Origin of the sequence: Vreelandella halophila (assembly GCF_019903425.1) — a bacterium.
Lineage (GTDB): Bacteria > Pseudomonadota > Gammaproteobacteria > Pseudomonadales > Oleiphilaceae > Halospina > Halospina halophila.
Window position 1 is genome coordinate 272,722 of the sequence record NZ_JACHUZ010000011.1, and the last position, 56,396, is coordinate 329,117.

At 63.0% G+C, this 56,396-nt stretch carries 53 protein-coding genes (1 of these 53 running past the window's edge); 38 read left to right on the forward strand and 15 right to left on the reverse strand.

Translation table 11 applies throughout. From position 1 onward, the window contains the following. From H4I92_RS01540 to pdxJ, 9 genes are all read left to right on the forward strand, one after another. A partial coding sequence (locus tag H4I92_RS01540; RefSeq protein ID WP_077528887.1) for a SoxR reducing system RseC family protein occupies positions 1–397 on the forward strand: 397 nt, incomplete at its 5' end. Between the two features lie 97 nt (positions 398–494). Next, positions 495–1,907: a DegQ family serine endoprotease gene (locus H4I92_RS01545; RefSeq protein WP_245800827.1), complete on the forward strand. Its 1,413-nt coding sequence runs from the start codon at positions 495–497 to the stop codon at positions 1,905–1,907. Between the two features lie 140 nt (positions 1,908–2,047). Then, complete coding sequence (gene lepA / locus H4I92_RS01550) at positions 2,048–3,850, forward strand: translation elongation factor 4 (RefSeq protein ID WP_077528889.1); 1,803 nt, start codon at positions 2,048–2,050, stop codon at positions 3,848–3,850. A gap of 15 nt (positions 3,851–3,865) precedes the next feature. After that, on the forward strand, positions 3,866–4,660 hold the full coding sequence (gene lepB, locus H4I92_RS01555; protein ID WP_218668119.1) for a signal peptidase I: 795 nt from the start codon (positions 3,866–3,868) through the stop codon (positions 4,658–4,660). Positions 4,661–4,675: 15 nt separating this feature from the next. Further along, positions 4,676–5,059: a DUF4845 domain-containing protein gene (locus H4I92_RS01560; protein ID WP_077528891.1), complete on the forward strand. Its 384-nt coding sequence runs from the start codon at positions 4,676–4,678 to the stop codon at positions 5,057–5,059. Then, complete coding sequence (gene rnc / locus H4I92_RS01565) at positions 5,056–5,757, forward strand: ribonuclease III (protein WP_077528892.1); 702 nt, start codon at positions 5,056–5,058, stop codon at positions 5,755–5,757. The genes H4I92_RS01560 and rnc overlap by 4 nt, the downstream gene beginning before the upstream one ends. Beyond that, on the forward strand, positions 5,747–6,655 hold the full coding sequence (era, locus tag H4I92_RS01570; RefSeq protein ID WP_077528893.1) for a GTPase Era: 909 nt from the start codon (positions 5,747–5,749) through the stop codon (positions 6,653–6,655). Before rnc ends, era begins: the two co-directional genes overlap by 11 nt. A gap of 3 nt (positions 6,656–6,658) precedes the next feature. Then, positions 6,659–7,378, forward strand: a complete 720-nt coding sequence (recO, locus tag H4I92_RS01575; protein WP_077528894.1) for a DNA repair protein RecO — start codon at positions 6,659–6,661, stop codon at positions 7,376–7,378. After that, positions 7,375–8,130, forward strand: coding sequence for a pyridoxine 5'-phosphate synthase (gene pdxJ / locus H4I92_RS01580; protein ID WP_077528895.1), 756 nt, complete (start codon positions 7,375–7,377; stop codon positions 8,128–8,130). Before recO ends, pdxJ begins: the two co-directional genes overlap by 4 nt. On the opposite strand, the gene H4I92_RS01585 is transcribed toward pdxJ, so the two are convergent. Continuing rightward, positions 8,110–10,947 carry a response regulator gene (locus H4I92_RS01585; protein ID WP_077528896.1) on the reverse strand — a complete coding sequence of 946 codons (2,838 nt, stop codon included), beginning with the start codon at positions 10,945–10,947 and terminating at the stop codon, positions 8,110–8,112. The genes pdxJ and H4I92_RS01585 overlap by 21 nt on opposite strands. Before the next feature lie 140 nt (positions 10,948–11,087). Between H4I92_RS01585 and cysM the strand changes: the two genes are divergently transcribed. The 5 genes from cysM to H4I92_RS01610 all read left to right on the forward strand — a co-directional run bounded on the left by cysM (position 11,088) and on the right by H4I92_RS01610 (position 16,966). After that, the gene (gene cysM, locus H4I92_RS01590; protein WP_077528897.1) at positions 11,088–11,981 is read left to right on the forward strand and encodes a cysteine synthase CysM; all 894 of its coding nucleotides are present in this window, start codon (positions 11,088–11,090) and stop codon (positions 11,979–11,981) included. 84 nt (positions 11,982–12,065) lie between these two features. After that, complete coding sequence (rlmD, locus tag H4I92_RS01595; protein ID WP_077528898.1) at positions 12,066–13,415, forward strand: 23S rRNA (uracil(1939)-C(5))-methyltransferase RlmD; 1,350 nt, start codon at positions 12,066–12,068, stop codon at positions 13,413–13,415. Further along, positions 13,415–15,655, forward strand: a complete 2,241-nt coding sequence (gene relA / locus H4I92_RS01600) for a GTP diphosphokinase (protein WP_077528899.1) — start codon at positions 13,415–13,417, stop codon at positions 15,653–15,655. Before rlmD ends, relA begins: the two co-directional genes overlap by 1 nt. A gap of 13 nt (positions 15,656–15,668) precedes the next feature. Further along, positions 15,669–16,517 (forward strand): nucleoside triphosphate pyrophosphohydrolase, encoded by an 849-nt coding sequence (gene mazG / locus H4I92_RS01605; RefSeq protein ID WP_077528900.1) that lies wholly within the window; start codon positions 15,669–15,671, stop codon positions 16,515–16,517. A gap of 107 nt (positions 16,518–16,624) precedes the next feature. Then, positions 16,625–16,966 (forward strand): ribbon-helix-helix protein, CopG family, encoded by a 342-nt coding sequence (locus H4I92_RS01610; RefSeq protein ID WP_077528901.1) that lies wholly within the window; start codon positions 16,625–16,627, stop codon positions 16,964–16,966. Positions 16,967–16,981: 15 nt separating this feature from the next. On the opposite strand, the gene H4I92_RS01615 is transcribed toward H4I92_RS01610, so the two are convergent. Continuing rightward, positions 16,982–17,194, reverse strand: coding sequence for a hypothetical protein (locus H4I92_RS01615; RefSeq protein WP_077528902.1), 213 nt, complete (start codon positions 17,192–17,194; stop codon positions 16,982–16,984). A gap of 106 nt (positions 17,195–17,300) precedes the next feature. On the opposite strand from H4I92_RS01615, the gene ppc reads away from it, so the two are divergent. The 6 genes from ppc (at position 17,301) to H4I92_RS01645 (ending at position 23,491) form a co-directional block, all read left to right on the forward strand. Then, a complete protein-coding gene (gene ppc / locus H4I92_RS01620) occupies positions 17,301–19,937 on the forward strand; it encodes a phosphoenolpyruvate carboxylase (RefSeq protein ID WP_077528903.1) in 2,637 nt (878 codons plus the stop codon). A 15-nt stretch (positions 19,938–19,952) separates the two neighbouring features. Next, complete coding sequence (locus H4I92_RS01625) at positions 19,953–20,867, forward strand: HDOD domain-containing protein (protein ID WP_077528904.1); 915 nt, start codon at positions 19,953–19,955, stop codon at positions 20,865–20,867. 94 nt (positions 20,868–20,961) lie between these two features. Beyond that, positions 20,962–21,618, forward strand: coding sequence for an adenylate kinase (gene adk / locus H4I92_RS01630; protein ID WP_077529082.1), 657 nt, complete (start codon positions 20,962–20,964; stop codon positions 21,616–21,618). Next, positions 21,619–22,317, forward strand: coding sequence for a tRNA (adenosine(37)-N6)-threonylcarbamoyltransferase complex dimerization subunit type 1 TsaB (tsaB, locus tag H4I92_RS01635; protein WP_218668103.1), 699 nt, complete (start codon positions 21,619–21,621; stop codon positions 22,315–22,317). A 71-nt stretch (positions 22,318–22,388) separates the two neighbouring features. Beyond that, the gene (locus tag H4I92_RS01640; protein ID WP_077528905.1) at positions 22,389–22,706 is read left to right on the forward strand and encodes a hypothetical protein; all 318 of its coding nucleotides are present in this window, start codon (positions 22,389–22,391) and stop codon (positions 22,704–22,706) included. Beyond that, positions 22,706–23,491, forward strand: coding sequence for a class I SAM-dependent methyltransferase (locus H4I92_RS01645; RefSeq protein ID WP_077528906.1), 786 nt, complete (start codon positions 22,706–22,708; stop codon positions 23,489–23,491). The genes H4I92_RS01640 and H4I92_RS01645 overlap by 1 nt, the downstream gene beginning before the upstream one ends. 7 nt (positions 23,492–23,498) lie before the next feature. Here H4I92_RS01645 and plsB read toward each other — a convergent pair whose 3' ends face one another. After that, on the reverse strand, positions 23,499–26,006 hold the full coding sequence (gene plsB / locus H4I92_RS01650) for a glycerol-3-phosphate 1-O-acyltransferase PlsB (protein WP_077528907.1): 2,508 nt from the start codon (positions 26,004–26,006) through the stop codon (positions 23,499–23,501). Positions 26,007–26,119: 113 nt separating this feature from the next. Between plsB and nudC the strand changes: the two genes are divergently transcribed. Continuing rightward, positions 26,120–26,911 carry an NAD(+) diphosphatase gene (nudC, locus tag H4I92_RS01655; RefSeq protein ID WP_077528908.1) on the forward strand — a complete coding sequence of 264 codons (792 nt, stop codon included), beginning with the start codon at positions 26,120–26,122 and terminating at the stop codon, positions 26,909–26,911. Then, complete coding sequence (murI, locus tag H4I92_RS01660; protein WP_077528909.1) at positions 26,911–27,774, forward strand: glutamate racemase; 864 nt, start codon at positions 26,911–26,913, stop codon at positions 27,772–27,774. The genes nudC and murI overlap by 1 nt, the downstream gene beginning before the upstream one ends. Here murI and H4I92_RS01665 read toward each other — a convergent pair. The 3 genes from H4I92_RS01665 to H4I92_RS01675 all read right to left on the reverse strand — a co-directional run bounded on the left by H4I92_RS01665 (position 27,702) and on the right by H4I92_RS01675 (position 31,814). After that, positions 27,702–28,709 (reverse strand): DUF2156 domain-containing protein, encoded by a 1,008-nt coding sequence (locus H4I92_RS01665; protein ID WP_077528910.1) that lies wholly within the window; start codon positions 28,707–28,709, stop codon positions 27,702–27,704. The two genes, murI and H4I92_RS01665, sit on opposite strands and share 73 nt — an antisense overlap. Before the next feature lie 31 nt (positions 28,710–28,740). Next, a complete protein-coding gene (locus H4I92_RS01670) occupies positions 28,741–29,394 on the reverse strand; it encodes a class I SAM-dependent methyltransferase (RefSeq protein WP_077528911.1) in 654 nt (217 codons plus the stop codon). A 269-nt stretch (positions 29,395–29,663) separates the two neighbouring features. Next, complete coding sequence (locus tag H4I92_RS01675; protein ID WP_077528912.1) at positions 29,664–31,814, reverse strand: EAL domain-containing response regulator; 2,151 nt, start codon at positions 31,812–31,814, stop codon at positions 29,664–29,666. 286 nt (positions 31,815–32,100) lie between these two features. Between H4I92_RS01675 and H4I92_RS01680 the strand changes: the two genes are divergently transcribed. From H4I92_RS01680 to H4I92_RS01695, 4 genes are all read left to right on the forward strand, one after another. Continuing rightward, positions 32,101–33,342 (forward strand): AAA family ATPase, encoded by a 1,242-nt coding sequence (locus H4I92_RS01680; RefSeq protein ID WP_077528913.1) that lies wholly within the window; start codon positions 32,101–32,103, stop codon positions 33,340–33,342. 115 nt (positions 33,343–33,457) lie between these two features. Next, positions 33,458–34,996 (forward strand): fatty acyl-CoA reductase, encoded by a 1,539-nt coding sequence (locus tag H4I92_RS01685; RefSeq protein ID WP_077528914.1) that lies wholly within the window; start codon positions 33,458–33,460, stop codon positions 34,994–34,996. 72 nt (positions 34,997–35,068) lie between these two features. Next, positions 35,069–37,012 carry an acetate--CoA ligase gene (acs, locus tag H4I92_RS01690; protein WP_077528915.1) on the forward strand — a complete coding sequence of 648 codons (1,944 nt, stop codon included), beginning with the start codon at positions 35,069–35,071 and terminating at the stop codon, positions 37,010–37,012. A gap of 53 nt (positions 37,013–37,065) precedes the next feature. Continuing rightward, complete coding sequence (locus H4I92_RS01695) at positions 37,066–37,761, forward strand: glutamine amidotransferase (protein ID WP_077528916.1); 696 nt, start codon at positions 37,066–37,068, stop codon at positions 37,759–37,761. Between the two features lie 3 nt (positions 37,762–37,764). Here H4I92_RS01695 and H4I92_RS01700 read toward each other — a convergent pair whose 3' ends face one another. The 3 genes from H4I92_RS01700 to H4I92_RS01710 all read right to left on the reverse strand — a co-directional run bounded on the left by H4I92_RS01700 (position 37,765) and on the right by H4I92_RS01710 (position 39,989). Further along, positions 37,765–38,214: a YaiI/YqxD family protein gene (locus tag H4I92_RS01700; protein ID WP_077528917.1), complete on the reverse strand. Its 450-nt coding sequence runs from the start codon at positions 38,212–38,214 to the stop codon at positions 37,765–37,767. Beyond that, a complete protein-coding gene (locus tag H4I92_RS01705) occupies positions 38,211–39,404 on the reverse strand; it encodes a multidrug effflux MFS transporter (protein ID WP_077528918.1) in 1,194 nt (397 codons plus the stop codon). Before H4I92_RS01705 ends, H4I92_RS01700 begins: the two co-directional genes overlap by 4 nt. A gap of 87 nt (positions 39,405–39,491) precedes the next feature. Continuing rightward, positions 39,492–39,989, reverse strand: a complete 498-nt coding sequence (locus tag H4I92_RS01710; protein WP_077528919.1) for a TspO/MBR family protein — start codon at positions 39,987–39,989, stop codon at positions 39,492–39,494. Between the two features lie 104 nt (positions 39,990–40,093). On the opposite strand from H4I92_RS01710, the gene H4I92_RS01715 reads away from it, so the two are divergent. Then, positions 40,094–40,498, forward strand: coding sequence for an acyl-CoA thioesterase (locus H4I92_RS01715; RefSeq protein WP_077528920.1), 405 nt, complete (start codon positions 40,094–40,096; stop codon positions 40,496–40,498). A 2-nt stretch (positions 40,499–40,500) separates the two neighbouring features. Here H4I92_RS01715 and H4I92_RS01720 read toward each other — a convergent pair whose 3' ends face one another. Together H4I92_RS01720 and H4I92_RS01725 are read right to left on the reverse strand one after the other, a co-directional pair. Continuing rightward, positions 40,501–41,085: a YceB family lipoprotein gene (locus tag H4I92_RS01720; RefSeq protein WP_077528921.1), complete on the reverse strand. Its 585-nt coding sequence runs from the start codon at positions 41,083–41,085 to the stop codon at positions 40,501–40,503. Between the two features lie 19 nt (positions 41,086–41,104). After that, entirely contained in the window at positions 41,105–42,334 is a 1,230-nt protein-coding gene (locus tag H4I92_RS01725; RefSeq protein WP_077528922.1) for a pyridoxal phosphate-dependent aminotransferase, read from the reverse strand. A 190-nt stretch (positions 42,335–42,524) separates the two neighbouring features. On the opposite strand from H4I92_RS01725, the gene H4I92_RS01730 reads away from it, so the two are divergent. Then, the gene (locus tag H4I92_RS01730; RefSeq protein WP_077528923.1) at positions 42,525–43,511 is read left to right on the forward strand and encodes a D-2-hydroxyacid dehydrogenase; all 987 of its coding nucleotides are present in this window, start codon (positions 42,525–42,527) and stop codon (positions 43,509–43,511) included. 59 nt (positions 43,512–43,570) lie between these two features. Here the strand turns inward: H4I92_RS01730 and H4I92_RS01735 are convergent, their stop codons facing one another. Then, the gene (locus H4I92_RS01735; protein ID WP_077528924.1) at positions 43,571–44,224 is read right to left on the reverse strand and encodes a hypothetical protein; all 654 of its coding nucleotides are present in this window, start codon (positions 44,222–44,224) and stop codon (positions 43,571–43,573) included. 76 nt (positions 44,225–44,300) lie between these two features. Continuing rightward, positions 44,301–45,458, reverse strand: a complete 1,158-nt coding sequence (locus tag H4I92_RS01740; RefSeq protein WP_077528925.1) for an isocitrate/isopropylmalate dehydrogenase family protein — start codon at positions 45,456–45,458, stop codon at positions 44,301–44,303. A gap of 140 nt (positions 45,459–45,598) precedes the next feature. On the opposite strand from H4I92_RS01740, the gene H4I92_RS01745 reads away from it, so the two are divergent. Next, positions 45,599–46,366 (forward strand): EAL domain-containing protein, encoded by a 768-nt coding sequence (locus tag H4I92_RS01745; protein ID WP_179105589.1) that lies wholly within the window; start codon positions 45,599–45,601, stop codon positions 46,364–46,366. 11 nt (positions 46,367–46,377) lie between these two features. Beyond that, the gene (locus H4I92_RS01750; RefSeq protein WP_143512570.1) at positions 46,378–46,716 is read left to right on the forward strand and encodes a hypothetical protein; all 339 of its coding nucleotides are present in this window, start codon (positions 46,378–46,380) and stop codon (positions 46,714–46,716) included. Here the strand turns inward: H4I92_RS01750 and H4I92_RS01755 are convergent. Then, on the reverse strand, positions 46,648–47,622 hold the full coding sequence (locus H4I92_RS01755; RefSeq protein ID WP_077528927.1) for a LysR family transcriptional regulator: 975 nt from the start codon (positions 47,620–47,622) through the stop codon (positions 46,648–46,650). The genes H4I92_RS01750 and H4I92_RS01755 overlap by 69 nt on opposite strands. 251 nt (positions 47,623–47,873) lie before the next feature. Between H4I92_RS01755 and H4I92_RS01760 the strand changes: the two genes are divergently transcribed. The 8 genes from H4I92_RS01760 to H4I92_RS01795 all read left to right on the forward strand — a co-directional run bounded on the left by H4I92_RS01760 (position 47,874) and on the right by H4I92_RS01795 (position 55,744). Continuing rightward, positions 47,874–49,079 carry an acyl-CoA dehydrogenase family protein gene (locus H4I92_RS01760; protein ID WP_077528928.1) on the forward strand — a complete coding sequence of 402 codons (1,206 nt, stop codon included), beginning with the start codon at positions 47,874–47,876 and terminating at the stop codon, positions 49,077–49,079. 16 nt (positions 49,080–49,095) lie between these two features. Further along, positions 49,096–49,908: an SDR family oxidoreductase gene (locus H4I92_RS01765; protein WP_077528929.1), complete on the forward strand. Its 813-nt coding sequence runs from the start codon at positions 49,096–49,098 to the stop codon at positions 49,906–49,908. 11 nt (positions 49,909–49,919) lie between these two features. Next, positions 49,920–50,984 carry a phosphotransferase family protein gene (locus H4I92_RS01770; RefSeq protein WP_077528930.1) on the forward strand — a complete coding sequence of 355 codons (1,065 nt, stop codon included), beginning with the start codon at positions 49,920–49,922 and terminating at the stop codon, positions 50,982–50,984. Positions 50,985–50,994: 10 nt separating this feature from the next. Next, positions 50,995–51,687 (forward strand): histidine phosphatase family protein, encoded by a 693-nt coding sequence (locus tag H4I92_RS01775; RefSeq protein WP_077528931.1) that lies wholly within the window; start codon positions 50,995–50,997, stop codon positions 51,685–51,687. A 208-nt stretch (positions 51,688–51,895) separates the two neighbouring features. Next, positions 51,896–52,660, forward strand: a complete 765-nt coding sequence (locus H4I92_RS01780) for an SDR family oxidoreductase (RefSeq protein ID WP_077528932.1) — start codon at positions 51,896–51,898, stop codon at positions 52,658–52,660. 147 nt (positions 52,661–52,807) lie between these two features. Beyond that, the gene (locus H4I92_RS01785; protein ID WP_077528933.1) at positions 52,808–54,286 is read left to right on the forward strand and encodes an NfeD family protein; all 1,479 of its coding nucleotides are present in this window, start codon (positions 52,808–52,810) and stop codon (positions 54,284–54,286) included. Further along, positions 54,279–55,133, forward strand: coding sequence for a slipin family protein (locus tag H4I92_RS01790; protein WP_077528934.1), 855 nt, complete (start codon positions 54,279–54,281; stop codon positions 55,131–55,133). Before H4I92_RS01785 ends, H4I92_RS01790 begins: the two co-directional genes overlap by 8 nt. Continuing rightward, positions 55,130–55,744: a DUF938 domain-containing protein gene (locus H4I92_RS01795; protein WP_077528935.1), complete on the forward strand. Its 615-nt coding sequence runs from the start codon at positions 55,130–55,132 to the stop codon at positions 55,742–55,744. Before H4I92_RS01790 ends, H4I92_RS01795 begins: the two co-directional genes overlap by 4 nt. Here the strand turns inward: H4I92_RS01795 and H4I92_RS01800 are convergent. Further along, on the reverse strand, positions 55,741–56,396 hold the 3' portion of the coding sequence (locus tag H4I92_RS01800) for a methyltransferase domain-containing protein (protein WP_077528936.1). Its footprint extends 391 nt past the window's final position; only the last 656 of its 1,047 coding nucleotides appear in the window; its start codon lies beyond the right edge, outside the window; the stop codon is at positions 55,741–55,743. The two genes, H4I92_RS01795 and H4I92_RS01800, sit on opposite strands and share 4 nt — an antisense overlap.

Below are 56,396 nucleotides of genomic sequence, written 5' to 3' on the forward strand. Positions count from 1 at the left end.
GGCTGGCTGCCCGCGTTGCGCGGCCGGCGAGGGCTGCGGGCAGGGTTTGCTTGGCGCGATGCGCAGTGGGCCCGCCCCCGGTGAGTTCTGGGTCACCGTTCCCGGGGGCGAACGAGTGGCGCCGGGGGACTGGGTGCTGTTGCGGATGGCGCCTTCGGCACTGGTGGCAGGCGCGGGGCTGGTCTATCTGGTGCCACTTCTGGGGCTGGTTCTGGGGGCTTTACTCGCGGAGGGCCTGGTCGGAGGCGGTGACGGGGTGACGACCGTTGCCGGGATCGGCGGTCTCGCCGCTGGGCTGCTGCTGGCTCGCTACCGGCTGCGTGATGCCCGTTTGGCAGGGCGCTTCGAGCCGGTTTTGGTGAGGCGCTTACCCGTTTGTGAAGTACAGTTCACTTGAAAACCCCGGCGCCCAACTCAATATCATAACGGAGTATTAGAAGCGGGTCTTCGCGGTGCGTCGACCCCTGATTATTCAAACCGGATGGGAGACCCCAATGACGAGGATGCCGCATCGAGTCACACCGCTGTTTGCCCTTGCATTTCTGCTGATGAGCGCCTGTGTACCCGCACAGCAGAGTGGGAGCCAGCTGCCGGATTTCACCGGGCTGGTCGAGGATAATGCGGACGTTGTGGTCAATATCAGTACCACGTCCACGAGCTCCCGGGGCGCAACGCCGTTTGGCGGTCAGATGGAACAGCTGCCCGAGTTCTTCCAGGAATTCTTCAAGGACCGTTTCCGGGGGCAGATGCCGGACCGCCAGCGTGAGCACCAGTCCATGGGGTCCGGTTTCATTGTCTCTTCCGACGGTTATATCCTCACCAACAACCATGTGGTTGAGAACGCGGACGAGATCATCGTACGCATGAACGATCGCCGCGAGATGGAAGCGGAAGTGGTGGGTGCCGATGCCCGTTCCGACATCGCGGTACTGAAGGTGGATGCTGAAGGCCTGCCCACGGCGAAAATCGGCAGCTCCTCGGATCTGTCGGTGGGCGAATGGGTCTTCGCCATTGGTTCGCCTTTTGGCTTCGATTACACCGTGACCTCGGGGATTGTCAGTGCCAAGGGGCGTTCGCTGCCACGTGACAACTACATCCCCTTCATCCAGACCGATGTGGCCATCAATCCCGGCAATTCCGGAGGGCCCCTGTTCAACATGGACGGTGAGGTCATTGGGGTGAATTCCCAGATCTATACCCGTTCCGGTGGTTTCATGGGGGTTTCTTTCGCGATTCCCATGGATGTGGCCATGGATGTGTTTGACCAGCTGCGTGAGGAGGGCAGTGTGACCCGCGGCTGGCTGGGCGTGATGATCCAGGAGGTGAACCGGGACCTGGCCGAGACCTTCGGGCTTGAGCGCCCCCATGGTGCCCTGGTGGCGGATGTGGTGCCGGATTCACCGGCCGCGGAAGCCGGCCTGCAGCAGGGGGACGTGATTCTCGAGTTCAATGGCGAGGAAATCACCCGCTCCTCGGATCTGCCACCCAAGGTCGGACAGGCGGATGTTGGCAGCGAGGCCGAACTGACCGTGATGCGGGGCGGTGAACGGATCACGGTGACCTTCACTGTGGGTGAGCTGCCGGAAGACGGTCAGCAGGCCCAGCAGCAGTCCGCGGAGCCGGATACGGGTAATCCTCTCGGGCTGAGGGTTGAGCCGCTGCCTGAACAGCTGGCACGCCAGTGGGATCTTGACGGCGGTGTACTGGTCACGGAAGTCGGGCGGGGCCCGGCGCGCCAGGCCGGCATCCGGCGTAACGATGTGATCCGCAAGATCGGCAACCAGGGCGTGACCGGCGTTGATGAGTTCCGTGAGGCGGTCTCCGCGCTGCCAGCCGGCAAGCCGGTCGCCGTCACTCTGGTCCGGCAGGGAAATCCGCGGATCGTGGCTCTGCGACTGCCCGAGTAACCCACGCCACAATGCCGGCCGGCTCCGGGGGATTCCACCCCGGGCCGGCCATAGCCTTTCCCTCCCGTGTCCGGTAAAATCCGCCCGGTCATGGCCGCTGCCGCAATGGCAGTCGCCGGAAACCGGATTCTGGAGTTTCAGTGAGCGATCTCAGCCACATACGCAACTTTTCGATCATTGCCCACATCGACCACGGCAAGTCCACACTGGCGGACCGTTTCATCCAGGTCTGCGAAGGACTGACCGACCGGGAAATGAACGAGCAGGTCCTGGATTCCATGGACCTGGAGCGTGAACGCGGGATCACCATCAAGGCCCAGAGCGTGACGCTCAAGTACAAGGCGAAGGATGGCAATGTCTACGAGCTCAACTTCATCGACACCCCGGGTCACGTGGACTTCTCGTATGAGGTCTCGCGGTCGCTGAAGGCCTGCGAGGGCGCGCTGCTGGTGGTGGATGCCGGCCAGGGCGTGGAGGCCCAGTCGGTCGCCAACTGCTACACCGCGATGGATCAGAACCTGGAGGTCATCCCGGTCCTGAACAAGATCGACCTGCCGCAGGCAGACCCCGAGAAGGTCATGTCCGAGATCGAGGACGTGATCGGGATTGATGCCAGCGACGCGGTGCCCTGCAGTGCCAAGAACGGCACCGGGGTCGAGGATGTGCTGGAGGCGCTGATAAAGCGGATTCCATCGCCCCAGGGCGAGGTGGATGACGCCCTTCAGGCGCTTATCATCGACTCCTGGTTCGACAACTACCAGGGCGTGGTCTCGCTGGTGCGGGTCATGCACGGCAGTGTGCGCAAGGGCGAGAAGATTCTGGTCAAGTCCACCGGCAAGACCCACGTTGTGGACAAGGTGGGCTATTTCAACCCGAAGCCCACCACCATCCCCGAGCTCAAGGCCGGGGAGGTGGGTTTTGTTGTGTCCGGCATCAAGGACATCAAGGGTGCACCCGTGGGCGATACCATGACCCACGCCAGCACACCGGACGTCCCCCAGCTCGAAGGCTTCCAGAACGTCAAGCCTCAGGTGTACGCAGGCATCTTCCCGGTCTCTTCCGAGGACTACAACGCTTTCCGGGACGCGCTCGAGAAACTGACCCTCAACGACGCCTCGCTGTTCTTCGAACCGGAGAGTTCGGACGCGCTTGGCTTCGGCTTCCGTTGTGGTTTCCTGGGCATGCTCCACATGGAGATCATCCAGGAGCGGGTGGAGCGCGAGTACGGCATCAACCTTATCACCACCGCGCCCACGGTGGTCTATGAGGTGGTGATGGTGGATGGCAGCGTGGAGTACATCGAGAATCCCTCGCGCCTGCCGGACCCGGCCGAGATCGAGGAGATCCGCGAGCCCATCTGCGAGGCCAACATCCTCGTTCCCCAGGAATTCCTGGGCAACGTGATCGCCCTGTGTGAGGAGCGCCGTGGCCAGCAGACCAACATGAACTTTCTGGCTACCCAGGTTCAGGTGGTGTACGAGCTGCCCATGAGCGAGGTGGTTCTGGACTTCTTTGACCGCCTCAAAAGTGCCACACGCGGCTATGCCTCACTGGATTACCAGTTCCAGCGTTTCCAGGCGGCCAACCTGGCGCGGCTGGACATTCTCATCAACGGTGACCGGGTGGATTCCCTGGCCATCGTGGTGCATCGGGATCAGGCCCACAGCAGGGGCAGGGCCTTTGCCGAGAAGATGAAGGAACTGATTCCCCGCCAGATGTTCGACATCGCCATCCAGGCGGCCATCGGCAATCACGTGGTGGCGCGCCAGACGGTCAAGGCGCTGCGCAAGAACGTCACGGCCAAGTGCTATGGCGGCGACGTCAGCCGCAAGAAGAAGCTGCTGCAGAAGCAGAAGGAAGGCAAGAAGCGCATGAAGCAGGTCGGGAACGTAGAGGTGCCTCAGGAGGCCTTCCTGGCCGTGCTCAGGGTGGACGATGACTAGGGAGTGTCCATGAACATTAATTTCCCGCTGCTGCTGGTGGTACTCACCGCCGTCACTGGCCTCATCTGGCTGATTGATGGCCGGTTCTTCCGGCCGCGCCGGCAGGAGCGCTATGCCCAGAGTGGTGCCCGCAAAAGCGCCGAGGACGCGGCGGACAGCGATGATCCGGACCAGCCCTGGCTCGCCGAGGTCAGTCGTTCCTTCTTCCCCATCCTGCTGGTGGTTCTGGTGCTGCGTTCCTTCCTCGTGGAGCCCTTCCAGATTCCGTCCGGCTCCATGCTGCCCACGCTGGAGGTGGGAGATTTCATCCTGGTGAACAAGTTCACCTATGGGCTGAGGCTGCCGGTGGCGCACTGGGAGATCGTGGACTTTGGCAACCCCGAAAGGGGCGACATCATGGTATTCCGCTACCCGGTGGAGCCCTCGGTCAATTACATCAAGCGTGTGGTCGGGGTGCCGGGCGACCGGATTGCCTATGAGGGCAAGCAGCTCTACGTTAATGGAGAGCCGGTGCCGTCTGCGTTTGTGGCGAGCCTGGGAAACCAGGATCTGCACCGGGAAAAACTGGGGGACGATGGGTTCAGTACCTTTTATGCCCAGCGGCAGACGGATCCGGATGCCGAGGGCGAGTGGACGGTTCCGGAGGGCCACTATTTCGTGATGGGTGACAACCGCGACAATAGCCGGGACAGTCGGTACTGGGGCATGGTGCCCGACCATCATGTGGTGGGTAAGGCGTTCGCGATCTGGATGCACTGGGAGTCTCTCACGAGCCTGCCCAGCTTCCAGCGCGTGGGCTGGATCCAGTAGTAGCGGAGATCCGATATGGAACCTAAGACAGCCAGGCAGCAGCAGGGCTTCTCGATGCTGGCGATCATGCTGTTCATCGCGATCGGCGTTTTTGTGCTGACCGTGGTCGTGCGGGTGGTGCCGGTATACGTCGAGGATTTCACGCTCAGCAGCATCATCGGCTCCCTGGAGGATTCCCGGCCCTACCGCGAGGCGGAAACAGTGGGGGATGTGCGGGAGCTGCTCCGCAAACGTATCCAGATGGAGAACATTGACGGCGTGGAAGTGGATGACATCGCCATGGAACGTGATGGCGAGCGCCTGCTTCTGGAGTTCTCCTATGAAGTCCGCTCTCCGTTCATGGGCAATATTGACACCGTGATCCAATTCGACCACCAGCATGAACTGAGGATGCCGTGACCGAGCAGGAACGCCTCGACCAGCTCCAGAAACGACTGGGGTACCACTTCAGTGATGTGGAACACCTCCGGCTGGCGCTGACCCACCGCAGCTACGGTGGCAATAACAACGAACGGCTTGAGTTCCTGGGGGATTCCATCCTCAACATGGTCATGGCCCAGTACCTGTTTCATCGCTTCCCGGAAGCCCGGGAAGGCCAGCTCAGCCGCCTGCGGGCCCGACTGGTGCGCGGGGCGACGCTGGCGGAGATCGCACTGGAGTTCGAGCTGGGCGACTGCCTGCGCCTGGGCTCCGGGGAGCTCAAGAGCGGTGGTTTCCGGCGGGAGTCGATCCTGGCCGATGCCGTGGAATCGATCGTTGGCGGCATCTATCTGGATTCGGGGCTGGAGCATGCCAGGGAGCGCCTTCTGGCCTGGTTCGGGCCCCGGCTTGACCGGCTGAGCCTGCAGGACACCCAGAAGGATCCCAAGACGCGTTTGCAGGAGTTCCTCCAGTCCCGGCGCGAGGCGCTGCCCAACTACGAGGTGGAGACGGTGCGCGGTGAGGCACACCAGCAGACGTTCTACGTGAACTGCACCGTACCCATACTGCCAGCGGCGACCCGCGGCCAGGGCGGGAGCCGGCGTGCCGCGGAACAGGACGCGGCACGGCTGGCGCTGGAGCAGCTCGATCAGGAGGCCGCCGGCAATGACGGATGAAGCGGTCACCCGCAGTGGTTTTGTCGGCATCCTGGGGCGGCCCAATGTGGGCAAGTCCACCCTGATGAATCACATGCTGGGCCAGAAGCTCAGCATCACCTCGCGCAAGCCCCAGACAACCCGCTACCAGCTGCTGGGGATCCACACGGTGGAGCAGGACCAGATGGTGTTCGTGGATACCCCGGGTCTGCACATCGAGGAACCCAGGGCCCTCAACCGCTACATGAACCGGGAAGCCACCACCGCCCTGCGGGACGTGGACGTGGTGGTGTTCGTGGTTGACCGTGATCTGTGGAATGAGGGCGACGCCAATGTGCTGGAGCGCTTCTCCCATCTCCAGTGCCCGGTTCTGGCGGTGATCAATAAGGTCGACCAGATGTCGGATACGGACCAGCTGCTGCCGCACATCGAATGGCTCAGCCAGCAGTACCCGTTCACCGAGATCGTGCCGGTTTCGGCGTTACGCTCGCGCAACCTGGATCGCCTGGAAGGCGCCATTCGCAGCCATCTGCCGGAAGGGCCGCATCACTTCGGTGACGATGACCTGACCAACCGGAGCTCGCGCTTCCTGGCTGCAGAGATGATCCGCGAGAAGATCACCCGCCAGCTCGGGGCCGAGCTGCCCTACACCATGGCGGTGGAGATCGAGACCTTCGAACAGGAAGGCAACACGCTGCACATCAATGGGCTCATCCTGGTTGAGCGCCAGGGCCAGAAGAAGATCGTCATCGGTGACAAGGGCAGCCGTCTGCGCCAGATCGGCCAGGAGTCGCGGCTGGATATGGAGAGCCTGTTCGGTTCGAAAGTGATGCTCCGCCTCTGGGTCAAGGTACGCAAGGGCTGGGCCGATGATGAGCGCGCCCTGCGCTCCCTGGGGTATGGGGACCAGGGGCGCTGAGCCGTGAGCGACCGCGGCCAGCAGCTGGATCCGGCCTTTGTGCTGCATCGCCGCCCCTATGGTGAAACCAGCCTGATCGTGGACCTATTCACCCTTCACCATGGCCACTTCAGTGCTGTGGCACGCGGCGCCGCCCGGCCCCGGAGCCAGTGGCAGGCGGAGCTCCAGCCCTTCCGGCCGCTCAGGATCTCCTGGTCCGGTCGCCAGTCGCTCAAGACGCTGGGTCACGCCGAGGCCACGGCACCTGCGCTGGCACTGGCCGGTGACCGCCTCTATTGCGGCTTCTACCTGAATGAATTGCTGTTGCGGCTGCTGACCGAGGCGGATCCGGCCCCGGATCTGTTCAGCGCCTATCTGGATACCCTCGAACGGCTGGCGGCTGGCAGTGCGGCGCTGGAGCCCACGCTGCGGCGGTTCGAGTACCGGCTCGCGGGGGAACTGGGTTACGGCATCAGCTGGGACAGGGCGGGAGATACGGGTGAGCCCGTACAGCCCGAGCGTTACTATGCATTCCATCCGGCGCAGGGCGTTCTGGCGGAGGCCCCCGGGCCTGTCGGTGGCATTCCGGGTGAGCACCTGCTGGCGCTGGCTGCGGATGAACTGGATAATCAGGCGGTACTCAGGCTGGCCAAACGGCTTATGCGCAGCCTTGTGGATCATCTGCTACAGGGGCGGCCGCTGCACAGCCGCCGTCTTTTCGTGCGTCAGGGGAGGTCAGAATGAATCATCAGCCGCACCGGGTGCTGCTCGGCGTCAACGTGGATCACGTGGCAACGCTCCGGGAGGCCCGGGGGACGCGTTACCCGGATCCGGTCCAGGCCGCACTGCTTGCCGAGGAGGCCGGAGCCGATGGCATCACGTTGCATCCCCGGGAGGATCGCCGTCATATCCAGGACCGGGATGTGCGGATCCTGAGCGAGACCCTGAACACCCGGATGAACCTGGAGATGGCCGTTACCGATGCCATGCTGGCCTTTGCCGAAACCATCCGCCCCGAGCACTGCTGCTTTGTGCCGGAGAAGCGCGAGGAGTTGACCACCGAGGGCGGGCTGGATGTGGCCGGCCAGCCCGGGCGGGTAAAGGCGGCCTGTGAGCGCATGGCGTCGATGGGGACGGAAGTCTCGCTGTTCATTGATGCCGATCCCGACCAGATCCGGGCGGCGGCGGACTGTGGCGCGCCGGCCATTGAGCTGCACACCGGGGAATACGCGCTGGCGGAGACGCCGGCGGTGATGGAGCGGGAGCTGGGTCGGCTGCGTGAGTGCGTGGACCTTGCCCGGGGACTGGGGCTGACCGTCAACGGCGGCCATGGCCTGCACTACCACAATACGGCTGCCATTGCGGCGCTTGAGGGCATCCATGAGCTCAACATCGGTCATGCCATCATGGCACGGGCGCTGATGGTCGGCATGAAGGAAGCTGTCCGGGACATGCGGGCGCTGATTGATCAGGCCTCAGGTGTCGGCGCTGTGTAGCAGCTGGTGCCAGTGCGTCTGCTCACACCAGCGCAGCAATCGGTCCATGGCCGCGAGCAGGCGTTCCAGTGCCGGTTCGATGCCCTCGGCATCCTGCTTGAGGCGGGTTTCCAGGTCTGCGGCACAGTCGCCCAGCTCCGGAACTCCCGTATAGTGGGTGGCGCCGTGCAGACGGTGGACCCGTTCTAGCAGGGTGGCCCGATCCCCCTGATTGTGGAGTGTTTCAACAGCGTTGCGGTCCTCTTCGACATGGTCCAGCAGCATGCTCAGCATCTCCTCCGCCAGGTCAGGCTTACCATTGGCCAGCCGCAGGCAGGCGTTGGGGTCGACCACCGGGTGCTGGCGGCCCCGTGATGAGGGCCTGATCGCTTCGGGCTCGTGGGGATGAGCTTCCCGCTCCTGCGGGGGCTGCACTTTCAGCCCCAGATGGCGCTGGAGCGTTTGGGCGATCAGGGACGGGTTGATGGGCTTGGTCAGATAGCCGTCGAAACCGGAGGCCAGTAGATGCTCGCGCTCTTCCGACAGGGCGTGGGCCGTGAGGGCAATGACCGGCACATGGCTGTTGGCGTTGCTGAGCTGGCGTATGCGGGTGGTGGCGTCGGTGCCGTCCATGCCGGGCATCTGGACATCCATCAGCACCAGGTCGAAGGTTTCCTGCTGGAGCCGCTGCAGGGCCTCATAGCCGCTGCTAACATCCTCCACATGGAGATTGAACTCCCGCAATAACGTTGTGACCAGTTTGAGATTGGCCTCATTGTCATCCACTGCCAGAACGCGGGCATTTGTCTCCTGGTGGGCTGTGGGCAGCAGCGCCGGCGCCCTTGGCTGTTCCGAGGAATCATCCGTCCCCTGGATCAGTTGCCTGAGGCGCGGCTGGAAAAAAGTGCGGCGCACCGGCTTGGTCATGTGGGCCGAGGCCATGGTCACCAGTGGGCCGGTATCCTCATTGAGCGTGGGGGTCAACAGCAGTACCCGACAGTCGCACTCGTATTCCAGGGTCCGGATCAGTTCCCGGTGCTGGTTCGAGTGCAGCAGGTGGCGGGCCACGCCCAGAATCACCAGAGCAAAGCCCTGGCCGCTGGCCTGGGCGGACTGGACCTGTGTGATCACTTCCTGAGGGTCGTGTGCGTGAGTTACATCCACCCCGGACTCCCGCAGGAGATTGGTGATGGCCAGCCCGGATGTTTCCTGGTATTCCAGATAGAGGACCAACTCGCCGCTGAGCGGGATTTCCGAAGCCGTCTCCGCTGCGCCGGAGGTCTCCAGGGGCAGGCTGAACCAGAAGCTGGAGCCTCTGCCCAGTTCGCTGTCGACGCCGATTTCCCCGCCCATTTCCTCCACCAGCCGGCGTGAGATGACCAGGCCCAGGCCGGTGCCGCCGTACTGGCGTGCGGTGGAAGCATCCGCTTGGTTGAAGGCGTTGAAGATGCTTTCCTGCTGGGAGTCGGAGAGGCCCACACCGGTGTCCGTGACGCTGATCCGGATGCGTTCGTCCTCCGGATCATTCTCATCGAGCATCACCCGCACCACGACCTCGCCGTGCTGGGTGAACTTTATGGCGTTATTCACCAGGTTGGTCAGTACCTGCTTGATGCGCAGCGGGTCACCCATGAAGGCATCGGGAACATCGGTATAGATCAGGGGCGCCAGGTCCAGGTTCTTCTCGTGGGCCGCGGGTGCCAGCATGATCAGGACTTCCTCCACGGTCTCGCGCAGGTGGAAGGGGGTTCTGTCCAGGACCAGCTTGCCTGCTTCGATCTTGGAGAAGTCCAGGATGTCGTTGATGATGGTGAGCAGGATCTCGGAGGACTTGCGGATGGTGTTGAGGTGGTCCCGCTGCTGGGCCGAGGCGGGGGCTTTCAGCAGCAGATCCGTGAAGCCGATGATGCCGTTGAGCGGGGTCCGGATCTCATGGCTCATGTTGGCCAGGAATTCCGACTTGATGCGGCTTGCCTCAAGCGCCTGCTTGCGCGCCAGATCGAGTTCGATATTCTGGACCTCGATGGTTTCCAGGGTCTCGCGCAGATCCTCGGTGGCCTGATCCACGTTCTGCTGCATCTCGTCCCGGGCCTGCTGCAGGCTGCCGGCCATGGCATTGAGCCCGGAAGCCAATTCCTCCAGCTCCGGTCCTGCCGTCATCTCCACCCGGGTGTCGAGATTGCCCTCGCGCAGACGGTTGATGGCACGGGTGAGCTCATGGATGGGGTCGGTGACCGAGCGGCTCAGGTGGATGGCGATCAGGGTGTTCAGGAAGAGGCCGCCCCCGACCAGAAGCAGGCTTACCAGCAGGGCTTCATACTGCTCCTTGCGGGTGGTGGCATGGGAAAGTTCAACGCTTGCCCATCCCAGGGGTTGCTCGCCCCCGGAGTCGTCGTTACGGCGTCGGTCCATGTCCAGGAGGCCGTCAATCATGAGGTCCTGGGGGTAGATGGGGGCAGTGAACAGCGAAGCGTCCTCACCGGTGTGGACTGTCGGGCTGGTTACGTTCTGGAGTGGCTCCCGGCCCTGCAGCCGCTCCCGGCGGCCGGTCTGTACCAGCTTCCGTCCATCGCTGTCATAGATGGTGATAGCGCGGACATCGTCCTCTTCCAGCATGGAACTGGCGATGCCGAACAGGAGGTTACGATTGCCGGTAAAGGCACCGTACTCAGAGGCGGAGGCCAGCTGACGGCTGAGCGACATGCCCCGTTCCTCGAGCATGCGCGACAGATTGCTGACCCAGCTGTGGGTGAAGTACACCCCTACGATCACGATCAGCACCATCGTGGGGATCAGCGACAGAAAGAAGACCTTTTTCTGGACGCCCCAGCGGCGCATCAGTGATCCTGCTTCGTCCTGTGGATGGCTCCGGAGTGGTTGGGCACGGCTCCGGTTCGGCGTATCATGGGCGCCAATCTAACACAAGCGTGTGCTGGCACGCGCTGCCGGTGTCACAAGCCTGAGGAGTCTCCGCCGCCATGGCCTATGCAACCATCGAGGATTATGTGGGTAATACGCCGTTGGTGCGGCTTCAGCGCCTGCCGGGCAATACCAGCAATACCATCCTGGTGAAGCTCGAGGGCAACAACCCGGCGGGGTCGGTCAAGGACAGGCCCGCGCTCAGCATGATCAGCGAGGCGGAAAAGCGGGGTGACATCAGACCGGGGGATACCCTGATCGAGGCCACCAGCGGCAATACCGGCATCGCCCTGGCGATGGCCGCGGCCATCAAGGGCTATCGCATGATCCTGATCATGCCGGAGAATGCCAGTGAGGAACGCCGTGCTTCCATGCGCGCCTACGGCGCCGAGATCATCAGCGTCTCGCGTGAGGCCGGCATGGAGGGCGCGCGGGATACGGCGCAGCAGATGGCGGCTGAGGGACAGGGCCTGATCCTGGACCAGTTCGCCAACCCCGACAATCCGTTGTCGCACTACAAGGGCACGGCGCCCGAGATCTGGCGGGATACCGGCGGTGGCGTTACCCATTTCATCTCTTCCATGGGGACCACGGGTACCATCATGGGCTGTTCCCGGTATTTCCGGGAGCAGAGCCCGGATGTTGAGATCATTGGGCTGCAGCCGGGGGAGGGCGCCGCCATCCCCGGTATCCGCCGCTGGCCGCCGGAGTACCTGCCAGGTATCTTCAACGAAAGCGCGGTCGACCGCATCCTGGAGATGGACCAGCAGGAGGCCGAGGACACTATGCGGGCCCTGGCCGCGAAGGAGGGGATCTTCTGCGGTGTATCCTCCGGGGGCTGCGTCGCCGGTGCACTCCGTCTCTCCCAGGAGGTTGAAAACGCCACCATCGTCGCCATTATCTGCGATCGGGGCGACCGCTATCTGTCCACCGGTGTGTTTTCCAGCCAGTAAGCCGCCGGGCCACGGGTCGTCCCATGAAGTGGGGCGGCCCCGAGGTGGCCAGCCAGCATTCCATTACCAACAAGGTAGCCCAGCATGAGCCGACGCCGGCGAGGTCCGCGCATTCCCGCAGAACCGGTGAGCATCGAGATTGACAGCCTCAGCCATGATGGCCGTGGCGTTGGCCGCATTGAGGGCAAGGCGGCGTTCGTGGCCGGGGCACTGCCGGGGGAGCAGGTGCGGGCCCGTTTCCTGGATCGCCGCCGGCGTTTCGACGCACTGCGCACGCTGGAGGTGGAGGCCAATCCCGCGCCCGACCGGGTAACGTCACCGTGCCCCCATGCGGATCTGTGTGGCGGCTGCAGCCTGCAGCATCTGGCGCCCGCGGCACAGGTCCGGCTCAAGGCGGACACGCTTGCCGAACAGTTTGCCCACTTCGGGGGCATCGAACCGGAGCAGTGGGCTGAACCGCTCACCGGCGAAACCCTCGGGTATCGCCGCAAGGCACGCCTGGGCGTGCGCTATGTGACCAAGCGTGAGGAGGTGCTGGTCGGCTTCCGTGAGAAGGGCAGCAGCTTCATCACCGCCATCAATGACTGCGCGGTGCTCGATCCCCGTGTTGGCCAGCGCATCGAGGCCCTGAAGGAACTGATTGCCGGACTTTCCGTCTACAATCGGCTGGCCCAGATTGAGGTGGCCTGCGGCGATGAGGAGGCGGCGCTGGTGCTGCGGCACCTGGATCCGCTGACGGCGGAGGACGAAGCCACGCTTTGTGAATTCGGCCAGACCCATGACCTGCAGATCTATCTCCAGCCCAAGGGCCCGGATACCGTGCACCGACTCTGGCCGCAACCGGGGAATGGGCCTGACCGGCTGTTCTACCAGCTTCCGGAATGGGATCTGACGCTGGGCTTCCATCCCATGGACTTCACCCAGGTCAACGCGGCCATCAACCAGCGCATGATCAGCCAGGCGCTGGCCTGGCTGGCGCCCGAGCCCCATCACAGGGTGCTGGATCTGTTCTGCGGCCTGGGCAACTTTTCGCTGCCGCTGGCGCGCCAGGCCGGTGATGTGGTCGGTGTCGAGGGTGAGGAGGCGCTGGTGCAGCGTGGTCGCGAGAACGCCGAGCGCAACGGTCTGGGTAACGTCAGCTTCCGGGCCACGGATCTGCAGCAGGATTTCACGGCGGAGCCCTGGGCCGCGGAAGGCTTTGACCGAGTGTTGATTGACCCGCCGCGCTCCGGTGCGGAAGACGTGGTGCGTCATCTCGCCGGTGCCGGTGTGGAGCGCATCGTCTATGTTTCATGCAACCCGGCGACACTGGCCCGGGATGCCGGCATTCTCGTGGCCAATGGCTATCGGCTGGTGCGGGCCGGGATTATGGATATGTTTCCACATACCGCCCATGTGGAGTCCATGGCCCTTTTCGAGCGGGAGTCGCACTGATGGTGAAGGTCCGTGAAAACTACGCCAGCACGGCGGATGGCGGCGTGGATATCGGTGCCTGGGTCGATCATATTGATGCCCAGCATAGGCTGGAGGACCGCGAGACACTGATCCGCGCCTGCCGGCGCAGTCTTGCCATAGACCGCAAGGCCGTGCGCGAGGACCGGCTCTGGGCGCCGGGGGCCAGCAGTTTCCTGACCGGGCTCGAGATGGCCCAGATCCTGACCGAGCTGCGCCTGGACCAGGAAACCCTGGTCGCGGCGGTTCTGTACCGGGCGGTGCGCGAGGAGCGCATGACGCAGGAGGCGGTGCGCGCCGAGTTCGGCGATGCTATCGCACAGCTGATTGATGGCGTGCTCCAGATGGCTGCCATATCCACCCTTCACCGACCCCTCAAGGGCAATGTACTGGGGCAGGCACAGGGGCAACAGGACAATGTCCGCCGCATGCTGGTGACCATGGTGGACGACGTGCGCGTCGCTCTGATCAAGCTGGCCGAGCGCACCTGTGCCATCCGCGCGGTGAAGGACGCTCCGCCGGAAAAACGCCTGCGCGTGGCCCGCGAGGTGTTCGACATCTATGCGCCCCTGGCCCACCGGTTGGGCATTGGCCACATCAAGTGGGAGCTGGAGGACCTGTCCTTCCGCTATCTGCACGAGTCCGCCTACAAGAAGATCGCCAAGCTCCTGGACGAGAAACGCGTTGACCGGGACGCCCATGTCCGGCGCGTGGCGGGGATCCTCGGGGAGGCTCTGGGTGACGCTGGGATCCAGGCGGAAGTAGTGGGGCGCGCCAAGCACATTTACAGCATCTGGCGGAAGATGCGGCGCAAGGGTATTGACTTCTCGGAAGTCTACGACATCCGGGCCCTGCGTGTGCTGGTGCCGGAAGTGCGGGACTGCTACGCCGCCATCGGGGTGGTGCACGGGCTCTGGCGCCATATTCCCCATGAATTCGATGATTACATCGCCAACCCTAAGGAGAACGGCTATCAGTCCCTGCACACGGCCGTGGTGGGCCCCGAGGGCAAGACCATGGAGGTGCAGATCCGCACCCATGAGATGCATGAGGACGCGGAACTGGGCGTGTGTGCGCACTGGCGCTACAAGGGTACGGACAACGGCGGTTCCGAGGCCGCCTATGAAGCCAAAATCAACTGGTTGCGCCAGGTGATCGAGTGGCAGGAGGAACTGGGGGATGCTCAGGGCCTGGTGGAGCAGCTGCGCAGCGATGTGGGCGGTGACCGCATCTATGTCTTCACTCCCGAGGGTCACGTGGTGGATATGCCCCGTGGTGCGACGCCACTGGACTTCGCCTACAAGATCCATACCGAGGTGGGGCACGCGTGCCGTGGCGCGAAGGTCAACGGCCGTATCGTGCCACTGACCCATACCCTGCGGACCGGGGACCAGGTGAACATACTGCGCGGCAGCGAGGCCGCACCCAGCCGTGACTGGCTCAATCCCGGGCTGGGCTACATCCAGACCTCGCGGGCCCGCGCCAAGGTGACCCACTGGTTCAAGATGCAGGACCGGGAACAGAACATCGCCGACGGGAAGGCGGTCCTGGGGGACGAGCTGGGCCGTCTCTCGCTACGGGATCTCGATCTCGATGCCCTGGCCAGGAAGGTCAACTACAGCTCGGCCAGCGACATGTATGCGGCCATCGGGGCTGGGGATCTCAAGCCGGCCCAGGCGGTCAAGGCCGCCCAGCGTATCCTGGAGCCGGCCGATCGCCAGTTGGATTTCCGGTTTGCGCGCGGTCGCAGTGACAAGGCCAGGAAGGACCCGGACATTCACATCCAGGGCGTGGGCAACCTCAAGACCAGCATTGCGCAGTGCTGCAGTCCGGTTCCCGGGGATCCCATTGTCGGCTATGTCACTATTGGTCGTGGTGTGACCGTCCACCGGGACGACTGCATGAACCTGCTGCAGCTGCGTGAACAGGAGGCCAGCCGCATCATTGAGGTGGACTGGGGGCCGGAACCCGAGGCACGTTACCCGGTAACCGTCGACATTGAGGCCTATGACCGTGCGGGGCTGCTGAATGACATCACCTCGGTACTGGCCAACCGCAAGCTCAATGTACTGTCCATGCAGACGCAGTCCCACAGCGACAGCCACATGGCGAGCATGACGCTGACGGTGGAGATCGGCGATATCGACCAGCTCTCGCACCTGCTGGCATCCATCCGTCAGTTGCCCAACGTCATGGATGTGCACCGGCACCGTGAAGCCTGATTGGAGTGACCCAATGAGCCGAACCTATTCGATGGATGATCTGCTGGCGCTGATGGCCCGCCTCCGGGACCCGCAGCAGGGCTGCCCCTGGGATCTGGAACAGGATTTCCGCAGCATTGTGCCGCACACCATCGAGGAGACCTACGAGGTGGCGGATGCCATTGAGCGCGGGGATTTTGACCACCTGCCGGATGAGCTGGGTGATCTCCTGTTCCAGGTGGTGTTCTACGCCCAGCTGGCCCGTGAGGAGGGGCGTTTCGGATTCAGTGACCTGGTGGATCAGGTGACCCGCAAAATGATCCGCCGCCATCCGCATATCTTTCCGGATGGCACCCTGGACAGCCATCCCGGTGATGCCGATGGCATGACCGAAGCGGATGTGCGCGTGAGCTGGGACCGCATCAAGGCGGAGGAAAAGCGTGAGCAGGGAGCGCCGGAAACGCCGGCAAGCGCCCTGGATGATGTGACACCCGGCCTTCCCGCCTTCCAGCGGGCGGCCAAGCTGCAGAAGCGTGCCTCAAGGGTCGGTTTCGACTGGCCCGGGACTGGCATGGTCTTCGACAAGCTCCATGAGGAGGCGGAGGAGCTCAAGGCTGCCTGGCAGGAACAATCCGGCCGGCAGGACAGGGACGCGGTGGAGGATGAACTGGGTGACCTGCTGTTCGTGGCCGTGAATCTCAGCCGCTTCCTGGGCGTGGATGCCGAGCAGGCCCTACGCCGTGCCAACCTCAAGTTCGAGCGCCGCTTCCGGCGTATGGAGGAGCAGCTGGACGATGCCGGGGAAGGGCTGAAAGGCCGGGACATCGATGCCCTGGAGGCCGCCTGGCAACGGGCCAAAAAGGCCTCGGACGCGGAAAACTGAGGCCCGTTCTGCTCAGCGTACGTACAATCCATTACCGATAACCCCTCTCCTCCCGCGCCCGAATGGACTACAGTATTGTCAAAGAGGCGGCATCAACGGGAGGCACTATGCGGCTTGGACAACTCGTCAATCACTGGGAGCAGCATGCCCGCGGCCGACTGGCCGATGAGCAGGTAACAGTACGGCTCCCGGAGGAAGGCGAAAAGCGGCTTGAGGCCCTGGCCCGGCAGTATCCGCTCAAGTCCCGCGAAGCCCTGCTGCGTGATCTGATCAGCGCCGCCCTGACCGATCTTGAGGTCTGCTTCCCCTACCGTGAGGGAAGCCGTGTCGTTGCCCGCGACGAGGACGGGTTCGAGATCTACGAGGATGCCGGTATGACCCCGCGCTTCCTCAACCTCTCCCGCAAGTACATGCAGCAGCTCAAGGGCGACGCCTCACGCGTGGCGTGAGGCTGTACCCGCCGCCTACTTCTGGCGGCCCGGCTCCGGAAGATCGGAGAGGGCCGCATTGAGCAGATCCCGCAGCAGTTCCTCTTCCGAATAGTCCGGATACAGTTCCGCCAGCGCGCGCAGCCGTGCGGCATCCTCCAGTGTGACGTTCACCTCGTACTCGTGCTTGCCGTCGTCTGGCTTACGTTCACCGGCTTCCCACTGTTTCGGCAGATCCGCGATTTTCATGGTATTGCGTCGCTCCGGTCGTGTTGGGTCATACTAAGGGGGTTCAACCGGTTTCATCCTAGCACGGAGCCACCGGCATTGCCCGCAGCGAAAGGGACCCTTTTCAATGACCGAACTGCATCCCGCCCTCAGGGAAAACATCCGTCTTCTTGGTGAAATCCTCGGGGATTGCATCCGCGAAAAACCCGGCCCGGAATGGTATGAGCGGGTGGAAGCGGTGCGCCAAGCCGCCAAGGATGACCGCCTGCAGGAAAGCGGCTCTGGGCAGCGCCTCGCCGAACTTCTGGCAAGCCTGACCGACGACCAGCTGGTGCCCGTGACACGGGCCTTCAACCAGTTCCTGAACCTGACCAACCTGGCCGAGCAGTACCACGGTATCCGGCGCCGGCGTGAGCCCCGGGAAGAGGGGCCGGATGAATCGGTGCATGGGACACTGGCACGCCTGGCGGAGCAGGGTGTGGAGCCGTCCCGGCTGCACGAATGCGTGCGGGACATGCGCATGGAGTTCGTGCTGACGGCCCACCCCACGGAGGTCGCGCGCCGGACACTGATCATGAAATACGACGAGATGTCCGCCTGCCTCCAGCGCCTGGACAGTGAGGACCTCCTGCCGGAAGAGCGTGAGGGTGAGGTGGGGCGCCTGCGCCAGCTCATCACCCAGGCCTGGAATACCGACGAGATCCGTTATGAGCGGCCCACCGCGGTGGACGAGGCCCGCTGGGGCTTCGCCGTGGTCGAGAACAGTCTCTGGCAGGCACTGCCCGACTTCCTGCGGGAGCTGGACGGAGCCCTGATGGAACAGACAGGGGAAGGTCTGCCCATCGAAGCCAGTCCCATCCGGATCGCCTCCTGGATGGGCGGCGACCGGGACGGCAACCCCAACGTCACCGCCGCCGTGACCCGCGAGGTGCTTCTGCTCAGCCGCTGGATGGCGGCGGACCTGTTCCTGCGCGATCTACAGGATTTGCGGGCGGAGCTTTCCATGTGGGAGGCCTCCCCGGAACTGCAGGAAAGGGTCGGGGGCCATCGCGAGCCCTACAGGGCGCTGCTCTCGGAACTCCGGGATCGCCTGAGAGCGACCCGGGACTGGGCGGAAGAGGCGGTAAGAGGAAGTACCGACCCGTCACCGGAGGTGATGCTGGACTCCGGCGAGCTGATCGAACCACTGCAGCTGTGCTACGACTCCCTGGTGGCCTGCGGCATGGAGTCGGTGGCGCGCGGCCCTCTGCTGGACACGCTGCGGCGCGCCCACTGCTTCGGGCTGGAGCTGATCCGACTGGACGTGCGCCAGGAAGCCTCCCGGCACGCCTCCGCCATAGGCGAGATCGTCGAGTGGCTGGGGCTGGGGGATTACACGCAGTGGGACGAGACCGCACGCCAGCAGTTCCTGATCCGGGAGCTGGAAAGCCGCCGCCCGCTGGTGCCGCGCAACTGGGCGCCCTCGGACGAAACACGGGAGGTCCTGGATACCTGCCGTGTGATCGCCGAGCATCCACCCGAGGCCCTGGGCTCCTATGTGATCTCCATGGCGGCCCAGCCCTCGGATGTGCTCGCGGTGATCCTGCTGCTGCGGGAAGCGGGCATGGATCACCCCATGCGCATCGTGCCGCTGTTCGAAACCCTGGCGGACCTGGACCATGCCCCGGAGGCACTGAGGGCGCTTCTGGAACTGGACTGGTACCGCGAGTACACCGGTGGCGCCCAGGAGGTCATGATCGGCTACTCGGATTCGGCCAAGGATGCCGGCCAGATGATGGCGGCCTGGGCCCAGTACCAGGCCCAGGAAGCGCTGACCCAGGTGGCCTCGGATTACGGGGTGCACCTGACGCTGTTCCACGGCCGTGGCGGGACCGTGGGCCGTGGCGGTGGCCCTGCCAACAGGGCCATCCTTTCCCAGCCGCCGGGCTCGGTGAACGGCAGCCTGAGGGTGACCGAGCAGGGCGAGATGATCCGCTTCAAGTTCGGTCTCCCGCGCGTGGCCCAGCGAAGCTTCAACCTCTACACCAGTGCGGTGCTGGAGGCCACGGTGGCGCCGGCGCCGGAACCGAAACCGGAGTGGCGCGAGATGATGCACTCGCTGAGCGGGGAGGCGGTGCGCTCCTATCGCGGGCTGGTGCGCGAGACGGATGAATTCGTCACCTACTTCCGGCAGGCCACCCCGGAGCAGGAGCTGGGTAAGCTCGCGCTGGGCAGCAGGCCGGCCCGACGCAGGCCCACAGGAGGCGTGGAGAGTCTCCGGGCGATCCCCTGGATCTTCGCCTGGACCCAGATGCGCCTGATGCTGCCGGCCTGGCTGGGCAGTGATGCGGCCCTGGGCCAGGCGCTGGAAAACGGGCAGGAAGCCATCCTGAACGAGATGACCCGGGACTGGCCCTTCTTCCGCACCCATATCGACATGCTGGAAATGGTTCTTGCCAAGGCGGATCTGCGGATTGTCAGCTATTATGAACAGAAGCTTGTGGAACCGGACCTCCGCCCTCTGGGTGAGACGCTGCGTGAGCGTCTGCGTGGGTGCGTCGACTCCGTGAACCGGCTCAAGGGGCAGGAGGAACTGCTGACGCAGCAGCCGGACTTCGCCCATTCCATGAGGGTCCGCAACACCTATACGGATCCGCTCCATTATCTGCAGGCGGAACTGCTGCAGCGCGACCGGGATGCAGAAGGGCGGGTTCCGGAAAACGTTGAGAAGGCCATGAAGGTGACCATGGCCGGGATTGCGGCCGGTATGCGCAATACCGGCTGAGGCAGGGGAGAACGGATGACGGAACAGCCGGATATGGACGCACTGGCGGCAAGGGTCCAGCAGCTCTATCGGCTGCCGCCCATGCCGGCCATTGCGCTGCGGGTCATGCAGATGACGGCCGCACCTCAAACCACCGCTGCCGACCTGGCGGGGGTGATTGAGCGTGACCCCAGCCTGGCCGCTCAGGTTCTGCGTTACGCCCGCTCCGCACTCTTCAATTACCGGGGGGAGCTGCACAGTGTCCAGGAGGCGGTGACCCGGGTTCTGGGTTTTGACCGCGTTACCCACCTGGCCGTGGGCATCGCGGCCTCGCGCAGTTTTGAGTTGCCGCGCTCTGGTCCTCTGGGGCTGGAGGCCTTCTGGCACCATTCGCTGCACTGTGCCCGCCTGTCCCTGTCCATCGCCCGCAGCATTCCGCGGAAGGCTGCGAGTCGTCCCGACCCGGAACTGGCCTATCTGTGCGGGCTCCTGCACAACCTGGGTCTGCTGCTGATCGGGCACCTGTTCCCGGAGGGTTTCCGCCAGCTCCGTGAGGCCCGCGAGGCCGAGCCCGACGTGCCATTGGCGGAGCTGGAGGCCCGGGTGTTCCACGGCAGCGGGCAGGAGGAGGGAACGCCGCTGCGGGTGGGCCATGCCAGTGCCGGCGGGCTGCTGCTGCATCTTTGGGAGATGCCCGCACCTGTGGTGACGGTCGCCGGCATGCACGAGACGCCGGACTATCAGGGGCAGCACGAATCCTATGTGTACTGCGTCCAGCTCGCCAACGAACTGCTGAAGGAACGTGGTATCGGCGATGAACAGAGCCGGACGGATCCGGTTGTTGCAGCCCGCGCCCTGGGGCTGGATGAGCCGGACCTGGAGCCGCTGGTGGCCACCATCGACGAGGTCAGCGCTGAAATCGAGGAGCTTGCCCGCGGCCTTGCCGCCTGATTTGCTAGATACGGTCTGCCACGTATAATGAGCCTTCGATTTTTAATGTGCCTGTCCCTGTTCAGGGGGCTGCAAGCCAATGGGAGCAATCAGTATGCGTATTATTCTGCTCGGCCCGCCGGGAGCCGGAAAAGGAACCCAGGCTGCGTACCTCACCGAAGCTTTCGGTATTCCCCAGATCTCCACGGGCGACATGCTCCGTGCCCAGGTGAAGGCTGGAACAGAGCTTGGCAAGAAAGCGGAAGAGGTGATGAACGCGGGTCAGCTGGTATCCGATGACCTGATCATCGGCATGCTCAAGGAACGCATTGCTGAGGATGACTGTAAGAATGGCTATCTGCTGGATGGAGTACCCCGGACGATTCCCCAGGCGGAATCACTCCAGGAGCAGGGCATCAAGATTGACTACGTGGTTGAGATCTCTGTAGACGATGAAGAGATTGTTGAGCGTCTCTCCGGTCGCCGTATCCATGAGCCCAGCGGTCGCGTCTACCATTTGAAACACATGCCGCCGAAAGAGGACGGCAAGGACGACGAGACCGGCGAGCCCCTGATCCAGCGTGAGGACGACAAGGAAGAGACGGTACGCAAGCGCCTCCAGGTCTATCGCGAAGAGACCGAACCGCTGGTGAAGTTCTACCAGGAGCTGGAAGCAAAGAACCCGGGTAACGCTCCCCATTATGTCCGGATCGAGGGTGTTGGTTCCACCGAATCCATCCGTGACCGGATCATTTCCACCCTGAAAGGCTGAATGCCCGCCATGACCCGGCTGCTCGCTGTCGATACCAGTGCTGGCCGGGGTTCCGTTGCCCTCCTTGACGGGGGCAGCGTGCTCACCGATTACAGCGACGAGGCCCGGTCCCACACCCGCCGGCTGGAACCCATGATCAATGGGCTTCTGGCTCAGGCCGGGCTGCGCCTGGGGGATCTTGATGCATTGGCTTTCGGCGCCGGCCCGGGCTCGTTCACCGGCTTGCGGGTGACCGCCGGGCTGGTGCAAGGGCTGGCCTTCGGGCTGCAGCTGCCGGTTGTACCGGTGTCGTCTCTCCGGGCCATGGCCCATGCGGTGCATGGGCAGCTGGAGGTGCCAGCGGATGTCGCCGTGGCCCGCGATGCGCGTATGGGGGAACTCTATTGGGGGCTCTATCGAGTGACACCGGAGGCGGCGGTGGATCCGCTGCTGGCGGATTCCCTGGTTTCACCCGCGGCCGTGGCACTGCCCGGGGATACCGGGGGCTACCTGGGCGTCGGTGACGGCTGGCTTCTGCGGGATGCGATTCCGGAAACCGTGCTTGCGCGCGTGGCGGCGGTCATGCCCGATGTCATGCCTGAGGCTGATGCGATTGCCCGCCTGGCTGAGACATTGTTTCATCAGGGGGAATGGGTTGGGGCAGAGGCTGTTCAGCCGGTTTACCTGCGGGACGACGTGGCCTGGCAGACCAGCGCCTGAGCAGGGTGGGCGGTCAGTGACTATACTGGTATCCGGTTCTCCTTTTTTTGATTCTGACGGGCATTGATCCAATGGTCGGTGGCATCTCCGGAAACACGCCGCTGCCGGTTGCACCGGATCCGGCAAGGCGGCCCGACGGCCCCGGGCGGGAAGCACCCCGTGCGGAGCCCGTCAGTGATCCCCGCAATGCGGTCCGCCAGGAGGGCGGTGAAGCACGCACCAGGCGTGCCCAGGCCGCGGCTGAACCGGAGGTTGTTCGCCCGCGCCGCAGTCCGGATACCGACAGCCTCCCCCTCCGGAATCAGGAAGCGCTCAGCGCCTATGACCGCATTGGCAGTGCTGCTGTGGCTGAGGAGGTGGAGCTGGTCGGCGTGGATATCCGCATCTGATGGAAACCGGACTCAGGGTGGCAGCCACCGCACAGGAATGGCTCCCGGTTGCGGCCGAAGTGGCGCAGAGGCTGGGGCTCGATTGCCTGCCCGAACCGGTGGAGAGACCGACGAAACTGGCCAGCCCCGGGTTGCTGCTTCTGGTTTCCGGTGAGGGCGTCAGTCTTCAGGCGACCGGAAAGAAAGCACCGGGGCCGGTGCGGGTGGACTGGGTCAACGGGCGCAGCGGTCATCGCCGTCGCCAGGGTGGTGCCGAACTGCTGGTCAAGGCCATTGGCGTCGCGCGGGCTTCACGGCCACTCCGGATCCTGGATGCAACCGCCGGCCTGGGGGAGGACGCGCTGGTGCTGGCCGGTTTCGACTGTGAGCTGATGCTGTTCGAGCGCTCCCCGGTCATCGCCGAGCTGCTTGCGGATGGGATGGAGCGGGCCGCACAGGAACCGGCGCTTTCCAGTCGGCTCGCGCGCATGCAGCTGGAACGCAGTGACGCCACGCGCTGGCTCGCGGCGCATCCCGAGGCCGTGGATGTGGTCTACCTGGACCCGATGTTCCCGGAGAAACGCAACAGCGCGGCCGTGCGCAAGGAAATGCAGCTGGCGCGGAGTGTGGTCGGTGATGACGAGGATGCCGCCGCGTTGCTGGAGACGGGCCTGGCCGCCGCGCGCCACCGCGTGGTGGTTAAGCGACCGCGCCGAGCCGAGCCCCTGCCAGGGCCCGAACCCGCCACCTCCGTTGAGGGCCGCAGCAGCCGGTTTGACATCTACAGCCGCCGGGCCCTTCCGTAGCAAGCTGTCAGGACTGGCCCGTTTCGGGAACGTCGGGGGTTTTGACGCCGGGCATGGGAACGCTGACATTCGTTACCTGGAGGATCGACTGGCGCAGCTCCGAACTCAGCACCAGGCGGGCTTCTTCAGCCACTTCCTCAAGTCCCGAGCGCCAGGCCAGCCGGCCATCGTCATCCGTGCTCAGTATGCCATTGGCCCGCAGGTTGGCGATGAAGTTGCGGAACAGGGTCTTGTCGAAGAATTCCGGCGCGCTCAGCCCGAACAGGACGGAGACCCGCTCGGCCAGCAGTGTGGACTGCTCCTCCAGTTCCTCCGGTGTCAGGGTGTTGGGCCCGAAGCGCTGCAGTATGGCGATACTCAGGTAGTAGCGCTGCAGGGTCTGGATCATGCCGTTGGAGAGCACGCCCAGGCGTACCGCGTCCGCCGTTCCGGGCTCCGGCCGGTGCAGCAGGCTGCCTTCACTGATGAGCAGCCCTTCCTCCACCAGCCGGTCGATCCAGGTCTCCAGCACGCTGTCGATGGTCTCTGTCGGCCAGCGCAGGAAGAGCTCGGACTGGATGTAGGGGTAGATGGCGCGGGCCAGGAATACCAGACGCTCACGCTGCAGTGAGCTGTTGTTCTGGAACAGGCTTGCCAGCAATGCCGGGATGGCGAACAGGTGCTGGACGTTGTTGCGGTAGTACGTCATCAGCACCGCGTGGCGGCCTTCCAGCATGATGATGTCGCCCAGCTTCTGCTTGCGGCGCACGATCAGTCCCATCTTCTCGTTGTAGGCGATCCAGTCCTCGCCGGAGCCTTCGGGGAAGGTCATGCGGTCGCTGTAGGGCTGCTTATGCAGAAGGTTGCAGAGGTCTTCCATCAGCCGGGCGAGCAGCTGTTCGTCCATGGCGAGGCGGTCGGTCGCCAGCATCACGGTGGCCAGCAGGTTGACCGGGTTCAGGGCTGCCGCCTCGTTGATGTGCGTCACGGTGCGCCGGGCCAGGGTGTTGACCACGTCCGGCAGCCAGTCAGGGCGGGATTCCTCGTCGTACGCCTGCTCGCGCCACTGCGGCTGCTTTTCATCCAGAACGCTGGCCAGTTCAATGGGGGTACCAAAGTTGACGGAGACCTGCCCGAAAGAGCGCCGCAGGTTACGGACTGATCCGATCAGGCCCAGGAGTCCTTCCTTTTTCTTCTGGGTCCCCTGGAGCTCGCCCAGGTAGGAACGACCCTCCAGCACCTTTTCGTAGCCAAAGTAGACTGGCACGAACACGATGGGTTTGCGAGGGTCACGCAGGAAGCTGCGAACGGTCATCGACAGCATGCCCGGGCGGGGCTGCATTGTGCGACCCGTGCGGCTGCGCCCGCCTTCCACGAAGTATTCCACCGAGAAGCCACGGGTGAACATCACGTGCATGTATTCATTGAATACCGCCGAATACAGCGGATTGTCGCGGAAGCTGCGGCGCATGAAAAAGGCGCCGCCCCGGCGCAGAAGCGGGCCCACGATGGGCATGTTGAGGTTGATCCCCGCCGCGATGTGGGGTGGCATGAGGCCGTTCTTGTAGAGAACGAACGACAGCAGCAGGTAGTCGATGTGCGAGCGGTGGCAGGGCACATAGACCACGGCGTTGTCCCGCGCCGCTTCCTGGGCGGTTTCTATGTTGTTCACCCGGATACCATCGTAGATCCGGTTCCAGAGCCAGCCCAGGACTACTTCCAGAAATCGGATGGTAACCATGGAGAAGTTCGAGGCGATCTCGTGGGCGTACTTGAGGGCCCGCTCCTTTGCCCGTGCCTGGTGAACGTCCTCGTGTTCGGCGGTCTCGCGGATGGCGTCCTTTACCGGCTGGCTGCGCACCAGTGAGTTCACCAGTGTGCGGCGGTGGGACAGGTCGGGGCCGATCACCGCCTGGCGGACGCGCCGGAAGTGCACCCGCAGGATGCGCGCCAGCTTGCGTTGGGCCACGGACTCGCTGCGCGCGTCACTGACGGCTTCCTGGAGGGACAGTGGGCGGTGAAACTGGACAAAGAGATTCCGGCCATGGATGAGGATGGTGAAAAATTTCTGCAGCGGACCGGTAACGGACCAGCTGTCCGAGAGCATGATCTTGAGCAGGGACTTTTCCTTGTCCGGCGAACGGCCCCAGAACAGGGAAACGGGCACAATCTGAACGTCGTTGCCGGTACGGCATCCCTGTGTGACCAGGGCCTCGAAGCGTTCCGTAGGCACAGGTGTCTGGCGGAGCCGGCGGAGACCGCCCCGGCGCCGGTAGAGAAAGAAGAAGGAATGTTTCAGTCCCTGGCCCAGTGGCAAAGGTCTTTCGGCCCGGGGCAAGCTGGCGCGCTTGAGCTCTTCCTCCAGCACCAGTCGGCTCGAGAGGGAGCTGTACTGGAGCACATAGCAGACCGGCTTTTCAGGATCCAGGCCGAGCTGTTCCCGGTCGGCGCCCAGCACACGGCTGCGGACCCAGAGGTACATGAGTCTGCGCAGAAGGGTCAGGATCAGATTTCCGGGGCCTTTCAGGAACGCCATGCCTACTCCGTTCGGGGTCCGTGGTCGAGTCTGCGCCAAGTTTACGCCTCGCGGGGCAGTCGGCAAAGTCCCGTTGCTTGCCGCCATGGCAGGGGCTGATTATAGTGCCTGTCATGGATGATCTGACCGATTTTGTTGCCGATCCCTGGGCGGTTGCTGTTCCCCGGCGTGAGCGGGTAGCCGTTTTCAGTGACGGGCTGGACCTCTGTCCCGCTGCGGACGGTACTCTGTTCCATAGTGCCGCAGCGCTTCCCGCCAGTGCGGGGGAGCTGCTGCCCGTGGGCTGCCTGGGCCCGGACCGCCTGTACGTAGCGCGTGCCAGCGGCGTTGAGGGCCGTAGCCTGCGTTCTGTCTATCCGCACGCCTCGCCGGCCGAACGCGCGGCCCTGGGCGCCGCCCGCCAGCGGCTCCAGTGGGTGCAGGATCATGCCTTCTGTGGCCGCTGCGGTGGTCCCACCCAGTGGTATGAGCACGAGTACACGCTCTACTGCGCCTACTGCGACCACCGCCACTACCCCAGGGTTTCGCCCTGCGTGATCGTGGCCGTTCATGATGGTGACTGGCTCCTGCTCGGGCGCAGCCCGCGCCATCCGCCGGATCTGTGGACCCTGATTGCCGGTTTCATCGAGCCGGGGGAGTCGGCGGAGGCCGCGGTGACGCGGGAAGTCCAGGAGGAGACCGGGGTGCAGCTGGCGGACATCCGCTATCACGGCTCCGAAAGCTGGCCCTTCCCTCACCAGCTCATGCTCGGCTACAGCGCCCAGTTCGCCGGCGGCGAGCTGCGCCGTGCCGAGGATGAGCTGGAGGCTCTGGAGTGGTTCCACCGGGATTCGCTGCCCAGGGTGCCCGGGGACTGGACCATTGCCGGCCGGCTGATCAAGGCCTTCAGCGAGGGGAGCGCCTGATGGAGCAGGGCTGGCCCCGGGTTCTGCTGTTTGACAGCGGCATCGGCGGACTCAGCATCGCGGACGCAATCCGGCTCCGGCTGCCCCATGCGGACATGGTCTATGCCGGCGACAATGCCGGGTTCCCCTATGGCGATCTGCCGGAGCACGAGGTGGTTGCACGCTGTGTGGCGCTGGTGGAAGCGGCGCTGGCCCGGTGGCCCTGTGATCTGGTGGTGGTGGCCTGCAATACCGCCAGCACCGTCGTGCTGCCGGCGCTGCGTTCCCGGCTGCGCCTGCCGGTGGTGGGTGTGGTGCCGGCGATCAAGCCAGCGGCGGCGCTCAGCTGCAGTCGCCGGCTCGGGGTTCTGGCCACGCCAGCGACCGTGGATCGGCCCTACCTGGCGTCGCTGATCGACGAATACGCTGCGGACTGCACGGTGTTGCGGCTGGGCAGTTCCGAGCTGGTCCGACTCGCGGAGGCCGGGCTGGCGCAGGGGCAGGTGGATGATGAGCGGGTCCGCGCCATTCTGCAGCCGCTGGCGGCGGGCGATCCGGACACCGTGGTACTGGGCTGCACGCATTTCCCCCTGATCCAGAAGGCCCTGGCGCGGGCCATGCCCGGCGTGGTGCACTGGGTGGATTCGGGCGATGCCATTGCCCGGCGGGTTGTTCAGCTTCTGGAGGAGGCCGGGGGCAATGGAGCCGGCACCGGACAGGCGAGCAGTACCTTCCTGTTCACCGCCGAACCCCCGGCGGGGCTCCGCAAGTGGCTGGAAGTGAGCCAGCCCGGCGCGTACGGGGACAGCCCTCAGATCAGTCGCGTCAGCCTGAATACCGCCAGGAACTCCAGCATGGGCAACGCCGGCTTGTGGCAGCAGTAGGTTCTCTCGATTTCACCACGGAACCGTGACTTGGTGAACTCCAGCCCCCTGAAGTTGTAGAAGCGGTTGCCGTGCCTGTACACGCCGCGGCATAGGCTCTTGAGGATGCGGCTTTCCTGCGGCTCCGTCTCCTCGGACAGGTGCAACGGAATCAGGCCCATATCGAGGCGTGGTACACCTTCCGCCTGGAAGGTCTCCATGGCGTGCGCCATGATGGTGTAAAAGATGCCCTGCCGGAAATTGGCATTGGCCCGTGAAATGTTCGGAACGTAGCTGACGATCTCGTTGCGTTCGTAGATCGGGTCGAAGTAGATGAACCCCACGGCCTTACCGTCCTGATAGGCATAGAAGTGGCGTTCGTTCTCCCGGTATTCCATGTTCATCGGACGGATCAGGAAGCGGATCTCCTGGCGCTTGCACTGGCGGGTGCGGATCCAGGCGTCCGAGATCTCCCTGGTATGGTCATCGCTGAACCGTTCCTGAACGGTGATACCGGCTTCCCGTGCCTGGTTGAGCGCGGTGCGGATGACCTGTTTCTTTTTGCCCTTGAGCGACCACTGGCTCAGGTCCACCCGGGATTCAGCACCGAACTGGGTGCCGTAGTAACCAAATCGCTCGTGCAGGATTTCCATGACGGGGCGGGAGACCTGCACGTAGCAGATGTTCGAGACCCGGCGTTCAAACCGCGACAGCATCAGCTCCCGGTCTTCCGGTGCACAGACCGGATCCGAGAGCACGAAGTTCAGTCCCCATTTCTTCATGTAGCCGATGTAGCCGACACCGGGCACGTCGAAGTAGTGCATGTCCGGCTGCAGTGTGGAGAACGACTGCGAGTGGGCGCCGTACTGCTTGAGCAGTGCCACTCGCTCGGAGAAGCTCATGGGGCCGTCCGGGATATCCCGGAAGCCGTCGAACACCAGGGTCTGCTGCGTCATGGCTGGACTCCTTATTGTTATGCGTGCTTCCTCAGCCGCGCTTCTCGGCCAGAATCGACCAGTAGCAGTGGATGTTCAGCAGTGAGAAGCGTTTCTTGTCGCGGATTTCCAGGCCCAGGCTCTCGAGGTAGGCCGGGTAGTTGTAGATGCCGTGAAAGGCATTGTCGGTGAACAGCCAGAAGAAACAGGCGGCGATGTACCAGTAGCCCTTCTTGAACAGGCGGGCGAGAGGATTGCCGCTGGGGTAGATGAAATCCCCCACCACCAGCCGGGCCCTGGGTTTGCCGAGGCTGACCAGATGCTGGAGAACCTGAATCATGGTCGGGCGGTCGAACACATTCAGAAAGAAGTTGGCGACCACCATGTCGTACTGTTCGTACTCGGCGACCTTCATGATGTCGTCGTGGACGGTGCGGACATGGAGCTGGGGCGCCTCCCTGGCCAGCAGCTCCCGGAACCTGTTGAGCATGGTCTCCGAAACATCCACAACCGTGACATCGGCGCCAAGCTCAGCCGCGCGCAGCGCATCCCGGCCATGGCCGACACCGGCGATCAGGACACGGTCCCCGGGGCCGACATTGCCGGAGTGGAGCATGGCCGTCTTGCACTCATGGATGCTCCTGCCGCTGTAGACGCTGCTCAGGAAATCATAAACGGGGCCGACGATTCTGTATTTGTCCTGCATGGTCCGTGCTGCCAGTCCTGAAAGGGGTTGCGGAAGCTTTTGTGGCTACCGGATTCAGGAACCATGCTATACACATCCGGACAGGGTCTCTGTGGAACAGGCCGCAGTTTCCGGTTGCACGAGTTAACGAAAAAACCAAAAAACGCAACATGAATTAGGTATTTAATAGGATCGTCGAACAAAAATGAGAGCGGGTTTTGATGATTCCGGTATTGATCATTCCGGAATGAGAGGAAACCGTTTCCGGGAAAGGGGCTGTCGTGTGCCGATCAGATGACGCTGTAGTAGACCGGTTCTGGTGTGGCTTCTGAAAGTGCCAGTTCGTCCCGGGGGCGGGCTTCACTGAAGTAATGGCCCTGCACGCTGTCGCATCCGAGTTCGCGCAGGTAGGCAAGCTGCTCCCGGGTTTCCACGCCCTCGGCGACGATATCGAGCTGGAGTCCGCGGGCCATGGCGGTAATGGCGTTGACGATGCAGGCGCCTTCCTCGCCGTGGCGGATGCTGCGCACGAAGCTCTGATCCACCTTGAGCGTGTGGATCGGCAGGCGGTGCAGGTAGTTGAGTGAGGAATAGCCAGTGCCGAAATCATCGATCGCGATGCGGATGCCGTAGCTTGAGAGCTGGTCCAGCTTGAAGCTGATCTGTTCAAGATCGCTGATGATCATGTTCTCGGTGATCTCGATCTCCAGGCGCTGAGGAGGCAGGTTGTAGTGCTCCAGCCTCTGGAGAAGGTGATCCACAAAGCGCGGATGTTCCACCTGCATGGGGGAGAAGTTGACCGACAGCCGGATATCCTCATCCGTGCGGTTGAGCCAGGGCCCCATCTCGCGGCAGGCCGTGGCCAGCACCCACTCACTGAGATCACCGATCAGGCGGGTCTCTTCGGCCAGCGGCAGGAATTCCCCGGGCTGCAGTAGGCCGCGCGTGGGATGTTGCCAGCGGACCAGTGCCTCAAGCCCACGGCAGAGCCCGGTACGTAGACAGATCTGGGGCTGATAGAACACCCGCAACTCCCCAGCCTGGAGAGCACGGCGCAGGTCACGTTCCATGCCCAGGCGGTGGGTGGTGTTCACGTTCATGGATTCCGTGAAGAACTGGTAGCCGTCCTTGCCCCGGCCCTTGACGTGGTACATGGCCACATCCGCCTGCTGGATCAGCTCTTCGAGCTTGTGCCCTGAATCAGGGTAGAGGGCAATGCCGATGCTCACCCCGACATAGACCTCGTGCTCACCCAGTTTGAAGGGGCTACGGAGTGCCTCCATCAGCTTGCGGGCGATGGTACGGGCGTCATCGGTATGCCGGATCTCGGGCAGCAGCAGGGTGAATTCGTCGCCACCAAAGCGCGACAGGGTATCGCCCTGGCGCAGGCAGCCCTCCAGGCGCTGCGTCACCGCCTGAAGCAGCCGGTCGCCCATGGCGTGGCCGAGACTGTCGTTGACCACCTTGAAGCGGTCCAGGTCGATGAACATGACCGCCAGTTTCTGGTTGTTGCGTTCGGCCTGGGAAATGCTCAGGCCCAGACGGTCCTTGAACAGGGCCCGGTTGGGAAGCCGGGTGAGCAGGTCGTGATACGCCTGGAAGTTGATGAAAGCCTCGGCTTCCTTGCGTTCGGTGATATCACGGGCGGTTCCGTAGATCTGGGAGGCCATCTCGCCGGGGACGCCGGACTCGTCCTCCATGGGGAACGCGGTGATCTCGAAGTGGCGATTGCCGCGCGCGCTGCCCCGGGACTTGAGCCTGAGTTCAATGGTTCTCGGGTTGTCGGCGCTGATGGTGGGGTCCCGGAAGGCCCACTCCACGCGGCTCACATCCTGCTCTTCGATCAGGTGGCGGATATGCCGGCCTTCAAGGTCTTCCGGCCGATAGCCGAGCAGGGATTCCACCTTGCTGTTGAGGAACCGGAAGTGTCCGTTGCGATCGAGCATGAACACGATGTCCGGCGAGCTGTTCACAATGCAGCGATGGAGCTGCTCGGACTGGCGCAGTCGTGTCTGCGCCTCCTCGTGGCGATGTTCCAGCTGTCGCGTTTCCAGCACGCTTTCAACGGTAGCGGTCAGTTCCTCGCTGTCGTAGGGCTTGCGGAGATAGTCGTAGGCTCCGCGGCGCAGGGCGCGGCTGATGGCATTGAAGGAGGTGTCACCGCTGATGACCACCACGGCGGTATCGATACCCCGACGGTCCAGGAAAGCCATGACCTCGTGCCCGCTGATGTCAGGCAGGCGGAGATCCAGCAGGACCAGTTCATACTGGCCCCCGCTGAGTTTGCGACAGGCCTCATTGCCGTTGGCGGCGGTCTCCGGGTGGTAACCCTGGTGTGCAAGCAGGTTATGGATGCTGCTGCAGACCGCCGTATCGTCATCGACAATGAGCAGAGGCGTACTGCCTGTTTCAACCCTGTGATCGTTATTATCTGGATCCATGACGGAAGCCGGTCGGATCGGATTCAGGCTCCAAGTCTAGCCGGTAATGGGCCCCACTGCGCCATGGCCCTCCGAAACTTTGAACCCATTCTCACTTTTTGTGGTAGGAAGCCTAATCCATATTGCTGAAAAATGAAAGATTTGTAGCTGTCTGTTCAGTCTACACTCCAAGATCCACACCAAACACGCTGGTTGTGCCCCTGCTTCGGTTCGGTGTGGGACTGTCCCGGACTGGTCAGCCGGCGTACAATGATTCCATGCGGTTGGCAGTATCTGCGGTGTCGGAATGAATCATAACAACAGCTCCAGCGCAGTTGACCGCCCGGAATCCGGTTCCCGGGTCCCGCTTACTCTTGCGATAACCGGGGGCAAGGGAGGCGTGGGCAAAACCCAGGTGGCCCTCAATCTGGCCCTGGTCCTGGCACGTCAGGGCTATCGCACACTGCTTCTGGATGGCGATGTGGAACTCGCCAACGTCAACGTGATGCTGGGGGTCTATCCCGGCATGACGCTTGAGCATGTGGTGCTTGGTGAACGGACCCTGGATGAGGTGGTGCTGCCGGTTACTGGCAACCTGGACCTGTTGCCCGGGGCTTCCGGTGTTCCGGGGTGTCTGGAGCTCGACAGTGCCCGGCGAGAGGATTTCCTGGCACAGCTCAGGACGCTTGAGCAGGGCTATGACCGGGTTATCATCGATACCGCCGCCGGTCTGAGTACCCCCGCACTGCACATGGTCGCCGCTTCCCATCTGGCGGCGCTTGTGATCACGCCGGACCCGACCTCCCTTACCGATGCCTTCTCCCTGGTCAAGGTGCTCCATCGCAAGGGGTACCGGCGCACGCCCAGCGTCATCGTTAACATGGCGCGCGGCGCGACCGAAGCGCAGACCGTCTACCGCCGCTTCTCAACTGCCGTGTCCCGTTACATCGGTGTACAGCTGCACTACCTGGGGGCTATCTGGCGGGACGAGACCATAGCCCAGTCCATCAGTACCCAGCGCCCCGTCGCCATGATGGATGACAGCGATCCTTCCTGCCGCCAGTTCTGGACCCTGGCCGATATGCTGGCCGTGCGCTGCTCCCAGGGGGTGGCGCCGGCCAACGGGTTCGCGCGTTACTGGGGGCGGCTGGTGCGCCGCCGTCATCAGCAGCGCGGCGAACAGCAGCAGTCGAGTAAGGCGGAAACAGGTACGATCGGCAGCCCCCAGGAATGGCTTGCGTCACTGGGGGAACACCTGCGTGCAGCTCAGGGGGATCCACTGGCCCGGTATCGCCTGATTACCGGCGTACTTGAGACGCTCGGGGAGTCCGTGGACGAGGATGCGGTGGAAGCGCTCCAGACAGGGCTGGCGGCGATGAAGTGGGAAGAGGCGCCGGCTACCGTGCGGCGGGCCGCCGCCGAGCATTTCCGGCAACTCGCGCGGGTTGTGGCGCCTTCGGAAGGGCTTCGACCCGAGGAGGGCAGGGCGCTGGGAGCCGGAACGGACGCTCCCGGACAGCCGGCTACAGAAGGCTCCGGTTCGGGGTGAGTCTGCCTTACCGATTGCAGGAAAGGGATCACGTTTCAGGGGATGATCAGATCCTGTTCAATGTTACACTCAGGCCTTAACCGCAACCCCGAGACTCACTTCCAGGGAGGTGACCATGGAATCGGAACAGGACAATGCAGCAGCCAGTGAGTCCAATGTGCTCGGCGAGCTCCAGGGCAAACGGGTACTGATCACGGGGGTGACGGGGTTTGTCGGCAAGGTAGTGCTGGAGAAACTGATCCGCACGGTGCCGGATATCGAGGGTATTACCCTTCTGATACGCGGCAACAGGCGGCATGGCACCGCCGGCGAACGTTTTGCAAATGAAGTAGCGACTGCCTCCGTCTTTGATCGGCTGCGCGTGGACGATCCGGAGCGGCTGGATGCCTTCCTGGACAGCCGCATCCAGTGTGTGACCGGAGAAATCACCGAACCCTGCTTTGGCATGACCCGGGCACGCTTCCGGGAGCTGGCGGCGGAAACGGACGGGGTCATCAACGTGGCCGCCAGCGTGGATTTCCGTGAACCGCTTGACCGGGCTCTGGCGATCAATGCCCTGAGCCTGCGTAATGTCACTGAATTTGTGCAGGAAGCCGGGGACATTCCGCTGGTCCAGGTCTCCACCTGTTACGTTAACGGCTACAACCGCGGTCACCGCCACGAGGAACTGGTCACACCCGCTGGCCGGGGAATTACCCGGGATCCGGATGGAACCTGCCGTGTCGAGGATCTGATCGTCACTCTCCAGGATCGTATTGCGGATCTGCGCAGCCGTTACAGCGGTCAGAAGCTGCAGGAGGAGCTGGTCAACCTGGGCCTGCGGGAGGCCAACCGCCTCGGCTGGAACGACACCTACACCCTCACCAAGTGGATCGGTGAACAGCTGCTGGCCCGCAACCTGCGCGGCGGCTCCGTCACCATCCTGCGCCCCTCCATTGTCGAGAGCACACTGGAGGAACCGGTGCCTGGCTGGGTTGAAGGCGTGAAGGTAGCGGATGCCGTCATCATGGCCTATGCCCGCGGCAACGTCATGTTCTTTCCCGGGCGCCGCCGGGGCGTGATCGATGTGATTCCCGCGGACCTGGTGGCCAACGGCATCATCCTCTCGCTGACGGAACAGCTGCAGTCCCCGGGACGGCAGCGCATCTACCAGTGCTGCAGTGGCTCCTCCAACCCGCTGCGACTGGGTGAGTTCATTGACCATGTCATGACGGAAGCCACGGAGAACCATCAGGCCTATGACCATCTCTTCTATCAGAAGCCGCAGCTGCCTTTCCTGGCCGTGAACCGGCGCCTGTTCAATACCGTGAGCTTTGGGGTTGGGATTCCGGTTAACGCTGTCCGTCGGGGCCTGCAGTGGCTGGGCCGTGATGCCGAGCTCAAGACGGTGGAGCACTTCCAGACCACCATGAAGCTGGCAACGACCTTTGGTTTCTACTCATGCCCGGACTACACCTTCCACAATGACCGGCTGCTGGAGATGGCGCAGCGCATGGGCGACGAGGATCGCCGTGTCTTTCCCGTGGATGCGCGGCGTATCAACTGGCGCCGGTATATCCGCAGTGTGCACTTGGCTGGCCTGAACAAATATGCCCTGAAGGAACGCAAACTGTATCGGATGAGGCAGCGCCGGAACCGCCGCCGCGTTGCCTGATGAGCGGCGCTGGTGGTCAGCGCTGCTCAGCTGTCATACAGTCATGGTATCCGCCACCGAAGGAGAACCGTCATGGCTGCCGGCAGCATCTATCCCATCAGCGATTCCATGAAGGACGCCCATATCAACAGGGAACAGTACGAAGCCATGTACCGGGAATCCATTGAGGATCCGGACAGTTTCTGGGGCAGGCATGGCAGGCGTATCGACTGGATGCGCCCCTACACCAAGGTCAAGAACACGAGCTTTGACCGCAACAACCTGAGCATCCGCTGGTTTGAAGACGGCACCCTCAACGCTTCGGTCAACTGTCTGGACCGTCACCTGGCCGAAAGAGGTGATCAGACGGCGATCATCTTCGAAGGGGACGAACCCGATGTCTCCCGCTATGTGAGCTATCGCGAACTGCACGAGAAGACCTGCCGCTTCGCCAATGCCCTGAAGGGGCTGGGGGTGAAGAAGGGAGACGTGGTAACCCTCTACATGCCCATGATCGTGGAAACCGCCGTCGCCATGCTGGCCTGCGCCCGTATCGGCGCCATCCACTCGGTGGTTTTCGCAGGATTCTCACCCGAGGCACTGGCGGCGCGCATCGGCAATGGCGGGTCCCGGTTCGTGATCACGGCGGATGAGGGCGTCCGGGGCGGGAGGCGCATTCCCCTCAAGAACAATGTCGATCAGGCGCTGGAGGAGCCCGCGGCCAGTGTGGTTGAGCGGGTGGTGGTGCTGAACTATACCGGCGGGAGCATGCAGTGGCATGACAGCCGGGACGTGGATTTCAACGCCCTTATGGAGGAGGCAGAACCCTGGTGTGAGCCTGAGGAGATGAGTGCCGAGGACCCGCTGTTCATGCTCTATACCTCCGGTTCAACCGGGGCCCCCAAGGGGGTACTCCATACCACCGGCGGTTACATGGTCTACACCAGCATCACCCATGAGTATGTCTTCGATTACCGCCCCGGCGATGTGTTCTGGTGCACTGCGGACGTGGGCTGGATCACTGGCCACAGCTATACCCTGTACGGCCCCCTTGCGAACGGCGCCACCACCCTGCTTTACGAGGGCATTCCCACCTATCCGGACGAATCCCGTATTGGCCGGATCGTCGACAAGCACCAGGTGGCGACCCTCTATACCGCGCCCACGGGTATCCGGGCGCTGATGGCCGGCGGTGATCACGTGATGGATGGCACCTCGCGGGAAAGCCTGAGGCTGCTGGGAACCGCCGGTGAGCCGATCAACCCCCAGGCCTGGGAATGGTTCTATCGGGTGATCGGCAACGAGCAGGCGCCGATCGTTGATACCTGGTGGCAGACCGAGACCGGGGGTGTGATGATCGGGCCACTGCCCGGCGCCATGGAACTCAAACCCGGTTCGGCCACCCGTCCGTTCTTTGGGGTGCAGCCCGCGCTGTTCGACAGCGAGGGTAATGAGCTGGAGGGCGCCACGGGCGGCAACCTGGTCATCAAGGACAGCTGGCCCGCCCAGATGAGGACCATCTTCGGTGACCATGAACGGTTCATTAAGACCTACTTCAGCACCTATGACGGCGTTTACTTTACCGGTGACGGCGCCAAGCGCGACGAGGACGGCGACTACTGGATCACCGGCCGCGTTGATGACGTGCTCAACGTCTCCGGTCACAGGCTGGGTACCGCGGAAGTGGAGAGTGCCCTGGTGGCCCATGAGAAGGTGGCCGAGGCGGCGGTTGTGGGGTATCCCCATGACGTCAAGGGTGAGGGGATCTACGTCTACGTCACGCTGATGAAAGGTGAGGAGCCCACGGATGCCCTGCGTGATGAGCTGGTGCAGTGGGTGCGCCAGCGGATTGGCCCGATTGCCACGCCGGATGTGATCCAGTGGGCACCGGGCCTGCCCAAGACCCGTTCGGGCAAGATCATGCGCCGCATCCTGCGCAAGATCGCCTCCAACGAGACGGACAACCTGGGCGATACCTCGACACTGGCGGACCCCGGCGTGGTTGATGAGCTCATGGAGTACCGGGCTTTCCGCTGAATGCCGGAGTCGTTCAACAATCTGTGAGCACTGCTTGTGCAGGGAGGACACTCATGCTCAAACGGGCAATCGCCATCCGCCATCTTGCTTTCGAGGACCTGGGGGTTCTGGAGAGCCTGCTGCTGGGCAGTGGCTACAAGGTCTCCTATCGCGAGGCGGGGGTGGATGATCTGGAAGCCATTGAGGAGGCGCAGCCGGATCTGCTGGTGATCCTGGGGGCGCCCATTTCAGCCAATGATATTGAGACCTATCCGTTCGTCGAACAGGAGCTGGCTCTGATCCAGCGCCTGTCCGAGCGTGGTACTGCGGTGCTCGGTATATGCCTCGGGGCACAGCTGATCGCCCGCGCCCTTGGCGCTGGTGTGGAAGCCATGCCGCGGAAGGAAATCGGATTCTCGCCGATTGAACTGACGGAAGAAGGCGGGGCGTCAGTGCTGGCGCCACTGCACGGGATGCCGGTGCTTCACTGGCATGGTGAAGCCTGCGGGCCGGTGACTGGCGCCCCCTCGCTTGCCCGGACACAGATCTGTGACAACCAGGCTTTCCAGCCCGCGTCTCGCATCCTGGGGCTGCAGTTCCATCTGGAGGTGCCACTGAAGCGCTTTGAGCGCTGGCTGATTGGCCACTGTTCGGAACTGGGATCCGCAGGGGTGTCGGTGCCGCAGCTCAGGCGGGATGCGGTGGAATACCTGCCGCAGCTCGAGACTGTTGCCACGGATGTGTTCCGGCGGTGGCTGGATGGCCTCTGAGGGCTATGTTTGGCGCTGTTGCAGCCAGCGGTCCAGCTGGTTGGCGAAGGCCTGCTTCTCGCGTTGCCCGAGCGGGGGCGGCCCCCCACTCTGGATGCCGCTGGCGCGCATGGTGTCCATGAAGTCGCGCATGTTCAGCCGGCTCCGGATGCTGTCACTGGTATAGCGTTCGCCCCTGGGGTTAAGGGCTTCCGCGCCTTTCTCCATGGCTTCCGCTGCCAGGGGGATGTCGGCGGTGATCACCAGGTCACCGGTTGCGACCTGGCGAACGATCTCGTTGTCCGCTTCGTCATACCCGGAGCGCACCTGCATGTGCTCGATGCTGGGCAGCGATGGGGCCGCGACCGGCCGATTGGCGACCAGAACGACCCTGACACCGGTACGCCGTGTGGCTTTGTAAAGGATGTCCCGGATCGGGCCGGGGCAGGCATCGGCATCCACCCAGATCGTCATACCGCCATCTCCTTCGCTTGTCTGACCGCTGCTGGCGCCCCGGAAGCCAGCAGGACACAGCCACCGGAGCAGGCTGCCATGATCAGCACGATGGGCACCAGTGAGCCACCGGCAATGGCCGCCGAACCCGCGCTGATCAACCCGGCAACAGTGAACTGGGAAGCCCCCAGTAGTGCTGAAGCGGTGCCCCCAAGCTTTGGGAAGAACTCCAGCGCATTCGCCATATTATTGGGAACCAGGGCGCCCATGCAGCCGGTGGCGACGATGATGCAGGCAGCAACCGCCCAATAGGGTGCGTCCGCTAGGGCGCAGGCTACCAGGGCTGCCACAGCCGCAGCCTGGATGAAGACGTAGATCCGCAACAGAATCGCGGATTCAAAATGCAGCAGAAGACGGCGGTTGAGCAGGCTGAATACGGCCATGGCGCCGATGTTGGCCGCGAACAGTGCCGAGAACAGGGTGCTTGAGAGCCCGAACCATTCCTGATAAATGAAAGAGGCGTTGGTGATGAACACCAGCATCGTACTGAAGGCCAAGGCCTGCAATGCGATGAAGCGCATGGTGGCCGGGTGCTTCAGCACCAGTAGGTAATTGGTGACCAGCGTATGCACTGGGGTCCTGTCCCGTTGTCGGGGTGTGAGCCGACGGAAGAGGGCAAAGTGCAGCAGTACCGCGAGCAGGAAGGCGTAGCAGGAAAGCATGATGAATATTGTCGGCCAGCCACTGAGCGCTAGCAGCAGGGTTCCGATGGAGGGGGCTGCCGCGGGGGCGACGAACATGATCAGCCCGATGAGCCCGAACAGCCGTGCGGAATCCGTGCCGTCGGCGTGATCTCGTACCAGGGCCGGCACAGAGACCGCGCACAGGGCGCCACCGATGCCCTGGCTGGCGCGCCATGCCAGCATTTCGGCCAGGGAACCGGTCTGGGAAACCATCAGGGCGGAGCCGGCGAAGATGGCCAGGCCGCTGAACAGGATTTTCTGTCGGCCGTACCGGTCTGAAAGTGGGCCGCCGATCAGCTGGGCAAGCCCCAGGGTTGCCACATACGCACTCAGTGTCAGGCCCACATCTGCATTGGCCGTGCCAAGGTCTTCCGCGATCCTGGGAAAGGCGGGTAGGTAGGCATCGAGCGCCAGTGGGCCCAGGGCCACTGTCATTCCCAGAAGAATGGCCAGCTGCAGGTGCGGCATGCAGAGCGTCTCCGGCTGCAAAAACCGCTATTCTAGCACTGTTGCCGGCGCGACGTTTAGGGACCTAACTAAGTAGAGGTACGCAGTTCACCCGAGCGCCGCCGGGTTCAGCTGCCAGACACTTAAGTTGAGCGCCACGGCAAGGCTGACCCAGAGCAGGTAGGGCAGCAGCAGAAGTGCCGCGCCACGGTGGACCCGCCAGAAGCCGATCAGCGTTGCCAGGATCAGTCCCCACAGCAGGAGGATGTTGACAAAAGACCAGGCCCCCTGGTGCCAGACGAAAAAAAGCCAGCTCCAGAGAACGTTGGGCAGCAGCTGGAAGATGAAGAGCCCCAGGGCGAGGGGGGCGCCGCCGAAACGCCAGCGCCGCCAGACCAGCCAGGCCGCGAGAGCCATTAGGGCATAGAGGGTCGTCCAGACTGGACCGAACCAGGCCGCGGGAGGGGCCCAAGCAGGCTGTTCCAGGGACTGATAGAATGCGCCTGCATTGATCGAGGCAACCGCCCCAAGGATCGCGACAATCAGGAGCAGGAGGCACCAGCCGGCAAGGCCGATGATCTGGCGGGTCGGGGAAAGGTTCGACATGGTTCTTCGCAGTCGGTTGTCACTGTGGCTTCCCTGAGTTGATACGCAGCCTGGGTGGCATCAGCTCAGCCGTATTACAGCAGACGCAGTCAGGAGTGTTCTGGATGTTTCATCATCAGATTGAGCCCCGTTTCAGCGATACCGATGGCCTGGGCCATATCGGCAATACCGCCTACCCGACATGGTTCGAGCATGCCCGGATGCCCATTTTCCGTATTTTCCACCCGTCACTGGAGTTGGCGTCGTGGCCGCTGATCGTGGCTCGGGTGGCGATTGACTACCGGGCCCAGTGCCACTGGGGCCTGCCGGTGGATATCCAGACCGGGATCGGTCGCATTGGTAACTCGTCGTTCCAGGCCATCCAGACGGCGCAGCAGAATGGTGTTGAAGTAGCCCGCAGTGAGGCTGTTCTCATCCACTTCGACTACGCCTCTGAGCAGTCGCTGCCAATACCGGACCACATCCGGCAGCAGCTTGAACCCCATATAGTGGAAGCCGGTAGCAACTGACTCTAGCGGATTGAGCGCTGGACGTTGTCCTCAGAGCCGGCTGGCACCAGGGTCAGTCGGCCGGGCTGGACATCGATACGCAGGTTCATCATGCCGAAGAGCCGTGCGCCGGTCTCGTCCTCATCGAGTCGATAGACCGGACGTTCATTGAGGAACTGAGCCGCAATATCCGACAGGGTTCCAGTAATGGACGAGAGGTCAAACGCACTGCCGGCGGCTTCCACATTGGTGGAGAGCACCTTGAGGTTGCGGATGTAGATGGCTTTTTCCTCTGCCTCATAGACAGGCGTGCCCTCAATGCTGAAGTTCAGGTCAATGGGGATTCGTGGTGCCTGCAGCACGGCACGCCCACCGAAATCGACCACCGCCACATCACGCTCTTCCGGGCCAATGGTGACGTCGGCCCTGGTCAGTTCCAGCGTGACGGGGAGGCCGCGGTCACCGAGGTCCCGGGAAAAGTCTGTGATCCGGTCACTGAGATGATTCTCGATGGTGGACTCGTCCACGCTGTAAGGGGAGAAGCTGGCGCAGCCGCCGGCGAATGCCGGCAGCAGCACCAGGAGCAGGGTCTTGGCAATCCGTTTCATCGGAGTCCTTCTGTTGTCGTCAGAGGTTCTGTTTCTTCATCCAGGGGATGATGCGTTCAAAGGCTTCCTCGATCCGCTCGCTCGTGGTGGAGAACGAGAACCGGATCGAGTTGGTGCAGTGTTCCCCGAAGGCATCGCCGGGAACGGCGCACACGCCGGTCTCCTTGAGCATGCGCAGGCAGAGGTCCGACGCGTCCACGTGATCCGGCAGATCCGGGAAGATGAAGAAACCGCCATTGGGCTTATAGCCGGTCAGATACGGTGTCTGGTTCACCAGATCGACGATCAAGTCCCGCCGCTCGCGGTAGATCTCGATCATGTCCCGGACGCTTTGCTGATCGCCTTCCAGGGCTGCCACGCCGGCAAACTGGGCCGGGGTGTTGGCCACCGAGGTGGTGAACATATGATAGCGTCTCAGTTTCTTGATCGCACCCTGGCTGGAGATGATCCAGCCCACGCGCAGCCCTGCCATGCTGTAGGTCTTGGAGAAACTTGAGATGCACATCAGGTGGTCCAGGTCGGTGCCGCAGCTGAGCACGCTGGAATATTCCTCGTCATCCAGAACCAGATGGTCGTAGACCTCGTCACTGAAGACTTGGATACCCCGGAAGGCGCACTCCTCCACGATCCGCTCGATGGTGGACTTGGGGTAGACTGCCCCGGTCGGGTTGTTCGGGGAGTTCAGCACCACGGCGAAGGTGCGCATGCTGATGTTTCTGATGATGTCGTCCGGGTCCAGCTGGTGGCCGTTTTCCGGGCGTGTCGGGATGAATTTCACCTCGCCGCCGTTCATCCGGATCAGCGGTGCGTAAAGCAGGAAGGAGGGGTCCACGACCAGAAACTGACGCCCGGGCGCGGCGGTTGCGGACAGCGCCAGGTACATGGCCTCGGTGGCACCACTGGTGACCAGGATGTTCTCCGTGGAGAGCTTGCGGCCATAGCGGTTGCCGTAATAGTCACGCAGCGCCACCAGCAGCTCGGGCAGTCCGGCGTCCATGGTGTAGCCGGTCTGCCCCGCCTGGATGGCATCCACCATGGCGTCGGTTACGTGCTTGGGCGTGGGCAGGTCTGGCTGGCCGATGGACAGATGGATGACGTCGTCCATTTCGGCGGCCATGTTGACCATACGCCGGATACCCGGAACGGGAATCGCCTGCATCGAGGGATGCCAGCGGGCCTTGGTTTTGCGATAGGTCAGCTTACGCTTGGGCGCGCTCGCGGGTACTGTCTTGCCTGCCGACGTAGCCATTAACCGCTCTCCCATACATCAATCAGTTCAAACAATCGGTCATGATCCACAATGGCCAAGATAGGGGCGGAAAGCAAGAACAGGTAAGGGTAATCCCGTAACGCCAGACTCTGGTGTGGCGCACCCTGAGCATGGCATTCGAAGGGTTCAGGCTCTACCCTGAGAGGACGCCAACCAGCAGGAGAGCATCATGGCCAGCACCGAGACACGTCCCGTGATCACCGTCCTTACAGCGCCGGACGAGGAGCGTCCGCCTGGGCTGGACCCGCTGTTCGAACGGGCCGAGGTCCGCTTTGCTTGGGATGCGGATACCCTGCGACAGACGCTGCCGGGCACCCGCATCATGATGGTGACCGATTTCCGCACCGATGCGCTGCGCGAGGCCTGGCCCTCGGCGGACAGCCTCGAATGGATCCACGCCACCAGTGCCGGCGTGGATGCGCTGATGTTCCCGGAGCTGGTCAACAGCGGGGTGGCCGTCACCAATGCCCAGGGCATCTTTGATCGCAGCATTGCCGAATACGTGCTCTGCACCATCCTGATGTTCGCGAAGGACTTCCCGCATTCCATCCGGCTGCAGATGGCCCATCAGTGGCAGCACCGGGATACCGAGAGGGCCCAGGGGGCACGGGTTCTGGTTGTAGGTGCCGGGTCGATAGGCCGCCAGATCGGGCGTCTGGTCTCGGCCGTGGGCCTGGAGGCGCACGGGGTGGCGCGCCGGGCGCGCAGTGACGATCCGGATTTCGAGGCCGTCCATGACAATGCCGCCATCCCTGAGCAGCTTGGTCTGGCTGATTACGTGGTGATTGCGGCGCCACTGACCCCGGCAACGGAAAAACTGTTTGATGCGAAAGCCTTCCAGGCCATGAAGCCGACAGCCCGGCTGATCAATATCGGTCGCGGTCCCATCGTGGATACCGATGCGCTGGTGGATGCGCTGCAGCGCGGTGAGATTGCCGGCGCGGGGCTGGATGTGTTCGAGGAGGAGCCGCTGCCTTCCGATCACCCACTCTGGGCCATGGAGAATGTGACCATGACCGCTCACATGGCGGGGGATTTCATCGGCTGGAAGAAGGCGCTTACGGAACAGTTCTTCGACAATCTGGATAACTGGCTGGCCGGGCGCGAGTTCTTCAATGTGGTTGATAAAGCGCGGGGATACGTGCCGAACAAGTAGTGGCGATCAAGGTTGTGGGGCCTACCCGTGTCGGGGAAGCCCCGTGGGGTCCGGAGAATTCAGGGGGAGTCACACGCCAGGGAAGCGGTTTCCAGGACGCCATCAAGCTTTTGCTTCTGTTCCCCATCGACCCAGGTCATGATAAAACCGACGGCATGCTCCCCGTTAAGGCAGGTGTAGTACCGCTGACGGATGGTCATTGATCCCATCTGCATCCTCACGGGTTGGGTGCTCATGGTGGTTCCGGCCAAGGTATCCGTCGTGCAGTCGCCGGACGAGCTCACCTGCATCGCGGACTGTTCCATCAGTTTCATGGTATTGGCCAGGTAGCTGCAGCCGGATTCGATGCCGGGATAGCTCTCGATGTTCTCGGCCACACCCTGAATATTGGCATTGAATGGCTTGGGCGTGCCGGGAGGAGCCTCGTAGAAGGCGAACAGAGGCAGGGTGTTGTCCAGCGCTCCATCAATCATTGCCCGCATGTTCTCATCATCACCGGACATTGCCTTCGCGCCCATCTGGAGCATGGCCATCATCTCTTCGAAATCCTGCGCATACCACTCTGTCGGTTTCTGTACCGAGAGTCCGAAGTAATCGTTGGTATGGAGGCCATTTTCCGAGACCTGGGTCAGTGCCTCGGGGTTATCATCGCCGCAGCCGGCGAGGCCGAGAACAGTCAGTAGTGAAAGGCCTGCAAGTCGGTTTGCTGACATCCCTGTTGTCTCCCTTTTTGATCCAATGAACGGTTTATCATCCTAGCAATTGGTGAGCAGCCCCGCCAGAGGCGCCCTACAGCGCTGCCAGTACCGAATCACCAACCTCCACGGTGCTTCTCTGCTCATGGCCATGAGTTGCCAAGTCGGCAGCTACGGCGTTGTACAGGGCTTCGCCGGCGCGCGCCAATTCCGGTCGCTGTTCACCCAGCCAGTCCAGCATGCGCGCGGTAGTGAACAGCATGGCGGTGGGATCCGCCTTGTTCTGGCCGGCGATGTCCGGGGCGCTGCCATGCGTGGGTTCGAACATGGAGGGCTGACTGCGGTCGTCCGGGTTGAGGTTGCATGAGGGCGCCACGCCGAGCCCACCGGAGATGACTGCTGCGAGGTCTGTGAGGATGTCGCCCTGGAGGTTGCTGGCAACCACCACATCGAAGGCCCAGGGGGCCTGAACGAACTTCATGCAGGCGGCGTCCACCAGTTCGTGGTGGGTGGCCACGTCCGGGTAATCCTTGGCGATCTCCGCGAATACCTCGGTGTACATGTCGCCCCAGTGGCGCAGGGCGTTGCGTTTGGTGATCAGGCAGACCTGGCTTTCCAGCCGCTCCCCGTCGGGATTATCAAAGGTGCAAGGTTTACCGGCTTCACGCCGCTCACCGGCGCGCTTGCGGGCCCGTTCAAAGCCGAAGCGGATAATCCGCTCAGTGGCGAAGCGGGTGAAGATCTCCGTCTGCGTGGCGATCTCACCGGGCCTGCCCTGGCGCAGGCGTCCGCCCTGTCCGACGTACTCGCCCTCGCTGTTCTCGCGGATGACCAGCATGTCCGTGTCCGCCGCGCGCGGGTCGGCCAGGTACTGGCGGGCGCCCTTGAGCTGATGAGCCGGGCGCTCGCAGACCCACTGGTCAAAGCCTTTGCGCATCTGCAGCAGGGGGCTGAGGGAAATGCTGTCGGAGAGTACGTAGCGGTGTGCGTTCCGGCTCGGCCCCGGGTCGCCCAGCGCACCCAGGAGAATGGCGTCATAGCCGGCCAGTGTCGTCATGGCATCCGCCGGCATCATGTCGCCGTTGCGGCGATGCCACTCCGTGGAGGGCCAATCGAAGACATCCCATTCGAGGGCGAGTTCGTACTGTTGCCTGAGATGCTCCAGGACTCGCAGGGACTGCTGAATCACATCGGGCCCGATACCGTCGCCAGGGGTGACGGCGATGCGTGTGGGCTTGTCTGAAGTGGCCATGGGCGGATCCTGATTTGACGTCGGGTGACATTTTTTACTGTAGGCGCTCTTGTATCTGTGGCAAGTTCTATACTGCAATCAGGGCAGGGATCCGTGTAAATACCGGTTTCGCCGTCTGAAGCGACTTTTTGGGAAGGGGTATGGAAGAAGAGGAACTGTTTGACCAGTCACACTGTGATCATTGTGCATGCGGTGCTGGCCTGGACTTTGATTTTTCCTTCGCATTCCAGCCAATAGTGGATGCGGACACTGGCGGGATTATGGCTCACGAGGCGCTTGTGCGGGGCCTCAATGGCGAAGGGGCCGGGGAAGTACTTGGCCGGGTGACGCGCAGTAACATGTACCGGTTTGACCAGGCATGCCGGGTCAAGGCGGTGAAGCTGGCATCCGAGCTGGGCATGACGTCCAGGCTGTGCATCAACTTCATGCCCAACGCGGTTTATCGGGCGGAGACCTGCATCCAGACGACACTTGCGGCTGCAAGAAGGTATGATTTCGACACCAGCCGGCTGGTTTTCGAGTTCACGGAAGTGGAAAACCTTGCGGACACGGACCATCTTATCAGTATCGTCGATGCCTATGAGGAGATGGGCTTCGCCATTGCCCTGGATGACTACGGGGCCGGTTATTCCCGGATGAACCTGCTGACGGACACCACGCCGGAGTACCTGAAGCTGGACATGTCGCTCATCCGGGATGTGGAGCAGTATCCACGCAAGCAGGCAGTGATTGAGGGAATCCTTCTGACCAATGACCGCCTGGGTATTGCAACCATCGCCGAGGGCATTGAGACTGAGGCGGAGTACCAGTGGTGCCGTGGCATGGGGATCCGCTATTTTCAGGGCTACCTGCTGGCCAGACCGGGGTTCGAGACGCTGCCGTCCCCCTATATTCCGAGTGACCATTAGTGTTCTATCGCGTGATTATCTTTGTTATCGGGCTGGCTCTGGTTGGACTGACCTTTGCGCTCATGTGGGCAGGCGCGGGGGTCTTCCTCGACCGGATGGGGGAGAAGGAGCGTGTATTCGAGCGTGCCCGGCTCATTGCCGTTTGGACCTTTGCCGGTTTTGGGATCGGGCTGCTGTTCATGGGCCTGGGCGGGCCGGTGCTGGGAACAGTGGCGTTCTACCGCAGTGCCCGGGCCACTGTGCCGCACATCAGTGAAGCCCGGGTCCTGCTCTGGGGCTTTTCAGTGGTCCTCCTGAGTACCCTGGTCGCCGGGGGGCTGCTCTTCGGTGGCCTGGCCCTGGTCGCCTGACCCCGTGGGCGCCTTGAGGGCGTGGAGGCGCTCGCGGAACCAGCTGAGGGCCGGTTCCCGTTCGTATTGACGGTGCCAGTAGAGATGCACGTCCACCTCCGGCATGCCCTCGGGGGGCTGCAGCAGGGCCACATCCAGGTACTGGCCGATGATGTCCGCATAGGCTTCGGGCATGGTCACCAGCAGATCCGTCTCCGCCGCCACCCGGCAGGCGGCGAAATAGTGCTGGCAGCGCAGCGCGATCCGGCGCCGGTGCCCTCGGGCACTGAGCGCGAAGTCTTCCAGCCCCTGACCCTCGGCGCGTGATGAGACCAGCACATGGCCGGCGGCCAGGTAACGCTCCAGGGTCATCCCCTGTCGGGCAATCGCCGAATCCCGCCGTGCCACAACCACCAGCCGGTCCTCATGCAGCCGCTCGTGGGCGGTCTGGTCGCTGACCGGCAGCAGCACATCCACCGCGAAATCCAGCTTGCCAGCCGCCAGCTGCTGCTCCATCTCCCGCCGGGGTACCCGCTGGCTCACCACCTCGATGCCCGGGTATTGCGTCATTTCCTGCATCAGTGGCGGCAGAAAGGTCGCCTCCAGCACATCCCGTAGTGCAATGTTGAACACCCGTGGCTGCTGCTCGGGGCTGAATGCGTGGAAGGCATTCAGGGCGGAATGGATCTCGCTGAGAGCCGGGTGCACGGAACTGGCCAGCCGCTGGGCCAGGGGCGTGGGCACCATGCGGTTGCCCTGGCGTCGGAAGAGGGCATCATCGAACTGTTCCCGGAGCCGTGCCAGGGAGTGGCTGACCGCTGGCTGGGTCAGGTGCAGGATCTCGCTGGCACGGGTGAGGCTGCCTTCGCGGTAGATGGTGATGAAGACGGTGAGGAGGTTCAGGTCGAGGCGGTTACCGGGAATCATGGGGTGCGTCTCTCCGCATTAATATTCTGCATGACATGCAATGAGGATAATTCAGTAGCCTTATCCGGTACAGGTTTCTACACTCTGACTATCAATCTGGAGAGGGAGTATCGGGGAGGGTTTTCCGGGAAGCTCGGTCGCCATGGAAGGCGACCGCGCAGCGTCCAGGGATGGATTCATAGCGTTTCCCGGAAAACCCTCCCCGATGCTCCCGCCCACGTCGGATGGTCTGCAAATACAGGAGGTCCCCCATGGACTTTGAGCTCTCAGAAAAAGGCCAGGATTTCTACAACCGGGTTTGTCAGTTCATGAAGGACGAGATCGAACCCATCGAGGCGGATTATTTCCGCGAACTGAACAGCCTGGACAACCCCTGGGTGGTGCTGCCAGTGATCGAGGAGCTCAAGGCGAAGGCGAAGGCCCAGGGGCTGTGGAATATGTTCCTCCCCAACAGCGATCATGGCGCCGGTCTGAGCAACGCCGACTATGCGGTTATTGCGGAGCAGACCGGACGCAGCTTTATCGCGCCGGAGATCTTCAACTGCAACGCCCCGGATACCGGCAACATGGAGGTGCTGCATTACTACGGTTCGAAAGAGCAGCAGGAGCGCTGGCTCAAGCCGCTGCTTGAGGGAGAGATCCGTTCGGCGTTCTGCATGACCGAGCCGGATGTGGCCTCCTCGGATGCAACCAACATGGAGGCGACCGCCACCATCGAGGGTGACGAGGTGGTTCTGAACGGCCGTAAGTGGTGGAGTACCGGCATCGGCCACCCTAATTGCGAGGTGCTGATTTTCATGGGGCTGACCGATCTGGAGGCCAACCGGCATCAGCGCCATTCCATGGTCGTGGTTCCGAAGGATACGCCCGGTGTGAAAGTGGAGCGGATGCTGAAGGTATTCGGGGATGAGGACCCGCCCGCCGGGCATGGCGAGGTGAGTTTCAACAATGTTCGGCTGCCGAAGAGCGCTATCATCAAGGCGCCAGGCGCGGGCTTCGAGATCGCCCAGGGCCGGCTCGGGCCGGGGCGCGTGCACCACTGCATGCGGGCCATCGGTGCGGCCGAAAGGGCTCTGGAGAAGATGATCCGCCGGGCCAACTCGCGCGAGGCGTTCGGCAAGCCGCTGTCCAAACTCGGCGGTAATCCGGACATCATCGCCCGGGCGCGCATGAACATTGAGCAGGCGCGACTGCTCACGCTCAAGACCGCCTGGCTGCTGGACACCAAGGGTATTGGCGGTGCGTTGAGCGAAGTGTCACAGATCAAGGCCGTGGTTCCGGAGATGCTGTGTACTATTGTGGACCAGGCCATCCAGATGCACGGTGGCGGTGGTGTGAGCGACGACCACGAGCTGGCGGGCATGTACGGCGCGGCCCGCTCGCTGCGGCTGGCGGATGGACCGGATGAGGTTCACCGGGCCATGGTGGCACGGCTGGAACTGGCCAAATACCGATAACGAAGGAAAACAACGCATGAGCCAACGGGTATTCATCACCGGCGGGGCCAGTGGCCTCGGCCGGGCACTGGCACTGAACTACGCCCGCCAGGGCGCGCGCGTGTGCATCGGCGACATCACGCCGGAGCAGGGCGTAGAGACCGAAAGCGCCATCAACGAGGCCGGTGGCGAGGGGCTGTTTGTCGAATGCGACGTACGGCGCCTGAGTGAGTTCGAGAAGGCCAAGGACGTACTGCTGGAGCGCTGGGGCGGCGTGGACGTGGTCGTCAACAACGCGGGCGTGGCCTCCGCTGGCTCTATCGAGGACACCACCATCTCGGACTGGGAGTGGATCCTGGACATCAACGTCATGGGCGTCGTCCGCGGCTGCAAGGTGTTCACGCCGCTCCTCAAGGAGCAGGGCAGTGGCACCATCGTGAACATTGCCTCCATGGCGGGGCTGATGCTGGCGCCGCTGATGTGCAGCTACAACGTCTCCAAGGCGGGCGTGATCGCGCTTTCCGAGACCATGAATCACGAGTTCATCGACACCGGCGTGAACGTCTGTGTGGTCTGCCCGGCCTTCTTCCAGACCAACCTGACCTCGAGCATGCGTTCGAGCATTCCGGGCATCCAGTCCAACGTGAACAAGCTGATGCAGCGCTCCAGCGTCACGGCTGACGACGTGGCGGAAGACATTGCCCGCGCCGTGCGCAAGGGCAGCTTCTGGGTACTGCCCCACAAGACGGAACGCCGACTGTGGTACATCAAGCGCGCCAGCCCGAAGGCCTTTGACTTCCTGCTCGGGATGGAAAGCAAGCGCTGGATGAAAAAGATGCAGAAGAACTGAGCGAGGCGACCATGACCCTGATTGATCAGCCGACGGAAACCCGCGAAGGCGAAGCGCTGGACCCGGCCGCGGTGGACCGCTTCATGAAGCAGCAGCTGCCGGAGCTGGAAGGCGAGCCGGTGATCCGCCAGTACCCGGGCGGCGCCTCGAACCTGACCTACCAGATCGACTACGGCGAGCGCTCCTTCGTGCTGCGGCGCCCGCCGTTCGGCCACAAGGCGAAATCCGCGCACGACATGCTGCGCGAAGCCCGGATCATGCGGGCGCTCAAGCCGGTCTATCCCTATGTGCCGGATATCATTGCCATCTGTGATGACCATGACGTGCTGGGTGATGAGTTCTACGTGATGGAGCGTCTCAAGGGCATCATCCTGCGGCAGGATTTCCCCGAGGGCTTCGAGCTCAGCGAGGCGGATACGCGCAAGCTGTGCGGCAACGTCGTGGACAAGCTCGTGGACCTGCATCGGGTGGACTACCAGGCGGCGGGTCTGGACCAGATCGGCAAGGGCGCGGGCTATGTGAAGCGCCAGATCGATGGCTGGAGTGACCGTTTCCGCAAGGCGCGTACTGAGGATGTGAGCGACTTCGAGCCGGTCATGGAATGGCTGCAGGAGAAGATGCCGGAGGATGTGGCCACCTGCGTCATCCACAATGATTTCCGCTTCGACAACGTGGTCCTGAACCCGGACAACCCCTTCGAGGTGATCGGCATTCTGGACTGGGAGATGGCCACCCTGGGGGATCCGCTGATGGACCTGGGCAACAGCCTGGCTTACTGGGTGCAGGCGGATGATGACCAGTTCTTCCATATGCTGCGGCGCCAGCCCACGCACCGGCCGGGCATGATGACCCGGGACGAGGTGGTGGCCTATTACATGGAACGCTCCGGCTTCCATGCGGACAACTTTGATTTCTACGAGGTCTACGGGCTTTTCCGCCTGGCGGGCATCGTGCAGCAGATCTATTACCGCTATTACCACGGCCAGACCCAGGATAAGCGCTTTGCGGGCTTCGGCCAGGCCGCGAACTATCTTGAGCAGCGCTGTAAGCGCCTGATCGACCAGAGCAGCCTTTAGGAGCGGATGGATGGCGACACTGCATCTGATCCGTCACGGTCAGGCGAGCTTCGGGGCGTCGGACTACGACCGGCTTTCGGAAAGAGGCTGGGAGCAGGGGCGTGTACTTGGCCGTTGGGTCGGTCGGCACACGCATCCGGAGCGCATTTTCGGGGGCGAGCTGCGCCGGCATCGCGAGACGATTGATGCGATGGCGGAGGGCTTTGGTGATGGATTGCCGGAGGCGGCGGTGCATCCGGGGCTGAATGAGTTCGATCACCGGGCGGTTCTGGAGGCTTACCGGCCGGGCTGTGGCGATCCCGAGACCATGGCGCGGGAGCTGGCGAAGGAGTCGGATCCGCGCAAGGCGTTCCAGCATGCCTTCAGCGAGGCGATCCGTCGCTGGATCGGTGGTGAGCACGAGGGGGATTACTCGGAGTCCTGGCGGTCCTTCAAGGGACGGGTTCTGGCTGGGGTCGAGGAGGTGATCCGGGAGGCCGGGGATGCGAAGCATGTGTTCCTGGTGACCTCGGGTGGGCCGATCAGTGTGGTGGCCCAGTCGCTGCTGGATCTGGATGACATGCGGGCGTTCCAGCTGAACGAGGTGCTGGCGAATGCGAGTGTGTCGCGGGTGCTGTTCAGTGGGGCTCGGCGGTCTCTGGCGGTTTTTAACAGTTTTGGGCATCTGGAGGGGGAGGATCCTCGGCTGGTGACGTATCGGTGAGGGGTGTCTCAGGATTGATGCGTGGTTGCTGGCGGCAAATCGGGCACTGCTAATCGGGAATCGCCACGAGTACATCCATGTAGGCTGCGCGGTGGCCATCCATGGCCTCCGAGCTTCCCGCTTAGCAGTGCCCGATTCCCCGCTTCCTGCGCCGCGTAGACTCTCAAATGAATGAATAATCTGGTAAAGCAAAGAGAAGGATTGAGAAATGAGTGATCTGTTTGACCTGACGGGCCGCATTGCCCTGGTAACTGGCGCCAGCCGTGGTATTGGTGAGGAAATTGCCAAGCTGCTGGCGAAGCAGGGGGCGCAGGTGATTGTGTCCAGCCGCAAGATTGATGGCTGTGAGGCGGTGGCCCAGGCGATCCGTGACGAGGGTGGCGAGGCTGAGGCCATTGCGTGCCACATCGGGGAGATGGAGCAGATTGAGGCCATCTTCGCGGATATTGAGGGCCGTTACGGGCGGCTGGATATCCTGGTGAACAACGCGGCGGCAAACCCGTATTTCGGGCCGGTTGAGGATACTGACGAGGCGGCGTTCAACAAGACGGTGGATGTGAATATCCGCGGTTACTTCTTCATGACCAGCAAGGGTGTGAACCTGATGAAGAAGCACGGGGGCGGTTCCATCGTGAATGTGGCCTCGATCAACGGGGTGGTTCCAGGGCATTACCAGGGGATCTATTCGATCTCGAAGGCGGCGGTGATTCAGATGACGAAGTCGTTCGCGACGGAGCTGGGGACCCAGGGCATTCGCGTGAACGCGCTGCTGCCGGGCCTGACGGATACGAAGTTCGCCAGTGCCCTGACCACCAATGATTCCATAAAGCAGCAGGCGCTGGCGCACATTCCGCAGAAACGCATCGCGGAGCCCAGTGAGATGGCTGGGTCCGTGCTGTACCTGGTGTCGGACGCGGCCAGCTACACCACGGGGACCTGCCTGAACGTGGATGGTGGCTACCTCACCGTCTGACCGCTCCCCAACCTGTAGGAGCTTGCCTTGCAAGCGATAGAACCCCGTGATCAATCGCGCGCAAGGCGCGCTCCTACAGGCCTCTTGTCAAACCGTTTGAAATCCACCATCTTGCATTGAAGAACCTGTCTTCAGGGAAGTCCTTCAATGCCGCGACTCTCGCGTACGCTGTCACTGCTCCTGCTGTTTGCCGGTGCCCTGTTGCTGAGCGTCCAGGCTCAGGAAGGGGGTGAAGACGGAGGCGGGGCCGCCGACGTCCGGGTCATGACGATCCAGGAGGCGATCGGGCCGGCGGTGGCGGACTGGTTCCTGCGGACACTGGCGGATGCGGAGGAGCAGGGCGCGGATCTGCTGGTGGTGGCGCTGGATACCCCGGGTGGGCTGGATAAGTCCATGCGGGACATGATCCAGGGTATCCTGTCCTCCAGGGTGCCCGTGGCTACCTATGTCACCCCGCGTGGTGCGCGCGCCGCCAGCGCCGGGACCTACCTTCTCTATGCCTCTCACGTTGCCGCCATGGCACCGGCTACGAACCTGGGTTCGGCCACGCCGGTACAGATGGGGGGCGGCGGTGGTGGTGGGGATGAGGGGAGCGGTTCGCCGTTCAGTCTCCAGAGCGGCGAGGGCGCTGGGAACAATGAGGGGGATGAGAACGGTTCCGGGGAGGCAGCGCCCGAGGCGGGCGATGGCACCTCTTCAGAGGAGAGTGGCGGTAGTGGGGACGCCAGTGCCATGGAGAAGAAGGTAATTAATGATGCGGTTGCCTATATCCGCGGGCTGGCGGAGCTGCGTGGGCGCAATGCGGACTGGGCCGAGCAGGCGGTGCGGGAGGCGGTGAACCTGCCTTCCAGCGAGGCGCTGGAAAAGAACGTGATTGATATCCGTGCCGATACGCTTGAGGCCATGCTGGGCCAGGCGGATGGGATGGAAGTGGATGTGGACGGCGTGATGAAAACGCTGGCACTGGCCGAGCACCGCATCAGCCGTATCGAGAAGGACTGGCGCACCGAGTTCCTGACGGTGATCACGGATCCGAGTGTGGCGTATATCCTGATGCTGGTGGGGATCTATGGGCTGATCCTGGAGTTCTATAATCCGGGTATGGGCGTGCCTGGCGTGGTCGGTGCCATCTGCCTGCTCGTTGGCCTCTATGCACTCCAGATGCTGCCGATCAGCTATGTGGGTCTGGCGCTGATCCTGCTGGGGATCGGTCTCATGGTGGTTGAGGCGGTCTCGCCCAGTTTCGGGATCCTGGGGCTGGGCGGGGCGGTGGCCTTTGTGATCGGATCCGTCATGCTGATGGACACGGATCTGCCGGGCTACCAGATTGCGATGCCTGTGATTGCTGCGTTTTCGGTGTCGACGGTTCTGATCATGGTGCTGGTGCTGCGCATGGCGCTGCAGTCAACGCGCAGGCCCGTGGTGAGTGGGTCCCAGGGTATGGAAGGGAGCACAGCTGTAGCGGTCCATGATTTTGATGAACAGGGGAATGGCTGGGTGCGCGTTCTGGGGGAGATCTGGCAGGCGCATTCGGCGGAATCCGTTGGTGAAGGGGATGTTGTGACAATCCAGAAAGTGGAAGGACTCAAACTGACAGTCAGGTCGGAGGGCCAGTCGAATGATTGAATATTTCACCATAGCCATTGTACTGATCGTCATCAGTCTGCTGGTGAGCATGTTCCGGATCCTGCGGGAATATGAGCGGGGCGTGATCTTCCTGCTGGGCCGGTTCCAGAAAGTGAAGGGACCGGGCCTGATCATCGTGATCCCATTCATCCAGCAGATGGTGAAGACGGATCTGCGCACCATTGTGCTGGATGTGCCCTCCCAGGATGTGATCTCGCGGGATAACGTCTCCGTGAAGGTGAATGCGGTCCTGTATTTCCGGGTCATGGACCCGCAGAACGCGGTCATCAATGTGGAGAACTTCTACGCGGCCACCAGCCAGCTGGCCCAGACCACGCTGCGCTCGGTGCTGGGCAAGCACGAGCTGGATGACATGCTGGCCTCCAGGGATCAGCTCAACGAGGACATCCAGGAGATCCTGGACGCGCAGACCGACGCCTGGGGTATCAAGGTCGCAAACGTTGAGATCAAGCACGTGGATCTGGACGAGTCCATGATCCGCGTGATCGCCCGTCAGGCGGAGGCCGAGCGTACACGGCGGGCCAAGATCATCCATGCCGAGGGTGAGCAGCAAGCCTCCGAGCGGCTGCTGGAGGCGGCGCGGACGCTGTCGAAGCGTTCCGAGGCGCTGCAGCTGCGGTATCTGCAGACTCTCACCGATATCGCCAATGACAAGACCAATACCATTGTCTTCCCTGTGGACCTGCTACGGGATCTCAAGAAGACAGTGGCAGGCATGGAGACGCCGGAGCCGGACGACGGGGAAGAGGCGCCCACGGCTCATTCGTCCTCGGAGTTCCCGGATACCAGTGCTGTTCTCGGTGGTGAGGAGGGCGGCAGGGTATGACGGATGCACCGGAGAAACCCTTTGCTCCGGCCTGTGAGCGCAACCAGGAGCCGATACGGGAGGTTCTTGCCGAGATCCTGACCCAGCCGGCGAAGGTGCTGGAGCTGGGCAGTGGTACCGGCCAGCACGCGGTCTATATGGCCCGTCACCTGCCGCACCTGGAGTGGCAGCCTACGGATATTGCGGAGAACCTTGACGGTATCCGCCAGTGGCGGCGGGAGGCGAAGCTGCGCAATGTGCGTGACCCGTTGGAGGTGGATGCCCTGGATGCCGGGGTCCGTCTGGGAGAGACCTTCGACGCGGTATTCACCGCCAATACTGTGCATTTCGTGTCCTGGCGCATCGTCAACGGGCTGCTGGCGATCAGCGCCGCCCATCTGCGCCAGGGCGGAGACCTGCTGATCTACGGCCCCTTCAACGAGGATGGGGGCTACACCAGCGAGGGCAACGCGGAGCTGGATGCCTGGCTTCAGGAGCGCGATCCCGCCAGCGGCATCAAGGACCGGGCGGTCTTCAATGCACTGGCGGCGGATTACGGCTTCGAGGCCGTGGAGCGTTTCCGCATGCCGGCCAACAACCAGCTCCTGAGGTTTGTGCGCGGCGGCGCCTAGCAGCAGGCGCCGCCTGCATCCTCCCCGGAGGCCGGATCATCGAAGGGAAGGGCGGTGCCGCAGCCCTGGAAGATGCCGAAATGGGTGCTGAAATCGCCGATGAAGCGGAAGTGTCCGGCGAAGCGGGTATCCGCCAGCATCATCCAGGTATTGCCGCAGACCGGGAATACACGGCCACGCTCAATATGGTGGTGCTTGTCCAGCCGGAACACCGCCGCCTCTCCGGGAACCGTGCCCTGGTAGATCACGGCCTGGCCGTAATCCTCGCAGTGGGGCTCCAGTTCCGGCAGCTTGAACAGCCGGTAGGTGGCGGAGAAGAAACGCGCCGGGGCGAGTCGGGCCTCGATGGTCTCGTTCTCGATGGTCAGGGGCCGGTCCTCGACCAGGCGCGGATCGGTGAAGCCGGTCTTCCGCGCCAGGTTCTCGAAATCATTCCAGTAGAGGGCCCCGGACAGGCACTCGCCGTACAGTACCGGATCTTCCTTCAGGTGTGACGGAATGCGCCGGTCGGCGTAGACGTCCGAAAAGTAGAATTCGCCGCCGGGCTTGAGCACGCGCCGAACTTCCGAGAGCACCTTCTCCTTGTCCGGGCTCAGGTTGATCACGCAGTTGGAGATGACGATGTCGAAGTAATCGTCCTCAAGATCGAGCT

What these genes read in the sequence shown, in the direction of transcription:
- H4I92_RS01725 (WP_077528922.1), bottom strand. Translation starts at nt 42,334, where the DNA reads ATGGCTACGTCGGCAGGCAAGACAGTACCCGCGAGCGCGCCCAAGCGT.
- ppc (WP_077528903.1), top strand. Translation starts at nt 17,301, where the DNA reads ATGACCGAACTGCATCCCGCCCTCAGGGAAAACATCCGTCTTCTTGGT.
- H4I92_RS01760 (WP_077528928.1), top strand. Translation starts at nt 47,874, where the DNA reads ATGGACTTTGAGCTCTCAGAAAAAGGCCAGGATTTCTACAACCGGGTT.
- H4I92_RS01715 (WP_077528920.1), top strand. Translation starts at nt 40,094, where the DNA reads ATGTTTCATCATCAGATTGAGCCCCGTTTCAGCGATACCGATGGCCTG.
- H4I92_RS01695 (WP_077528916.1), top strand. Translation starts at nt 37,066, where the DNA reads ATGCTCAAACGGGCAATCGCCATCCGCCATCTTGCTTTCGAGGACCTG.
- H4I92_RS01795 (WP_077528935.1), top strand. Translation starts at nt 55,130, where the DNA reads ATGACGGATGCACCGGAGAAACCCTTTGCTCCGGCCTGTGAGCGCAAC.
- H4I92_RS01625 (WP_077528904.1), top strand. Translation starts at nt 19,953, where the DNA reads ATGACGGAACAGCCGGATATGGACGCACTGGCGGCAAGGGTCCAGCAG.
- H4I92_RS01710 (WP_077528919.1), bottom strand. Translation starts at nt 39,989, where the DNA reads ATGTCGAACCTTTCCCCGACCCGCCAGATCATCGGCCTTGCCGGCTGG.
- H4I92_RS01615 (WP_077528902.1), bottom strand. Translation starts at nt 17,194, where the DNA reads ATGAAAATCGCGGATCTGCCGAAACAGTGGGAAGCCGGTGAACGTAAG.
- H4I92_RS01705 (WP_077528918.1), bottom strand. Translation starts at nt 39,404, where the DNA reads ATGCCGCACCTGCAGCTGGCCATTCTTCTGGGAATGACAGTGGCCCTG.
- tsaB (WP_218668103.1), top strand. Translation starts at nt 21,619, where the DNA reads ATGCCCGCCATGACCCGGCTGCTCGCTGTCGATACCAGTGCTGGCCGG.
- H4I92_RS01790 (WP_077528934.1), top strand. Translation starts at nt 54,279, where the DNA reads ATGATTGAATATTTCACCATAGCCATTGTACTGATCGTCATCAGTCTG.
- murI (WP_077528909.1), top strand. Translation starts at nt 26,911, where the DNA reads ATGGAGCAGGGCTGGCCCCGGGTTCTGCTGTTTGACAGCGGCATCGGC.
- H4I92_RS01775 (WP_077528931.1), top strand. Translation starts at nt 50,995, where the DNA reads ATGGCGACACTGCATCTGATCCGTCACGGTCAGGCGAGCTTCGGGGCG.
- H4I92_RS01735 (WP_077528924.1), bottom strand. Translation starts at nt 44,224, where the DNA reads ATGTCAGCAAACCGACTTGCAGGCCTTTCACTACTGACTGTTCTCGGC.
- H4I92_RS01755 (WP_077528927.1), bottom strand. Translation starts at nt 47,622, where the DNA reads ATGATTCCCGGTAACCGCCTCGACCTGAACCTCCTCACCGTCTTCATC.
- acs (WP_077528915.1), top strand. Translation starts at nt 35,069, where the DNA reads ATGGCTGCCGGCAGCATCTATCCCATCAGCGATTCCATGAAGGACGCC.
- pdxJ (WP_077528895.1), top strand. Translation starts at nt 7,375, where the DNA reads ATGAATCATCAGCCGCACCGGGTGCTGCTCGGCGTCAACGTGGATCAC.
- H4I92_RS01670 (WP_077528911.1), bottom strand. Translation starts at nt 29,394, where the DNA reads ATGCAGGACAAATACAGAATCGTCGGCCCCGTTTATGATTTCCTGAGC.
- H4I92_RS01685 (WP_077528914.1), top strand. Translation starts at nt 33,458, where the DNA reads ATGGAATCGGAACAGGACAATGCAGCAGCCAGTGAGTCCAATGTGCTC.
- H4I92_RS01680 (WP_077528913.1), top strand. Translation starts at nt 32,101, where the DNA reads ATGAATCATAACAACAGCTCCAGCGCAGTTGACCGCCCGGAATCCGGT.
- H4I92_RS01665 (WP_077528910.1), bottom strand. Translation starts at nt 28,709, where the DNA reads ATGACGCAGCAGACCCTGGTGTTCGACGGCTTCCGGGATATCCCGGAC.
- adk (WP_077529082.1), top strand. Translation starts at nt 20,962, where the DNA reads ATGCGTATTATTCTGCTCGGCCCGCCGGGAGCCGGAAAAGGAACCCAG.
- mazG (WP_077528900.1), top strand. Translation starts at nt 15,669, where the DNA reads ATGAGCCGAACCTATTCGATGGATGATCTGCTGGCGCTGATGGCCCGC.
- H4I92_RS01585 (WP_077528896.1), bottom strand. Translation starts at nt 10,947, where the DNA reads ATGCGCCGCTGGGGCGTCCAGAAAAAGGTCTTCTTTCTGTCGCTGATC.
- H4I92_RS01645 (WP_077528906.1), top strand. Translation starts at nt 22,706, where the DNA reads ATGGAAACCGGACTCAGGGTGGCAGCCACCGCACAGGAATGGCTCCCG.
- H4I92_RS01545 (WP_245800827.1), top strand. Translation starts at nt 495, where the DNA reads ATGACGAGGATGCCGCATCGAGTCACACCGCTGTTTGCCCTTGCATTT.
- H4I92_RS01700 (WP_077528917.1), bottom strand. Translation starts at nt 38,214, where the DNA reads ATGACGATCTGGGTGGATGCCGATGCCTGCCCCGGCCCGATCCGGGAC.
- H4I92_RS01745 (WP_179105589.1), top strand. Translation starts at nt 45,599, where the DNA reads ATGGAAGAAGAGGAACTGTTTGACCAGTCACACTGTGATCATTGTGCA.
- plsB (WP_077528907.1), bottom strand. Translation starts at nt 26,006, where the DNA reads ATGGCGTTCCTGAAAGGCCCCGGAAATCTGATCCTGACCCTTCTGCGC.
- H4I92_RS01560 (WP_077528891.1), top strand. Translation starts at nt 4,676, where the DNA reads ATGGAACCTAAGACAGCCAGGCAGCAGCAGGGCTTCTCGATGCTGGCG.
- H4I92_RS01780 (WP_077528932.1), top strand. Translation starts at nt 51,896, where the DNA reads ATGAGTGATCTGTTTGACCTGACGGGCCGCATTGCCCTGGTAACTGGC.
- H4I92_RS01675 (WP_077528912.1), bottom strand. Translation starts at nt 31,814, where the DNA reads ATGGATCCAGATAATAACGATCACAGGGTTGAAACAGGCAGTACGCCT.
- rlmD (WP_077528898.1), top strand. Translation starts at nt 12,066, where the DNA reads ATGAGCCGACGCCGGCGAGGTCCGCGCATTCCCGCAGAACCGGTGAGC.
- H4I92_RS01770 (WP_077528930.1), top strand. Translation starts at nt 49,920, where the DNA reads ATGACCCTGATTGATCAGCCGACGGAAACCCGCGAAGGCGAAGCGCTG.
- cysM (WP_077528897.1), top strand. Translation starts at nt 11,088, where the DNA reads ATGGCCTATGCAACCATCGAGGATTATGTGGGTAATACGCCGTTGGTG.
- H4I92_RS01640 (WP_077528905.1), top strand. Translation starts at nt 22,389, where the DNA reads ATGGTCGGTGGCATCTCCGGAAACACGCCGCTGCCGGTTGCACCGGAT.
- H4I92_RS01785 (WP_077528933.1), top strand. Translation starts at nt 52,808, where the DNA reads ATGCCGCGACTCTCGCGTACGCTGTCACTGCTCCTGCTGTTTGCCGGT.
- H4I92_RS01740 (WP_077528925.1), bottom strand. Translation starts at nt 45,458, where the DNA reads ATGGCCACTTCAGACAAGCCCACACGCATCGCCGTCACCCCTGGCGAC.
- H4I92_RS01720 (WP_077528921.1), bottom strand. Translation starts at nt 41,085, where the DNA reads ATGAAACGGATTGCCAAGACCCTGCTCCTGGTGCTGCTGCCGGCATTC.
- relA (WP_077528899.1), top strand. Translation starts at nt 13,415, where the DNA reads ATGGTGAAGGTCCGTGAAAACTACGCCAGCACGGCGGATGGCGGCGTG.
- H4I92_RS01765 (WP_077528929.1), top strand. Translation starts at nt 49,096, where the DNA reads ATGAGCCAACGGGTATTCATCACCGGCGGGGCCAGTGGCCTCGGCCGG.
- H4I92_RS01610 (WP_077528901.1), top strand. Translation starts at nt 16,625, where the DNA reads ATGCGGCTTGGACAACTCGTCAATCACTGGGAGCAGCATGCCCGCGGC.
- nudC (WP_077528908.1), top strand. Translation starts at nt 26,120, where the DNA reads ATGGATGATCTGACCGATTTTGTTGCCGATCCCTGGGCGGTTGCTGTT.
- H4I92_RS01730 (WP_077528923.1), top strand. Translation starts at nt 42,525, where the DNA reads ATGGCCAGCACCGAGACACGTCCCGTGATCACCGTCCTTACAGCGCCG.
- era (WP_077528893.1), top strand. Translation starts at nt 5,747, where the DNA reads ATGACGGATGAAGCGGTCACCCGCAGTGGTTTTGTCGGCATCCTGGGG.